Origin of the sequence: Streptomyces sp. NPDC127038 (genome assembly GCF_042725875.1) — a bacterium.
Lineage (GTDB): Bacteria > Actinomycetota > Actinomycetes > Streptomycetales > Streptomycetaceae > Streptomyces.
The window spans coordinates 55,495-113,165 of record NZ_JBHXDQ010000014.1 but is presented as its reverse complement, the minus strand read 5'-3'; the positions used below and the strand labels follow the sequence as shown (position 1 = coordinate 113,165).

The window sequence follows — 57,671 nt, the reverse complement described above, 5'->3', positions numbered from 1 at the left end:
AACCGTCCGCCGAACCGGGCGAGGAATTCCTTCCCCACGATCTTCATGAACCCGGCGGACACCACGAGGTCGGGCTCGTACGCGGCGGTCGCCTCGGCGAGCGCCCGGTCCCACTCGTCCCGGCTGCCGTGGTCCTTGACCTTGCACACGAAGACGGGGATCCCGGCCCGCTCGGCCCGCGCGAGCCCCTCGATGCCGTCCCGGTCGGCGCCGACGGCCACGATCTCGGCACCGTAGGCCGCCGGGCCCGCCTCCGCGACGGCGTCGATCAGTGCCTTCAGATTCGTACCTGATCCGGAGACCAGCACGACGAGGCGCTTGGCCTTGGCCACGACGGGGCCCTTTCTCGGGGGAGCGTTTGTACGGTCGTACGAATGCTTCGCGCCCCGGGATACGGGGAAGTCTACGAAGCGGCCGACCGTCAGCAACGATACCGGCACACCGGGCGGCCCCCACGGGACGGGGGCGAGGCCGGAAGGTAGCGTCTGGGGAGGATCCACCCGGGAACGCCTCCGGCACGGGGAACGCCCCGTGCGCGCGGGACGTTGATCGGGACGGGGACGAATGTCCGGGGCACGGCCCCGGCACCACCCGCGACACGGGCCCCGGAGCCATCCGGAGCACGTCTCCGGGGGTACGAAACCCGGGGCGCGAGCCCCGGGTGCGAAGCTCGGGGCGGCTGTCCGGGGCGGACCGGCCCGAGGCGTCAGCCCGGGAGGACCGGCTCGGCGCGCGTCACGAGCGGCCTGATCGCGTGAACATGCCGCCTGCCGGAACCACCAAGGGGAAGACGCTCACCTGATGCCGGACCGCAGTCTCCGACTCCCTCCGCTCCTGCTGCGCGAGCGGCGCCCATCGTCCACCCCGCCGAGGTCGGGCGGGGACGGCCCCGCGGGCGGGCCCGGTTCCGCGGGCGGCGACGGCGGCTCGGCGGGAGGCAGCGGCGGCCCCTCGGACGAGCGCGGCTCCGACGCGCCCGGCACTCCCCCGTCCGGCCCGTCGTCCTCCGGCCAGGACGACAATCCGTTCGCCCCGCCGCCGGAGGGGACACCCGACCGGCCCTGGCAGCCGCGCCGGCCCGGTCAGGGCTCCGGTGACGGCGCCGGGGGCGGACAGCAGGGCTCCGGGCACTCCCCCTGGGGAAGCCAGTGGAGCGACCGGCAGCCCGGCCCCTCCAGCGGCGGCGGTTTCGGCGACCGGCCGGGCGCCCCGCAGGGACAGGGCGGCCCCGAAGGCCCCGGCGGCACACCCGGCGGCGGCATGCGCTGGGACCCGACGGACCCGGCCCAGCGCCGCGCCAGGTACGCGCTGCTCTCCGGCATGTGGGCGTTCTTCTTCGTCCTCTTCGGCTGGCCGTACGTGGCGCTGCTGCTCGGCGCGCTCGCCCTGTACTGGGGCGGCAGCGCGCTGCGTTCCAAGACGCGCGCACCGGACCCGGACAGCCCGGCGCCCGATCCGAACACGCGCCCGCAGCTGACCGCCGCGGTGAGCGGCATCGTCACCGCGTCGCTGGCGATCGTGCTGGTCGCCGGTGTCTTCACCGCCCACCTCGTCTACAGCGACTACTACTCCTGCACGAACGACGCCCTGACGAACGCCGCGAAGCAGTCCTGCAACGACCTCCTCCCCAAGGACCTGCGCGGGCTGCTCGGCACGCACGACTGACGTCGACCGACCTCCCGCCTCCCGCCCGGGCCGCTGCCGGGCGGGAGGGCGGCCGTCCCCGGTCAGCGGGGAGAACCGTCGTCCGCCGCGCCCGGGTCACCCGGCCCGCTCGGTGACCCTTCCGCGTCCGCCTCCTCGTCCCGGCGCTCCGGGCCCTTCCGGCCTTCGGGGCTGTTCCGGCCCTCGAAGTCCTTCCGGTCGCCGGGTTCGTTCCGGTCGTCGGAGTCCTCCCGGTCGCGTTCGGGGCCCTTCCGGTCATCCGGTCCCCTCCGGCCGTCCGGGCCTTCCGGCCCCTTGCCGTCGTCCGGGCCCCCCGGTCCGGGCTCCTGAGAACCGCTCGCCCTGCGCAGGGTCTCCCAGCGGGTCTCCCTCGGCAGGTCCCCGTACCAGGTGCCCGGCGCGGCCTCCCCCGGCAGCAGGTCGTACGGCTCGAAAGGGTCGTAGGAATCGTCGGGGTCGTAGGCGTCGTACGGGTCGAAGGTCTCGACGACCGACTCCAGCACCGTGGGATCGGTCCGGCCCGCGGACCGCGCGCCCTGGAGCGGAACCGGCGTCGGCGTCGCGGCGGCGGCCCCGCGCCACGGCAGCCGGGCACCCAGCGGCAGTCGCGGCCGGAGCGGGAGACGGAACCGGAGCCGCGGAATCCACCCGGTCCCGCGCCCGTACCGGCGGGCGCCCGTGGACCCGGCGGCCGCGCGTCCCCGGTCCCGCCACTCGGCCGCGCCCGCCGCCACGGGAATCCCGACGACCGCCGTCCACACCGCCGTCACGGGCCCGACCTGCCACCACACCGGTCCGAAATGGGTCAGCGTGTGCACGCCCAGCGGCCCTCCGGCCAGTCCGGCGAGCACCCCGAGCGCGACCCCGCACCAGCCCGCGGCGATCGAGACGGCGGCCACCGTCCGCCGGAGCGGCCAGGGCTCCGCCCGGCCCGGTGCTCCCTGCGCGGCCCCCGCCCGCACCGCGAACCACGCCACCGTCACCCCGGCGGCCAGCGGCACCAGCCCGCTCAGCCAGGCGGACGGCGCCTCCGAACCAGCCCGGGGCAAGGCGGCGAGCAGCGGAAACGCGGGGAGCAGCGCGGTCGGCGCGTGCTCCGCCGGGATCGCCGCGGTCAGCGGTCCCGCGACATGCCCCGCGCTCAGGACGACGCCGGGCCCGAGTCCGTACGAGGCCCCCCACACGGCCGCGTTCGGCAGCAGGACCAGGCACAGCAGCAGGACGGCGAACCGGCCCGACCATCCCCCGGTGAGCTGGACGAACGCGGCGCGGGCCGTGTCCCCGTGCCACACGAGCGAGGCCGCCACGAGCAGGGCCCCGCCTCCGACGAGGACCGCGACCCCGGCCGCGGCGGCCCGTGCGGCGCCGCCGAGCACCCGGTCGTCGGCGGCGGGACCGCGTACGGCCCGGACCGGCGGGCGTCCGTCGGGCAGACGCCCGCCGGGAAGCGGAAGGGCCCTCGCGGACCGCTTCCGGCAGAACGGCTCACGCCCCCACGGGCGCCCGTACGCCGTCCAGACCCCGGCTCCCGCGGCGATCACCGCGAGGAGCGGCAGGCAGATCGCGGCCCAGGCCCAGGAGGGGCGCAGCGTCCCGCCCGAGGCGTACAGCGCCGCGGCCCAGGCGACGGACAGATAGCCGGCCACGACACCGCCCCACGCCGTGCCCGGCGACGACTCCGACGTGACGTCGGCCGCCTCCCGGGCGGCCCGGTGCAGCAGCCACACCGGCAGGGCGAGCAGGAGCAGCGGTGTCACCCCCACGGGCATGGGCAGACCTGACAGGGTGTCGGTGCGGATCAGCTCCACGCCGTGCGCGAGCAGCCACAGCGCCGCGGCGACGTGCAGCGCCCCGCCCGGACCGCTGTCCGGATACGGCGAGCTGATCCACAGCACCATGACGAGGACGGCGAGCGAGGCGAGCCCGAGCCCGGCGGCGAGGGCGCCGCCCAGGACGCTCGCCGCCAGTCCGGGTGATCGGTCGCGCATCCGGGTGAGCAGGTGCGACAACGGGAGCCTGCGGTGGGTGATTTGGGTCACGACCCTCATGCTCCCAACGACACGCGCTTTCTCGTCGTAACAGGCGAACCCTGGATGTGTCGCTCAATATGCAGTTATGTACTTTTTCGTACGAAGGGGCCGTCTGTGGAACCCGACCTGACACAGAACCCCGCTGCCCCGCTGCCGACGCCCAAGGAGCGTCGCCGTCTGCGCGAGAACCGGTCCCTGTCGCAGGCCGACGTGGCGACCCGGCTCGGCGTCAGCCGGGCGACGGTCCGCTCGTGGGAGAACGGCCGTTCGGCCCCGCGCGGCCGTGTGCGGGAGGAGTACACGCGGCTGCTCACGACCGGTCCTTCCGCCGCCCGGCCGGAGGTGACCGTCCCTCAGGAGGACGCCGCCCCGGAGCTGGTGGGCGCGGGGACGGGTGGCGAAGCCCGGGCCGACGTTGGAAAGAAACGTTCCGTCAGTGTCGGGGGGAGACCCGGGCGGAAGCGGGCCGAGGGGCGGCTCGCCAAGGGGCTGCCCACCGAGGAGTGGCTCGCCGAGGACGCGCGCGCCGGACTCTCGGAACCCTCGCTGACGCCCGCTCAGGCCTTCGACGCGCTCTACGCGTTCTGCGCCCCCGCCCTCGTACGACAGGCCTATCTGCTGACCGGGCGGCGCGAACTGGCCCGGGAGTCCGTGGAGCGCGCCTTCCAGCAGGCCTGGTACCGCTGGCCCGAGGTGGCGGTGGACCGGGACCCGGCCGGATGGGTGCGCGCGACGGCGTACGAGTACGCGCTCTCCCCCTGGCACCGGCTGCGCCCCCGTTACCGCCACCCGGAGGCACCGCCCGCCGGCGCCGCCGACCGCGCGCTGCTGGACGCGCTCCTCGAACTGCCGCCGGTGTACCGCCGCACGCTGGTCCTGTACGACGGTGTGGGGCTCGGACTGCCGGAGACCGCGGCCGAGACGGAGGCGAGCACGCCCGCGGCCGCCAACCGGGTGCTGCACGCGCGCGAGGCCGTCGCCACGAAGCTGCCGGAGCTGGCGTCGCCCGAGGACCTGCACTGGCGGCTCGCCGAGCTCGCGAGCGCGGAGCGGCTGCGGGCGGCGAAGCCCCGCACGGTCCGCTGGTACGGCGAACGCCGGGCCCAGCAGTGGACCCGGGCGGCGATCGCCTTCACCGCCCTGCTGATCGGGGTGACCGTGCTGACCCTGGGCACGGCCCCGGACCACTACGAGGCCCCGCTCTCACCGCCGGAGACCATCCACGGCCTTCCGCCCAAGGGCGCGCCCGGGCCGCTCTCCGCGGCACAGGTGAAGCTGCGCGCCCGGCTGCGGTCCCAGGAGATGAACGGCCCTGAGCGGCTGATCCCGGAGACCCGCTGACAGGACACGCCGGCGGGCCGGTGGCGGTGAACGCGGGACGCGTGGAGACGCCGGTGGGCCCGCACCCCTGAGAGGGTGCGGGCCCACCGGCGTTCGGTCGGGCGAGGACTCAGCCGGCGAGGATCTCGCGCGCCAGCTTGGCCGTCTCGGTCGGGGTCTTGCCGACCTTGACGCCCGCGGCCTCGAGGGCCTCCTTCTTCGCGGCGGCCGTGCCGGAGGAGCCGGAGACGATGGCGCCGGCGTGGCCCATGGTCTTGCCCTCGGGCGCGGTGAAGCCGGCGACGTAGCCGACGACCGGCTTGGTCACGTTCTTCGCGATGAAGTCCGCGGCCCGCTCCTCGGCGTCGCCGCCGATCTCGCCGATCATGACGATCAGGTCGGTGTCGGGGTCGGCCTCGAACGCGGCGAGCGCGTCGATGTGCGTCGTGCCGATGACCGGGTCGCCACCGATGCCGACGGCGGACGAGAAGCCGATGTCACGGAGCTCGTACATCATCTGGTACGTCAGCGTGCCGGACTTCGAGACCAGGCCGATGCGGCCCGGCTTCGTGATGTCGCCCGGGATGATGCCGGCGTTGGACTGGCCCGGGGTGATGAGACCGGGGCAGTTCGGGCCGATGATGCGGGTCTTGTTGCCCTTCGACTTCGCGTACGCCCAGAAGGCGGCGGAGTCGTGGACGGCGATGCCCTCGGTGATGACGACCGCGAGGGGGATCTCCGCGTCGATCGCCTCGACGACGGCGGCCTTGGCGAAGGCCGGCGGCACGAAGAGCACGGACACGTTGGCGCCCGTCTTCTCCATGGCCTCGGCGACCGTGCCGAAGACGGGGATCTCGGTGCCGTCGATGTCGACGGACGTGCCCGCCTTGCGCGGGTTCACGCCACCGACGATGTTCGTCCCGTCCGCGAGCATGAGCTTGGTGTGCTTCATACCCGTGGCACCGGTCATGCCCTGGACGATGACCTTGCTGTCCTTGTTGAGGAAGATAGCCATGGCTGTTTAGTCCCTCGTCCCTTACTTCGCAGCCGCGAGCTCGGCGGCCTTGTCGGCCGCGCCGTCCATGGTGTCCACGCGCTGGACCAGCGGGTGGTTGGCGTCCGACAGGATCTGACGACCCAGCTCGGCGTTGTTGCCGTCGAGACGCACGACCAGCGGCTTGGTGACGTCCTCGCCCTTGTCTGCGAGCAGCTGGAGCGCCTGGACGATGCCGTTGGCGACCTCGTCACAGGCGGTGATGCCGCCGAAGACGTTGACGAACACGGACTTGACGTCCGGGTCGCCGAGGATGATCTCCAGGCCGTTCGCCATGACCGCGGCGGAGGCGCCGCCGCCGATGTCGAGGAAGTTGGCGGGCTTGACGCCACCGTGGTTCTCACCGGCGTACGCGACGACGTCGAGGGTGCTCATGACGAGTCCCGCGCCGTTGCCGATGATGCCGACCTCACCGTCGAGCTTGACGTAGTTGAGGTTCTTGGCCTTGGCGGCGGCCTCGAGGGGGTTGGCGGCCGCGTGGTCGACGAGCGCCTCGTGGTCGGGCTGACGGAACTCGGCGTTCTCGTCCAGCGACACCTTGCCGTCGAGGGCGATGACCTTGCCGGAGGCGACCTTGGCGAGGGGGTTCACCTCGACGAGGAGGGCGTCCTCCTTGATGAAGGTGTCCCACAGCGTCACCAGGATCTCGGCCACCTGCTCGGCGACCTCGGCCGGGAACTTCGCCTGGGCGACGATCTCACGGGCCTTCTCGATCGACACGCCTTCGTTGGCGTCGACCGGCACCTTCGCGAGGGCGTCGGGGTTCTCCTCCGCGACGACCTCGATCTCCACGCCGCCCTGGACGGACGCCATGGCGAGGAAGGTGCGGTTGGTGCGGTCGAGGAGGTACGAGACGTAGTACTCCTCGACGATCTCGGGCGCGGTCTCGGCGATCATCACCTTGTGGACCGTGTGGCCCTTGATGTCCATGCCGAGGATGTCCGTCGCGCGGGCGACGGCCTCGTCCGGGGTGGCGGCGAGCTTGACGCCGCCGGCCTTGCCGCGGCCACCGACCTTCACCTGGGCCTTGACGACGGACTTGCCGCCAAGACGCTCGGTCGCCTCGCGGGCTGCCTCAGGCGTGTCAATGACTTCACCGGCCAGCACCGGTACACCGTGCTTGGCGAAGAGGTCCCTCGCCTGGTACTCGAACAGGTCCACGCGCGTCCGTCCCTATCAGTGATCTCGCGGTTCGTTGGATGCGTGGGCGTGCCGCGAAGGGCAACGTGACGTCCGCTGTCACAAGGGTGGCGCACACGGTGTCCGAGCGCGCGGCATGTCCGTCTCGCAGGTTATCGCCGTGGGGCACGGGACCCTAAATCGCAGCTCACACCACAGCGGTGATACCTGTCACAGAACGGGCCCGGGACCCGCCCCCACCTGGCCGGGGATCACCGGGTGAGGCCTTGTGAACAGCCACTGAGCGCCCCGCGCGGACGGCCCGGCCCGCCCGGGAGACCGGCCGGACGGCCCCGGGCGTCCGGTCGGGTGGATCCGTTACGGGTCCCCCGCCCTTCGGCCGTCCGGGTCCCCCGAACCCGTCGAAAACGGTCATCCGCGGTCAGGAAGGACGCACTCAGCCGGCGTCCGGTATCGGAAGGGGCCGCTTCTCGATCGCCGCCGCCATCACCTCCGGAAAGAGATCGGGTGTGCAGGCGAACGCGGGCGCGCCGAGTGCGGCGAGCGCCGCCGCGTGCTCGCGGTCGTACGCGGGCGCCCCCTCGTCGGACAGCGCGAGCAGGGCCACGAACTGCACCCCCGACGCCTTCATCGCCGCGACCCGCTTCAGCATCTCGTCACGGATGCCTCCCTCGTAGAGGTCGCTGATGAGGACGACGACGGTGTCGGCCGGCCGGGTGATCTGCGACTGGCAGTAGGCGAGCGCCCGGTTGATGTCGGTGCCGCCGCCGAGCTGGGTGCCGAAGAGGACGTCGACGGGGTCGTCGAGCTGGTCGGTGAGGTCGACGACGGCCGTGTCGAAGACGACGAGCCGGGTGGCGATCGACCGCATCGACGCCAGCACGGCCCCGAACACGGAGGCGTACACGACGGACGCCGCCATCGAGCCCGACTGGTCGATGCAGAGGACGACCTCCTTCTTCACCGACTGGGAGGCCCGCCCGTAGCCGATCAGCCGCTCGGGAACGACCGTGCGGTACTCGGGGAGGTAGTGCTTCAGGTTGGCCGCGATCGTGCGGTTCCAGTCGATGTCGTGGTGGCGGGGCCTGCTGATCCGGGCGCTGCGGTCGAGGGCGCCGGTGAGGGTGGCCCGGGTGCGGGTGGCGAGCTTCTTCTCCAGGTCCTCCACCACCTTGCGCACCACGGCCCGGGCGGTCTCCCTCGTCGTCTCCGGCATGGCCTTGTTGAGGGAGAGCAGGGTGCCGACCAGGTGCACGTCGGCCTCCACCGCCTCCAGCATCTCGGGCTCCAGGAGCAGCGCGGACAGCCCGAGCCGGTCGATGGCGTCCCGCTGCATCACCTGGACCACGGAGGAGGGGAAATAGGTCCGGATGTCACCGAGCCAGCGCGCGACCGACGGCGCCGACGCCCCGAGCCCCGCCGAGCGGTCCCGCCCCGGCTTTCCCCCGTTCCCCTTTCCGTAGAGCGCGCCCAGCGCCGCGTCCATGGCCGCGTCCCGGCCGGAGAGCGCGCAGCCGGTGCCGTCCGCCTCGTCGCCGCCGAGCACCAGCCGCCATCGCCGCAGCCGCTCCTCCCCCGCGTCCACCGCCGCCATGGTCATGGAGCCACCTTCGCAAGATCGTTTCTGGTGTGGAGGTCGGGATCGGGGCCGGGGTCGGTGCCGGGAGCGAGGCCGGTGTCGGGAGCGAAGCCGGTGTCGGGATCGGGGTCGCCCAGTCCCAGGAGCAGGCTCAGCAGCGGCAGGACGGCGTCGGCGCGCCCGGTGTCGAGTCCGGGGGCGAACCCGGGAATGCCGGAGCCGGAGCCGTCGGCCCCCGCGGCCGCCCGAGGCGCCGGACCGCGCCGGACCAGCTCGCCCAGCGTTCTGCGCACCCCCGCCTCGTAGGCCGAGAACGTCCGGCGCAGCAGCGGCAGCACATCGGTGAACGCGTCCGCCGGCACTCCGGTCAGCCACGTGTCCACCAGGGCGAGCAGCCGTTCGTCGTGGACGAGCAGCATGCCGCCGGAGCCGCCCCCGACGAAGCCCTCGATCCACGCGGCCCCGTCCGCGGGCGCCGTCCCCGGCGACAGCACGAGCCCCATGAGCCGTGCCGCCTCCTCCTGTTCCAGCTCCCCCTCGTCGAGGAGCAGACGGACCGCCCGACCTCTGACCACCCCCGGCACGGTGTCCCGCGCCGCGAGCACCCGCAGCACCGCGTACCAGCGTCCGCGGACACCGCCGGCGCCGACGGCCCCCGGGGTCGTCTCCTCCAGCAGTCCCACCGCCCCGTGCACGGCGTCGACATGCCCGCGCATCTCCTCGGCGGCGTCACCGTCGAGGGCGGCGCAGGCCGGCGGGAGACCGACGAAGACGCGCTCGGCCAGACCGGCGGCGACATCGGCGAGTGCGTGGGTGTCGGTGCCGCGTACGTCGCCGTAGCGCAGGGAGCGGACGAGCGCGGGCAGGGCCTGGGCGAGGTGGCCCACGTCCGTGTCGAGGGCGGCGCGGTCGGCGAGCACCCGCATCACCACGGGCAGCGCGTCCGCGAGCCCGGCGAGCAGGCAGCGCTCGGCGAGCGCCGTGACGTCCGCGAGCGAGGACGCGCCGACGGCGTCCGCCTCGGCCTTGGCCGTCGCGGCGGCCGGGACCGTCGTGCCCCAGACCCCGGCCTCGGCGACCCGCACCGACAGCTCCGGCTCCCAGCGCAGCCGCCAGGTCTCCCGGAAGGTGCCGGTGCTGCCGCGGGAGGCCGCGGGCTCGCCCCACTCGACACCGAGGAGCCGCAGCCGGTGCAGCAGGGTGCTGCGCCCCGCGTCGGTCTCCTTGCGCAGGTCGAGCTCCAGCTCCCGCTCCAGCGCCTCGGGCTTGAGCCGCAGCCGGCGCTGCCGGTTCGTGAGGTCCCGCTGCAACGGCACCGCCGGGGCGGACTCCGGCACCTCTCCCAGCACCTCGCCGACCACGAGCCGGTCGCGCACCAGTTCCAGGGGAACGTCCGAGCCCTCGCACATCACGGCCCGGACGGCGTCGGTGCTCTCGGTCAGTCCCGGCAGCGGGCGGCCGCGCATCGCGGCGAGGGTGCCGGCCAGTCGCACGGCCTCGATGACATGGGCCGACGACACGCCCCGGTCCTCGTCGCGCAGGAGCCGGGCGACCTTGGTCATCCACCGCTCGACGGGGCGGTCGGGGGCGCTGAACAGATGTCCGTACCAGCCCGGCGAGTCGATGCCCGCCCCGTAGCCACTGGCCCGGGACAGCCGGCGGTACGTCCAGGGCACCCAGGTCAGCTGGACCTTGGCCTTGGGCAGGCCCCTGAGGAGCGCCCGGTCGGCGCCCACGGTCGCTGCCCGCCGCAGCGCGGGCACGTGCCAGGCTCCGCACACCACGGCCACGTCGTCCCCGAACTCCCGCCGCGCCGAACGGATCTGGAGCCGCATGTACGCCTCGCGCACCAGGTCCCGGTCCTGCCCTCCGGCCCCGTACACCTCCCGCAGGGCCCCCATGGCCTCCTCCAGCACCGCGAACGGAGCGAACGGATCGTCCGCGGTCCCGGGCCGGTGCTCGACCACGTCCTCCCACCAGCGCTCCGGGTCGTCGTACCCGGCCGCCTCGGCGAGCACCGCGAGGGGGTCGATCCGTACGGCGTTCGCGCCGGGGGAGGATCCGGGGTCCTCGGCCGGGGACATGCCCTCGGGAGGCGCCTCCCCCGTTCCGTCGCGACCGGGATCCGTTCCATCGGGTGCGGCGTCCGTTCCGTCGCGGCCGGGATCCGTCCCGTCGCCTCCCCCGGCCAGGGTGTGGGCGGCCGGAAGGTCGATGAAGCGGGCCGTCACCCCGTTCTCCAGGGCCCACCGGATCGCCACCCACTCCGGTGAGAACTCGGCGAGCGGCCAGAAGGCCGACCGGCCGGGCTCGTCCACGACATGGGCGAGCAGGGCCACGGGCGGCCGCATCTCCTTGTCGGCGGCCAGCGGGACCAGCGCGTCCGCCTCGGGCGGCCCCTCGATCAGCACGACGCGGGGAGCCGCCGCCTCCAGCGCCGCCCGGACGGCCCGGGCCGATCCGGGCCCGTGATGCCGCACACCGAGCAGCAGCGGCCCCGGACCCCGGTTCCCCGCCCCGGGCGGTCCGGCGTCCCGCCCGGCGCTCATACGCTCACCTCGCGGCAGGCGCGGTAGAAGTCCTTCCAGCCGTCCCGCTCGCGGACGACCGCCTCCAGGTACTCCTGCCAGATGACACGGTCGGCCGCCGGGTCGCGCACGACGGCGCCGAGGATGCCGGCGGCGACGTCTCCCGCCCGCAGCACACCGTCCCCGAAGTGGGCGGCCAGGGCGAGGCCGTTGGTCACGACGGAGATCGCCTCGGCCGTGGACAGGGTGCCGCTGGGCGACTTCAGCTTCGTCCGCCCGTCGGACGTGATCCCGTCCCGCAGCTCGCGGAAGACGGTGACGACCCGGCGGATCTCGTCCACGCCGTCGGGCACGGCGGGCAGATCGAGGGAGCGGCCGATCTGGTCGACGCGGCGCGAGACGATGTCGACCTCGGCGTCGGCGCTCTCCGGCAGCGGCAGCACCACCGTGTTGAACCGGCGGCGCAGGGCGCTGGAGAGCTCGTTGACACCGCGGTCGCGGTCGTTGGCCGTGGCGATCAGGTTGAACCCGCGCACCGCCTGCACCTCCTGCCCCAACTCCGGTATCGGCAGGGTCTTTTCGGAGAGGATCGTGATCAGGCCGTCCTGTACGTCCGCGGGCACGCGGGTGAGTTCCTCGATCCGGGCCGTCATGCCCTCGGCCATGGCCCGCATGACCGGGCTCGGCACGAGCGCGTCCCGGCTGGGCCCGTGCGCGAGCAGCCGCGCGTAGTTCCAGCCGTAGCGGATGGCCTCCTCCGGGGTGCCGGCCGTGCCCTGCACGAGCAGCGTCGAGTCGCCGCTGACCGCGGCCGCCAGATGCTCGGACACCCAGGTCTTCGCGGTGCCCGGCACACCGAGCAGGAGCAGTGCCCGGTCGGTGGCGAGGGTGGTGACGGCGACCTCGACGATGCGGCGCGGCCCCACGTACTTGGGGGTGATCACGGTGCCGTCCGGCAGGGTGCCGCCCAGCAGATAGGTGGCCACGGCCCAGGGCGACAGCAGCCAGCGTTCCGGGCGGGGCCGGTCGTCCTGCGCGGCGAGCGCGGCGAGTTCGGCGGCGAAGGCGTGCTCGGCGTGCGGACGCAGCGCCTCGCCCGGCCGGCTCGGCCCCTTCTCTCCCGCGGGTGCGTCAACGGACGTCGGTTCAACGGACACGGACATGCCTCGGTCCCCCTCCAGCTCGGCCGGTTCGGATCTGGTCCCACCGTGCACCACGCCACTGACAATGCTCCTTGACCTGCGCATATGTGCTCACGAAGGCCGATTGTCAGTGGCGGGACCTACCTTCGATCGCATGACACAGCAGGCGGTGCGCTGGACGGCGGATCAGGTGCTGGCACTGGCGCCTGACGCCGCGTCACGCAAGGCGGGGAGCAAGCTCGGCACGGCCGGACCGTGGTCGGAGGCGGGCACGGGCGAGGAGGGGACGGTATGGGGACTGTGCAGGGGAAGCGGCAGCAAGCCGTATCAGACGGTCGTGGACATCGCGGGCTCCGCGGGTCCGGCTTACAAATGCAGTTGCCCGAGCCGGAAGTTCCCGTGCAAGCACGCGCTGGGACTGCTGCTTCTCTGGGCGGGCGCGGACGATGCGGTGCCGTCCGGGCAGGCGCCGCCGGACTGGGCCGCCCAGTGGCTGGACGGACGACGCAGGCGCGCGGAGGTCAGGCACGCGGCGGGCGCGGAATCTGGAGCTTCCTCGACGGGTGATCCCGAGGCGGCGCGGCGCAGGGCGGAGCGGCGGGCCGAGCGGATCACCGCGGGGGCGGCCGAGCTGGAGCAGCGGCTGGCGGACCTGCTGCGCGGCGGCCTCGCCTCCGCCGAGCGCGCGGGGTACGGGATGTGGGAGGAGACGGCGGCCCGGATGGTCGACGCGCAGGCTCCCGGTCTGGCGGCGCGGGTGCGGGAGTTGGGGGCGATCCCGTCGTCAGGACCGGGCTGGCCGGTGCAGCTGCTGGAGGAGTGCGCGCTGCTGCACCTCCTCGACCAGGGCTGGCTGCGGCGCGAGCGGCTGCCGGACGGGGTGGCCGCGACGGTCCGTTCCCGCGTGGGGCTGCCCGGCTCCGCGGACGGCCCGCCGCTCCGGGACCGCTGGCTGGTGCTGGCGCAGTACGACACGGCGGACGCCCGGCTCACGACACGCAGGATCTGGCTGTACGGCACCGAGTCGGGCCGCACGGCGCTGCTCCTCTCCTACGGCGCGGCGGGACGGGCACCCGAACTGGCGCTTCCGGTGGGGCTGGCCTTCGAGGCGGAACTGTCCGCGTACCCGGGCGACGGCCGGCTGCGGGCGGCACTGGGCGAACGGTTCACCGCCCCGGCACCCGCGGCGACACGGCCTGCGGGGCTGACCACGGCCGAGGCCGCCGCCCGGTACGGCGAGGCCCTGCGCGACGACCCCTGGCTGGACTCCTGCCCGGTCACCCTGGACGGGGTGATACCGACCCCGGACGGCGACTCCTGGCAACTCGCCGACGAGGACGGCGAGTCGGCTCTGCCGCTCAGCCCCGCCGCGCTGTCGCGCCCCGAACTGTGGCGCCTGGTCGCCCTGTCCGGCGGCGCGCCGGTCACGGTCTTCGGAGAGTGCGGCCACCGCGGCTTCACTCCCCTGACGGCGTGGGCGCAGGGCGAGTTGGAGGCGGTGCCCCTGTGCTGACCCCGCTCGCCGCCCCCACGAACGCCGCCGCCCAGACGTCGGTGACGGCCGGCCGCCGAACGCGCTGACCGGCACGTCGGCCGCAGCGCCGGTCCGGCACGTCGGCCGCAGCATCGGTCCGGCACGTCGATCCGGCCCTCAGTGACGGCACACGCCCTCCGCGCAGAAAGGACGCTCATGAACCCGACCCCCACCCCGGCCCCCGCTTCGGCCCCGGCCCCGGCCCCGGCCGCCGCGCCCGTAGGCGGTTCCTGGGAGGAACTCGTCACCGTGGCGCTCCTCGGTACCGACCGGCGGACGCTTCCGGAACAGCACCCCGGACGGTCGGCCCCGGTGGCGCTGCTCGACGCCGCCGCCGTGGAGACCGTACGACGACGGGCCGGGATCCGGCCGGCGCGGGCGGCGGCCCGGCCCGGACCCGCGGCGCCGGACCCGCGCCCCGTGCTGCCGCCCGCCGCGGCCCGGCGGCTGACGACACTGCTGGCGGACCGCCCCGGCGCGGGCGGCGGCGGCCGCAGAGGTGCTGCGCCCGACCTCATGGAGCTGCTGCCCCAGTGGCTGGCCCTGGCGAACAGCCGCGGGTTCGGCGCGCCCCCGGGGACCCTTCCGGCGCTCCTCGACGCGGCCCGGGGACGCACGGACCTGCGGCCCGCCGCCCTCGCCTTCGCCGGACCGAGGGCCCTGTGGCTGGCCCGGCTGAACCCGGAGTGGCGGTTCGCGCTGCGTTCCTCGCCGGGCGGCACCGCCACGCTGCCGGAGCGGGCCGAGGACGTACAACGGCTCTGGCAGGAAGGCCTGTTCGCGGAGCGGGTCGCACTGCTGGCCGCGGTCCGGGCCGAGGATCCGCCGGCCGGACGGGAGTTGCTCGAAGGGACCTGGGCGACGGAGCGGGCCGAGGACCGGCTGATGTTCCTCGACTCGCTGCGGTCCGGGCTGTGCTCCGGGGACGAGGCGTTCCTGGAGCGCGCCCTGGCGGACCGCAGCCGCAACGTACGGGCCACCGCGGCCGAGCTGCTGTCCGCCCTGCCGGGGTCCGCGCTCGCCGCGAGGATGGCGGCGAGGGCCGTGACCTGTGTGGCGGTGGACCACACACGCGAGACACCGGTGATCACGGTCGAGGCACCGCACGAGTGCGACGCGGCGATGGAGCGCGACGGGGTGGTGGCCAAACCCCCGGCCGGCCGGGGTGAACGGTCGTGGTGGCTGGGCCAGTTGGTCGAGGGGGCGCCACTGCGGACCTGGCGGGAACGGCTCGGGGGGCGTTCACCGGAGGAGGTGGTGGCCCTGGCCGTGGCGGACGGCTGGCAGGCGGAGCTGCACGCCGCGTGGTGCCGGGCGGCGGTGCGACAGCGCGATCCCGCGTGGTCGAGAGCGCTCCTCGGGTCGCCGTCGGCCCCGGAGGCCGGAGGACCGGGGGCGGTGTCCCTGGCCGAGCGGGCCAAGCTGCTCGCCACCCTCGGGGCCGGGGAGCGGGCCGACTGGGTGGCCGGGTTCATCGGTACGCACGGACTGTCCGAGGCGTTCCAGCTGCTCGGGGTGTGCGCGGTGCCGTGGTCGGGGAACCTGGGGCGGGCGGTGGTCGACGCGCTCGACATCGCACGGGACGCCGGAAGCTATCCATGGAGCTTCAGCGGCGTGATGGGACTGGCCGAGCGCTGTCTGGACCCCGCGGAGGCCGGGCGGCTCGAAGGTCTCACCTCGGTGCCCGACGAGTCGGAGAACGCGGCGCCGGGGGCCGGTGACTACTGGTCCGAGGCCTTCCAGCGGCTCGTGACCACCCTCAGACTGAGAGCGGCCATGTCCGCCGAGCTCACGGCGCCATGACACCCCTCCGCCGCCCCGCACCGTCGTACCCCTCCGCCGCCCCGCGCCGTCCCGGGCTCCGCGGGAACCCGGGACCCGGAGGGGCGGGGGTGGTGGCGGTCAGGCGCCGGCCGGCTGCCTGACGTTGGCGCGCACCCAGTCCACGATGGACACCGTCGTCGCGCCCGGGGTGAAGATCTCCGCGACGCCCTTCTCCTTGAGGGGGGCGATGTCCGCCTCGGGGATGATGCCGCCGCCGAAGACCTTGATGTCCTCGGCCTCGCGCTCCTTGAGGAGGGCGATGACGGCCGCGAAGAGCGTGTTGTGGGCACCGGACAGGATGGACAGACCGATCGCGTCGGCGTCCTCCTGGATCGCGGTGTCGACGATCTGCTCGGGGGTCTGATGGAGACCGGTGTAGATGACCTCCATACCGGCGTCGCGCAGCGCACGCGCGATCACCTTGGCCCCACGATCGTGGCCGTCGAGCCCCGGCTTGGCCACCACCACGCGGATCGGACCGGCTGCCACACCCATCACTGCCTCCATGAACGGACTGCTTCAACCCTGCGCCGACGAGGACTGCCGGCACACGCCTGCGACGACCACCGCGGACGGCAGCGGACGGCCGGCGGACGGCCGGACACTCACCGACCGACCCTACGCGACCACCCGCTGTCACCAGCAGGCGTCCGCCGGCCGTGCCGACTACTGACCATCGACACATATCGCTCAGTTTTCCGCTCGCCACACCGGATCACTCCCGATCACCGATCGCGCCAAGCGGCACAGGCGTCCCGGGCACTTTCGGCCCGGGAAGTGAACGAACGTTATCGCCAGCATCCACCAACCGGCAGTTTCGGGGTCGAGACCGAGGGGGAAATCACACACTGGGACAAGTTCGCCGCGCACGGTTCCGTACCGCGGCACTGGCGCCGCAGGGTTCTGCGGCGTACGGGCCTCGGCCGGAGCAGGCGCAAAAAGAGCCGCGACCAGGTGGCCGCACACCGCGTCGTCAGCGGGACGGCGTGGCGCTGGGGCACATCGACGACGGCACGACAGCGGGGAGCGAGGCCGGGCAAGAGAACCAGGGGAACGCGAAGGCGACTCCACACCACGACACGAGGCCGCTGCATCCAGCACGGCGGACGGTCGGGGGGCCGGGGTCGGCGTCGTATTCCGCGCCCTTCGGCCGGGCACTCCGCAGCGTCACCGGTCTCACCCACCGCGGGCGCACCGTCGGCCGCCGCCGTCGCCGACCTCACGGCTTTCCACTAGGGCACACGGGGGACGGAGTGGTCCTCCCGCGTGCCGACTGGAGGTCGGCCATGAAGGTCACTGAGGCTGCGTCGCCCTTTCTGCCCCTGTGCCAGCGCCTGTTCCCGTCGAAACTGGCGGGACTCTCGGTGGCCCTGCTGAAGGCGACGGCCCTGGAGCTGGCGATCCTCGCCGGGCACCTCCTCCTGTATCCCTCGGGCATCACCCAGGAACGCCGCACCGGACACCCGCTCCCCTCGTCCGACGCCGCCGCCCAGCTGCCCACCGGGTCCAAACCGCCGGTCGTCCTGCTGCACGGCTTCATCGACAACCGCTCCGTCTTCCTGCTGCTGCGCCGCAACCTCGCGCAGCACGGCAGGCAGCACATCGAGTCCCTGAACTACTCGCCGCTGACCTGCGACATCCGTACGGCCGCGGAGCTGCTGGGCCGGCACATCGAGGAGATCTGCGAGCGCACGGGCCACGACCGGGTGGACATCGTCGGACACAGCCTCGGCGGACTGATCGCGCGCTACTACGTGCAGTGCCTGGGCGGCGACATCCACGTCCGCACGCTCGTCACGCTCGGCACCCCGCACTCGGGGACCCGCGTCGCGCCGCTGATGAACGCCCACCCGATCGTGCGCCAGATGCGCCCCGGTTCCGCGGTGATCGAGGAGCTGACGGGTCCCGCTCCCGGCTGCCGTACGCAGTTCGTCAGCTTCTGGAGCGATCTCGACCATCTGATGGACCCGCTGGAGACGGCCTGCGTCGAGCACCCCGACCTGCTCGCCCAGAACGTCCGGGTGAGCGGCGTCGGCCATCTCGCGCTCCCGGTGCATCCGGCCGTGGCGACCGGGATCCGGCAGGCGCTCGACATCGAGATGTCGGGATCCCGCGCCGCGGCCAGGACCGGCGGCCTCACGGTGGCGTGAGGGGCGCGGCGGACCGGCCCGAGGGCGGCCGTCGGGAGGGCTGACGGCCGCCCGACGGCCCTCCCGACAACCGGAAACCTCGAACGCTTATCGAACGCCAGGCCAAGCCCTTGCCCGTGCTCCCCCGAAACACGGCCGAATGCCCGTTTCCCGCGACGGGGAAACCTGCCGAAGATTGTCGCGCCCGCATACCGCCGGGTACAGTCGCCGCACTGCTCTGCCAGCCCCTGTTGTCGAGGCGAAAGAGAAGTTGGTGAACGACCGTCACCCGTCGGGGATCGCGACTCCCCCGGCTCCGGCTTCCGACGCCGCCTCGGCGCTCTACGGGCCCTATGGCGCGCACGAAGCCCAGTACGGCGACTTCACCGCGTACGGCGACTACGCCCCCACGTCTTTCGACCCCCACGCGAACGCGGCCGGCGGCTACCCCGCCTCGGACTTCGCGGGCGATCCGCTCTTCGGCACCCTGCCCGACGGGGCCGGCACCGGCTCGTACGACGCCGGCCAGTGGAACGCCGGAGCGCAGCAGCCCCTGGACCACGGGCCCTACGCGGGCCGGCACACCGGCTACGACACCGGCGCGCACGGCACCACAGCCTGGACCGACGGCTACCAGCAGACCGCCGGCGTCCCCGCCCAGCATCCGAGCCCGGACGCCTCGGGCCAGTGGGACGCGAACGCCTGGAACCAGCCGGACCAGACGGCCGGCGGGACCCAGCAGTGGACCGTGCCGACGCAGGACACGGGCGCGTACGAAGCCACGCAGTGGAACGGCGCCGGGGGCCAGGACGCGTACCAGGCCTACGAGCACCCGATGACCGAGGTGTACGAACAGCCGCGGACGGAGTCCGAGCCGTACGGTCACGAGCTCACGCAGCTCGACATGACGTACGAGCCCCCGGCCGGCCCGGTCCCCTTCGACCAGCAGGCCACCGCCACCTTCGACCAGGCGGTCCACGGTGAACTCGCCCCGGACGACGGCGAGTTCGAAGCGGCCGAGGACTTCAGGGACCCGGAAGGACCCGACGGCGGCCACGACCCCTACGACGAGGGGCACGAGCGGCCGCTGCTGGAGGACCAGGAGGAGATCACCCCGGTCCGGCACCCCGCGAGCCGCGCCGCCTCCCGCTCCCGGCGCCGCAGCCCCGCGAAACGTTCCGCGCTGCTGACCGTCGCGGTGCCCTCGGTCTGCGTGATGGGGGTCGCGGGGATCGCCGCCGCCTCCGTCGGCGGTGTCGGCGGCCTCGGGGGAAGCGACGCGAAGGACACGACGGCCAGCTCCTCCGACGCGACCTCGGTGAAACCGTCGGCCGCCAACATCAAGCTGGACACCCAGCTCAAGAGCCTGTCCGCGGGGGCGAACGACTTCGCCGACCGGGCGAGCCGCACCCAGGAACGCATCGACCTCAAGGCCCAGCAGGCGACGGAGAAGAAGAAGGCGGCGGAGGAGGCGGCCCGCAAGGAGCGGCTGCGCCCGAAGTTCGTCCTTCCCGTGACGCAGCGGGGCCTGAGCGCCTACTTCGGCCAGGCCGGCGTCAACTGGATGTCCGTGCACACCGGCATCGACTTCCCCGTCTCGTACGGGACGCCGGTGATGGCGGCGACCGACGGGACCGTGCGGACGCAGTGGAACAGCGCGTACGGCAACATGCTGATCCTGACCGCGATGGACGGCACCGAGACGTGGTACTGCCACCTCTCCTCGTACAAGGTCCCCTCCGGCACCACCGTCAGGGCCGGTGACCAGATCGCCTTCTCCGGGAACTCCGGGAACTCGACCGGCCCGCACCTGCACTTCGAGGTCCGCCCGGCCGGCGGCGCGGCGATCGACCCGCTGCCGTGGCTGCGCAGCCACGGCCTGGACCCCACGTAGAGCGCGAACCCCCGGCCGTCCCAGGGAGGGCCGAGGGTTCCACGGTCAGGTCCCGCGCGGAGTCTCGCGGACTACAGCTTCTCCACCGGCGCGTACCGCAGCAGCAGCCGCTTCGGCTTGGGCTCGCCGAAGTCGACCGTCGCCTCCGCGTTGGCGCCCGTGCCCTTCACCCCGACGACGGTGCCGAGACCGAACTGGTCGTGCGTGACCCGGTCCCCGACGGCCAGCGAGACCACCGGCTTCTCGGTGGCACCGCGACGCGTGGCGAACCCGGAGGCACCCGAGGCCGCGGACCGCGAACGCGAGGACGAGAGGGAGGCGGCGACACCGGAGACCGGACCGGCGGGCATGGGTGCCGTCGCCCCCGTGCGCTTCCAGTCCAGGTGGGTGGCCGGGATCTCCTCCAGGAAGCGGGAGGGCGGGTTGTACGAGGGCTGGCCCCACGCACTGCGCATCGAGGACCGGGTGAGATAGAGCCGCTCCCGCGCGCGGGTGATGCCGACGTACGCCAGGCGCCGCTCCTCCTCCAGCTCCTTGACCTGTCCGAGCGCGCGCATGTGCGGGAAGACGCCGTCCTCCATGCCGGTCAGGAAGACCACGGGGAATTCGAGGCCCTTGGCGGTGTGCAGGGTCATCAGGGTGATGACGCCGTTGCCGTCCTCCTCGTCCGGGATCTGGTCGGAGTCGGCGACGAGCGCGACCCGCTCCAGGAACGCGGAGAGTCCGGCCGGCGTCTCGCCCTCGCCGGTCTCCTGCTCGAACTCCAGCGCCACGGCGGCGAGTTCCTGGAGGTTCTCGATCCGGGTCTCGTCCTGCGGGTCGGTCGATGCCTGCAACTCGGCGAGATAGCCGGTGCGTTCGAGGACGGCCTCCAGGATGGTGGCCGGACCGGCGCCGGACTCGACGATCGTACGGAGGTCCTCCATCAGCGTGTTGAACCGCTTGACCGCGTTGGTGGAGCGCGCGGCCATGCCGTAGGCCTCGTCGACGCGGCGCAGGGCCTGCGGGAAGCTGATCTTCTCGCGCTGCGACAGGGCGTCGATCATCGCCTCGGCCCGGTCGCCGATGCCGCGCTTGGGCACGTTCAGGATGCGGCGCATGGGGACCGAGTCCTCGGGGTTGGCCAGCACCCTGAGGTACGCGAGGACGTCCCTGACCTCCTTGCGCTCGTAGAAGCGGACTCCGCCGACGACCTTGTACGGCAGGCCGACGCGGATGAAGACCTCTTCGAAGACACGGGACTGCGCGTTCGTGCGGTAGAAGACGGCTACGTCGCCGGCCCGCGCGTCGCCCGCGTCGGTGAGACGGTCTATCTCGTCGGCGACGAACTGGGCCTCGTCGTGCTCGGTGTCCGCGACATAGCCGGTGATGTTCGAGCCGGCGCCCGCGTTGGTCCACAGGTTCTTGGGGCGGCGGGACTCGTTGCGCTCGATGACCGCGTTGGCGGCAGACAGGATCGTCTGGGTGGAGCGGTAGTTCTGCTCCAGCAGGATCGTCGTCGCGTTCGGGTAGTCCTCCTCGAACTGGAGGATGTTGCGGATGGTCGCGCCGCGGAAGGCGTAGATCGACTGGTCCGCGTCACCCACGACGCACAGCTCGGCCGGAGGCAGGTCGTACTCGCTGGGCGGTACGTCCACGGGGTGCTCGGAGGTCCCCACGAGCTCGCGGACGAGGGCGTACTGCGCGTGGTTGGTGTCCTGGTACTCGTCGACCAGGACGTGCCGGAAGCGGCGGCGGTAGTGCTCGGCCACGTCCGGGAAGGCGCGCAGCAGGTTGACCGTGGTCATGATCAGGTCGTCGAAGTCGAGCGCGTTGGCCTCGCGCAGCCTCGACTGGTACATCGCGTACGCCTGGGCCAGGGTCTTCTCGAAGCCGTCGGCGGCCTGGGCGGCGAAGTCCTCCTCGTCGATCAGCTCGTTCTTCAGGTTCGAGATCTTGGCGCTGAACGACTTGGGCGGGAACCGCTTGGGGTCGAGGTCGAGATCACGGCAGACGAGCGCCATCAGACGCTTGGAGTCGGCGGCGTCGTAGATCGAGAACGACGAGGTGAAACCGAGGGTCTTGCTCTCGCGGCGCAGGATGCGGACGCAGGCGCTGTGGAACGTCATCACCCACATCGCGTTGGCGCGCGGGCCCACGAGCGCCTCGACGCGCTCCTTCATCTCGCCGGCGGCCTTGTTGGTGAAGGTGATCGCGAGGATCTGGCCGGGGTGGACGTTCCGCTCGCCGAGCAGGTGGGCGATGCGGTGCGTGAGCACGCGCGTCTTGCCTGAACCGGCGCCGGCCACGATGAGCAGCGGGGAGCCGGAGTGCACCACGGCCGCGCGCTGGTTCTCGTTCAGTCCGTCCAGCAGGGCCGCGGGGTCCACGACGGGCCGGGGCGCGCCGTCGCGGTAGTACGGGTCGCGGCTCGGCGGCAGGTCGAACTTCCCGCCGAACAGATCGTCCGGAACGGGCTCCGGTTCGTGATCGTCCTCGGGCGGCGGCGGGTGTTCGTCCTCGTGGGCCGCGGAGGGCTGGAGGGCCGCCAGGAAGCTGTCGTCAAAGAGGCTGCTCATCGCTCTCCGAGTCTAGGCCGCCCCACCGACAACCCGCCGCCACCTCGGAAACTCCGCCACAAGTGTGACCAGGGTCCCGACGTCCGCCCCCACCCGACGAGCCCGCCGACACCGGCACCTCACCCCACGTGACGGGCCGGGGCCGTCCGGTCACCGAGGGCGAGAAGGGAGGGCGGCAGCGCGGGCCGGGGCGGGAAAGGTCACGAAAATGTATCGGACATATCGCGCATCAACCTTCACACGGGCCACACCCGTTGGCTAGCGTGCCCGATGGCCGCCCGACCACCACCGGCGATCGTCGCCGGGCCGAGCGGCCTCCGCCGAGTCCGCTGCGCCGCGAGGCCACCGGAGCCGGGGACCCACCGGCCGCGGGGTGAATCGGTCCAACCGCCCTGTGCAGCGGGATGACGGAAGGAGTCGCCTCTCTTGGCGTCACACCGCAAGGCGCGTCCCGCGGGTACGCGGATCGCAGGCATACGGACCCCGGCCCTGGCCACAGCGGCCCTCACCTCCGTGGCCCTCCTCTCCCAGACGGCCAACGCCGCCCCCTCGGCCGAACCGAGGCCCAGCATCGAAGAGGTCTCCAAGAAGGTCGACGACCTCTACCACCAGGCCGAGTCGGCCACGGAGAAGTACGACGCGACCCGGGAGAAGACCTCCGAGCAGCGCAAGCGCGTCGACACCCTCCTCGACGACGTGGCCCGGCGCACCGAGAAGCTCAACAGCGCGCGCGAGGAACTGGGGTCGTTCGCGGCGGCGCAGTACCGGACCGGGGCCGCCGCGCCCACCACCGCGACCCTGCTCCTCGCGGACAACCCGCAGGACTACTTCGACCAGACCCAGCTGATGAGCCGGCTGACGAACCGCCAGAAGGCGGCCGTCGACGACTACATCACGGACCAGGCCGCCACCACGAGGAAGCGGGCGGAGGCCACCCGGAGCCTGGACTCGCTGACCGAGACGCAGCGGGAGCTCAAGACGTCCAAGGCCGCGGTGCAGCGGAAGCTCGGCGAGGCCCGGGATCTGCTCTCCAAGCTGAACAGCGAGGAGAAGGCGCGGCTGGCGGCGATCGAGAAGAAGAAGCAGGAGCAGGCCGCGGCCAAGGCGGCGGAGCTGGCCGGACAGCAGGCCGCCGCACAGAAGGCGGCCGAGCCGTCCTCCGGCACCTCCGCGGGCTCGGGCTCCGCGTCCGGATCGACCGCGGGCTCCGCGTCCGGATCGACGGGCACGGACTCCTCGAAGGCGGCCGAGGCGCTCGCGTTCGCCCGCGCGCAGATCGGCAAGCCCTACGTCTGGGGCGCCACCGGCCCGGACTCCTACGACTGTTCGGGCCTGACCCAGGCCGCCTGGAAGGCCGCGGGCGTCAGCCTGCCGCGGGTCACCTACGACCAGGTGAACACCGGCACGACGGTCCCCCTCGCCGACGCTCGGCCCGGCGACCTCGTCTTCTTCTACGACGACATCAGCCACGTCGGCCTCTACATCGGCAACGGGATGATGATCCACGCGCCGAAGCCGGGGGCGTACGTCCGTGAGGAGTCCATCTACTACGACGGCACGTCGGCGATCCACAGCGTGGTGCGCCCGGCGTAGACCCGGACGCGAACCGGGACCTGCCCGGTCGGTCACGACGGAGGCGCGGGGTGCGGCACGCACACCGGCGCACACGCCGGCACACACACCGGCACGCAGACCGGCACGCAGACCAGCACTCGCACCGGAACGCCCACCGCTACACGCACCGGCACCCACCAGGTGCCGTCGGCATCCTCCACCGCGATCGACCGGACAGGTTCTAGCATCAGGCGCATGCCAGACACACCGGACATGCCGGACACCATTCCGCTCCGCACCTGGTGGGCGGGGTGGGCGCCCGCCGCCGGGGCCGCCGTCATGGCCACCGGGATCCTCTCGATCGGTCTGCGTCTGACCGGCCACGAGACCCTCTCCCGGATCGCGCTGGTTCTCGCCTCCATCGCCTGGATCGGGCTCGCCTCGGACTTCCTCGCCCGGCTGCTGGGCGGCCGGGAGCAGTGGGTCCGGCGGGCCGGGACGCCCGCGGGGCTCGACGCGGTCGCGGCGACCACCGTGCTCGGCACCCGGTTCTCGGCGCTGGGCTGGCGTTGGCTCGCCGAGGTCCTGCTGGCGCTGTCGGCCGTGCTCTGGCCGGTCCTGCTCCTGGCCGTCCTGCGGCGCTGGCGGCGCCGTATGGCCGGGGAGGTGTTCCTCGTCTGCGTGGCCACGCAGGGGCTGTCGGTCCTCGGGTCGGCGGTCGCCGCCGAGGCGGGCTCGGAGTGGCTCGCGCACGCCGCGATGACGCTGTTCTGGGTGGGGATCGCGCTCTACGTGCTCTCGTTCGCGAGCTTCGACCCGTGGGAGGTGCGGAAGGGCGCCGGGGACCACTGGGTGGCGGCCGGCGCGCTGGGCATCTCCGCTCTGGCCGGGGCGGGACTCGTCGCGGCGCACCACGTGAACCCGTATCTGTGGAACAACGACGACCAGGGCGTCCTGCGCGCCACGACCGGCGCGCTGCTCACGCTCTCCCTCGTCTGCTACGTCCTGCTGGCCGTCGCGGAGGTGGTGTGGTGGCGCCCGCGCTACGACGTACGGCGCTGGTCCACCGTCTTCCCGATGGGGATGACCGCGGTGGCCACCCTCGCGGTCGCGGACGCCCTCGACGTCTTCCGGCTCAAGGGGCCGGGACAGGTGCTGCTGTGGATCGCGGTGGCGGCGTGGCTCGCGGCGGCCGTCCGCACCGCCGTCGCCTCCAGGTCCGCCGCACGGGGACACAGCCGCTGACTCGGGCCCAGGGGCGCCGATCAGGTCCGGGAGGCGGAGCGGGGAGTCGTTCAGGCCGAGGACCCGGGAGCGGGGGCTCCGGTCACGTCCACAGGACGGCGATGAAGATGTTCGTGACGGTCAGCAGGCCGACCAGGCCGAAGAGGCGCTTGTCCACCGTCTCGTCGTCGCGCTTCACATAGACGAGCCCGAGGATCACGATCAGCAGGGCCAGCTTGACGCCGATCTTGACGGCGTTGACCGTGCCGCCGTCGGCCTGGTTGAGGCCGACCAGGGCGACTCCGGTCACCAGCATGGTGAGCGCGCCGTGCAGCATCGCCGGGACGAAGCGGGCGGCGCCCTTGGCCATGGCCTTCATCTGGGTCAGGAAGCCGCCGAGCAGCGCGGCGATGCCGATGATGTGCAGGCCGACGAAGAGGTGGATGAGTACGCCCATGGAGCCGGAGCCTAATCGCACCCCTCGGCGCCCCCTTCGGCGCCCCCGACGACGGGGGCCACTCCTCCCTCTCCGGCTCCGGCAGCCCCTCCTTCTCCTCCCGACCGTCGCGCGTCACCCATAGCACCGGCATCGCCCGGCCGGGCCGTGATGCGCCGCTTCGGTCAGCTCTCCACGTCGAGTCGATGTCACCCGGCCAGGAATTTGGCCTCATACGGTCATCCAGCGATCCAAACACAATAGTTCCGTACATAGCGTTACCAACGGCGCATCCGCAGGTTTAGCGTCCTCCACCAGGTGACCGGCTCCCCACCTCCGTCCGGGCCAGGGACGGCAGTCGGCCACCACCGCCGAGAAGGTCCGGCGGCGGCCGCTCCCCCTGTGAGCCGCCGCCGGACGGATCACCGCTTGACCGCACCGCAAGGGCGGTCGCACGGAAGGATGTGGGCCCTCGTGGCAGCGCACCGCAAGGCCAAACAGCGCTCGATCGGCGGAAACACGGCCCGCACGGCAGTCACCATCGCCCTCGCGGGCGCGGCGACGGCCACCGGCTTCGACGGGGTCGGGCACGCCGACCCCCAGCTGTCCCCGGCACAGGTGAAGGCCCAGGTCGACAAGCTGTACGTGGAGGCGGAGGCCGCGACCCAGAAGTACGACGGCGCCAAGGAGAAGGCCGGCCAGGCGGAGGCGAACCTGCGCAAGCTCCGCGACGAGGCGGCGCGCCGGGAGGACAAGCTCAACTCGGCCCGGGACGCGCTGGGTTCGATGGCGGCCGCGCAGTACCGCAGCGGCGGACTCGACCCCGTGGTGCAACTCGCCCTCTCCGACCACCCGGACCAGTATCTGGAGGGGGCGGCGTTCGCCGAGCGGGTGGGCACCCGGCAGTCGGCGGAGGTCGACGGGGTGCGCCGGCAGCTGCGCGAGCTGGAGCAGTTGCGCAGTGCGGCGCACATCGAGCTGGCCTCGCTCAGCTCACGGCAGGCCGAGCTGAAGCGGCAGAAGAAGACGATCAACGAGAAGCTGGGCGCGGCCCGCCAGTTGCTGGCCCGGCTGACACCGCAGGAGCGCACGCAGTACGCGGAGCGCGGCGGCGCGGACGACCAGCAGCACGTGTCGCGGGACGCGGCCCGCGGTCCCGCACCGGTCGCGTCGTCCGGGGCCTCCGGCGCGTCCGGCGCCGCCGCGGCCGGTTCCGGGGTGGCGGCGCCCAACTCCCGCGCGGCGGCGGCCATCGCCTACGCCTACTCGAAGCTCGGCAGCCCCTACGTCTGGGGCGCCACCGGCCCCGACGCCTTCGACTGCTCGGGACTCGCCCAGGCCGCGTACCGCTCCGCGGGCATCTCCCTGCCCCGTACGACCTATTCCCAGATCAACGCGGGCCGGCGGGTCACCCTCTCCGAACTCCAGCCCGGCGACCTGGTGTTCTTCTACGCGGGCATCACGCACGTGGGCATCTACATCGGCAACGGCCAGATGATCCACGCCCCGAACCCGTCGGCGCCGGTGCGGGTGGCCCCGATCAACGAGATGCCCTTCGCGGGGGCCACCCGGGTCGCGTGATCACCGGCTCGCCGGTGCGCGCGCGGCCCTCAGACCAGCCGTCGTGCCGTCGCCCAGCGGGTCAGCTCGTGGCGGTTGGAGAGCTGGAGCTTGCGCAGGACCGCCGAGACGTGCGACTCGACCGTCTTGACGGAGATGAACAGCTGCTTGGCGATCTCCTTGTACGCGTACCCCCGGGCGATGAGGCGCAGGACCTCGCGTTCGCGCTGGGTGAGGCGGTCCATGTCCTCGTCGACGGGCGGGGCGTCGGTGGAGGCGAAGGCGTCCAGGACGAATCCGGCGAGGCGCGGGGAGAAGACCGCGTCGCCGTCCTGGACCCGGAAGACCGAGTCCACGAGATCCGTGCCGGTGATCGTCTTGGTGACGTACCCCCGGGCGCCGCCGCGGATCACGCCGATCACGTCCTCCGCGGCGTCCGACACGGACAGCGCGAGGAAGCGGACCGGCTGCTCGGCGTCGGCCATCAACGGAGCGCAGCGGCGCAGCACTTCCACACCGCCGCCGCCGGGAAGATGGACGTCGAGGAGGACGACCTCGGGGCGGGTGGCCGTGATGACCGTGACCGCCTGGTCGACGTCCGCGGCCTCGCCGACGACCTCGACACCGGTCCGCGCGGTCTCCCCGATCTCGGCCTGGACCCCCGTACGGAACATGCGGTGGTCGTCGACGAGCACCACGCGCACGCGGCGCCCGCCCTCGGGGGCGGCACCCGCGGATGCGGCGGCACCGGAGGCCTCCGCGGCCGGACCGCCGGACTCCACAGGCTCGTTCGTGTCGCTCATGACGTTTTCTCCGCCCTCTCCATCTCCAGCTCGACCTCCGTGCCGCCGTCCGGCACCGCGCGCAGCCGCGCCGTGCCGCCGTTGCGCTCCATACGGCCGATGATCGATTCTCTGACGCCCATGCGGTCGGCGGGTATCGCGTCGAGGTCGAACCCTGGGCCGCGGTCGCGGACGGACACGAAGACCGTCCTTCCCTCGACCTCGGCGTAGACCTGTACGGCGCCGCCCTCGCCACCGTACTTGGCCGCGTTCACCATGGCTTCCCTCGCCGCCTGCATCTGCGCGGTCAGACGGTCGTCGAGCGGGCAGTCTCCGACGACGACGACCTCGATGGGCACGCCGTGCTTGTCCTCGACCTCGGCGGCGTGGCCGCGGACGGCCTCGGCGAGGGTCCCGGGCCCGTCCTCCTCGTCCTTGCCGCTGCCCTCGGGCTTGTAGAGCCAGGCCCGCAGGTCGCGCTCCTGCGCGCGGGCGAGGCGCCGCACCTCGTTGGCGTTCTCCGCGTTGCGCTGGATCAGGGTCAGGGTGTGCAGCACCGAGTCGTGGACATGGGCGGCGACCTCGGCCCGCTCCTGCGCGCGGATGCGCATCAGGCGCTCCTCGGAGAGGTCCTGGGTCATCCGGATCAGATACGGGCCGGCGAGCAGCGCGATGCCGACGAGGACCGCGAGCGCCGCCTGGAGGACCGAGCCGAGGTGGGCCGCGGAACCCTGGAGGACGAAGATCCCGGAGACCCCGGCGGTGACGAGCAGCACGCCCGCCGCGGACCGCAGCAGGGTGAGCGTGCGGCGACGGCGGCCGACCTCCGCCCAGCGGGCCCGCCGTGCGTTGTCCGCCTGGCGCCAGACGAGGGCGACACCCGCGCCGACGAGGACCGTCGGCCACAGATACGCCTTCGTGCCGCCGCCGAGGTTCACGTTGGCGACGAAGACCATGGCGACGACGACCATGAGGAGAAGGGCGACGATCTGGCCCTTGTCCGGCTTGCGGGCCACGAGTCTGCGCCGGCCGTCGGCCGCGGTCTCGGTGGTGAACGCGGGGGTGCGGCCGGAGCCGACGCCGCCGACGCCGAGCGGGACGAAGAACCAGAAGGCCGCGTACAGCAGGGCGCCGAGTCCGTCCGCCATGAACAGTCCGGCGAACACCAGCCGCACCCAGACGACGGGCAGCCCGAGGTGCCCGGCGAGCCCGCGCGCCACGCCCCCGAGCCAGCGTCCGTCGCTGCTGCGGTAGAGCTTGCGCGGGGGCCGCGGGTCCTCGGCGGGCATGGCTACGGCTTCCGGCATGCCACCGATGTTCACACGCCCGGCGGACCGGAGCATCAGGGTCGGCCCCGGAGAGTCCCCTGATCTTCGGGAACCGGCGTTCGAACGGTTCCCGCCCTCCCCTCCGGGCGGATATCAGGGTCGGGCCAGGGTCATCCCGGCTCCCGCGGCGCCGCCCCGCCCGTCACCATGGACGCATGACAGATCAGCAGCACGCGGCGGCGGAGCCGGACCCCGGCACCGCCGCGGCCGGCGAGCCGCGCGCTCACGGGGAGGCGGCCGCGGCACGGCCCGCGGACTCCGGCGCCGAGGTCTCCTCCGGGGGCCCGCGCGGGTTCCGGCGCGACCGCCGGCAGAAGGTGCTCGGCGGGGTGTGCGCCGGCCTGGGGCGGCAGTGCGACATGGACCCGGTGATCTTCCGGATCGTGCTCGCCGTGCTCTCCGCGACCGGCGGTATCGGCCTCATCTTCTACGGGTTCGCGTGGCTCTTCGTCCCGTACGACGACGAGGAGGAGAACGAGGTCCGCAAGCTGCTCACCGGCCGGGTCGACGGCCCCGCGCTGACCGCGGTGCTGTTCGCGCTGGTCGGCTGCGGAGTGTTCCTGTCCATGCTGAGGAACGGCAGCGTGCTGACGTTCGCCGTCGTCCTGTCGCTGCTGCTGGCGGGCGCGGGTTACTGGTCGCAGAACCGTGGTGCCGCGGACCCGGATCCGCTGGCCGCGCAGGCCGCCGCCGACGCCCCGCCGGAGGCGAAGGCCCCGCCCGTCCCGGACTCCTACCCCTCCTGGTGGCGCGACCCGATCGTCAAGGACGGTTCGCACGTCGGCGGCACCGGTTACATGTGGGGCCCCGTGGAGACCCGCGACCGGGATGTCGCGGCCGCGCTGAACATCGCCCGCGGCACCTCCCGCCCCGCTCCGCGGCCCGAACGGGAGCGCGGCCCGCGCGGCCCCCGTCCGATCGGCGGCCGGATCTTCCTGCTCGCCCTCCTCGCGGGCGGTCTGACCACGGCCGCGCACTGGCACGACCGGGCGCTCGGCACCAGCCTCCAGGCCGGACTGGCCGCCGCGCTCATCGTGTTCGGACTGGGCATCGCGGTCAGCTCCCTCCGCGGCCGCACGGGCGCGGGGACGGTCTTCCTCGCGGTGATCACGGCCGGCCTCCTCGCGGCCTCGGCGGCCCTGCCCAAGAACATCGACACGCACTGGGTGCGGACCGACTGGACCCCGGGGAGCGTGGCCGACGTACGGCCGAGATACGAACTCGGCACGGGGGTGGGGACCCTCGATCTCAGCCGGATCGGCCTCGCCGGGGGACAGACCCTGAAGACCGGCGCCGAGGTGGGCGCGGGCAAGCTGAAGGTGATCGTCCCCAAGGACGTGACCGTGCGGCTCACCGCCGAGGTGGGCGTCGGGGACATCCAGTTGCCCGGTGACGGCAAGAAGGACGTGGACGTGGAACCGGGCAAGCACGAGCAGGCGACGCTGCCGCCGGCACCGGGCGGCAAGAAGGGCGGCACCGTGGAGCTCGACCTCCAGGTCGGCGTCGGCCAGGCGGAGGTGGCCCGTGCCGCGTCATGAGTTCCAGCCCGGAAAGCTGGTCGCGGGCCTCTTCCTCACCGCCGGGGGCATCGCCTACGCCGGGGACGCGGGCGGCCTGTGGGTGACCCCGTGGTTCGCCATCGTCCCCGTCGTCTTCGTAGGCCTGTGCCTCGCGGGCGCCGTGGCCTCCGTGAACCACGCCGTCCGCAGACGCCGTACGGACCGGAGACCGCGGGGCGTGAACTCCTAGGCCGTGTCCGCGGGCCCGGCGTGGACGCGGAGCGTCAGTAGGCGCTCCGCTGTCGGCGCCGTTTGATCACGGCGTCCAGCGACCAGTAGGACGCCCCGGCCAGCACGAGGGGGGTCCAGCAGAACAGGTACGGAAGGTCGTTGCCGTAGTAGTACGGGTCGGAGGCCCAGCTGACCGTCAGCCACAGGCTGAGGGATATCAGCGCGCCGCCGAACGCGGCGAGGCGGGCCAGCAGGCCGATCAGGGTGCCTATCCCGACGGCGAGTTCGCCGAACGCGATGGCGTAGCCGAAGCCGACGGGGTTCTTCAGGGACAGGTCGACGAGGGCCGGTATGGCGGAGGAGTCACGGACCGTGCGCATCATGTCGCCGATCGAACCCGAGCCGGAGGCCTTCATGAAGGCGCTGTTCGTGAGTTTGTCGAGGCCGGCGTAGATGAAGGTGACGCCCAGGAAGATCCGGAGTGGTAGCAGGGAGTAACGCGTGGCGGTCTCCCGCCAGTTGCGTGGCTCCTCCAGATACTGAGCGTGAGTATCCGTCCGCGTACCGTGAGTCATCGCTCTCCGCCGCCTCTCACCGCGTGCCGTTGACCACTCAACAGACCATACGTACGAATCGGTTCCCCGACTCACCCCCCGGAACCCTTTTCCGCCCCCCGGCCCCGATCCCCCGACCACAACCTTCTCTCGCCCCCTCCGCCCCTACCCATCCCGTACCCGGGGGCTCCGCCCCCGGACCCCCGCTCCTCAAACGCCGGAGGGGCTGAATCTTTCCCCGCGCTGAAAGGTGACCGGCCGGAACTGAAAGGCACGCACCCAAGCCACGGCACTCCCGCAGCCGGCAGCGCACCGTCGGGGCCGTGGCGGTACATCGATGGCCGTCGCCACCGACGCTCACACCTCACCCAACGGCGACGGCCTGATGCACCGGCACGGACCCGACCCACCCACCGGCCGGACCCGCGACGCCGGCCTCGGTCTCAGTCGGTCACGTCGATCTCGTAGCGGTTGGTCTCGACCCCGGCCGCCGTGACGACCTGCACCTCCACCCGCCCCGGCTCCACATCCACCGGCACCGGCACGGTCAGCACCGCGTCCGTGGGATTGCTGAACCCACCGGACACCGGCACCAGCGGCACATGCACATGCACCGCCCCGATCCGCACGACCATCCGCGACAGCCGGTCCGCCGCCTGCGCCCCGGGCGGCACGAACCCGGCCCCCCGGATCTCGATGTCGTCCCCGGTACGGATGGGCGCGTCCAGATCACCCGCCTCACGGGACCTGACCACGGAGAGGATCACCGGCCGCCCGCCCTCGGCGTACTTCCCGGCGAGATAGGTCGCGGCCGACACGAGCACCAGCAGGGCCAGCCCCCACGGAAGATCGGGCAGGGCCGAGGGCCGACGGGCCAGCCGCACCACGGCGAACACGAGAGCGACCCCGCTGATCACGACGTACTGGATGTCGGCGAACGCGCCCCGCCCCGAGTCGTCGGTCAGCAGGTCCGAGGCCCGAGGCCGGTCCGCGCGGACCTTCTGGAGCCGCTGCCCCAGCACCCGCACCCCGACCACCCGCCGCACCAGCACCGCGACCCCGCACACCACGGCGACGACGGTCACGGCCCCGGCGGCCCGGCCGAGCTCCAGCCCGGCGATCAGAGCGTCCCGGCGGCCGTGCGCCGAGGCCGCCGCCAACTGCCCGACCAGCACGAGCACCGCGTACCCCACGAGCAGCACCCAGCCGGCGGCCACCGCGCGCGAGGTGGAGAGCCGGTTGTCCTCGCCGATGACCGGCGCCAGCGCCCCGCCCCGCGCCCGGTGCAGCCAGGCCGCGCCGGTCAGCAGTCCGGCCAGGACGACCGCGGCGAGCAGCCCCGCCGTCCGCGCGGCCGTCCAGCCGGCCCCGATCGCGGTGAGCGACTGCACGAGCAGGAGGACGACGACCGCGGCCCAGACGGTGTACGCGGTGTACCGCCACAGGCGGCCCAGCCACGCCTCGCCCTCCAGCCGGCCGCGCTCGGCGACGTGGTCCGCGGACTGCGTGAGTTCGTCGGACACCCACTGCCGGGAGGCCGAGGCGGAGTGCGCGACCCCGGCGGGCAGTCCCCGCCCGGACGCCAGCGCGTCACGCTTGGCGAGGAACGCGGCGACCGCGCGCCGGTGCCCCGTACGCGCCCCGTGCGGGCAGTCCCCGCACGTGCAGCCGCCCTCGTGCACGTCTGATCCCCCACCCAGTTCTCCGCCGGCGCCGCCGCCGGTCCCGCCGCCCGGACCGCCGCCGCGCCCGGCACCCGATCCGCCCCCCGGCCCGGCACCGTGCCCGGCACCGTGTCTCGCCTCCTGCACCGCCACGCCCGCTGCCGCCTTCCCGCGCCAGAAAAAGCTCCGTAGAGCCGGAATGTCACGAATCTCCGGCCGCCGCGCCCCCACCCGACAACTCTTCTGTGACGACAGCGAATTGTGCCGTACGGAACACCGTGCCCATGCCCCAGGTCGGTTCGGCGCGGGTGAAGCGAAGGCCCCGTCGTTGACCCGGCTGCGACAATTCGTCCATGGCCGAGATCATCCAGCGCGACGGCGGCTGGGCCTTCGACGGCGGCACGGTCAGGATCACGCCGGGACTGCACCGCAGCGTGCCGCTGTTCCGGCAGACGTACGGGGAGATCTCCGTTCCGCTGGAGGCGGTGGCGGGCGTGGTCCACGAACCGGAACGCAGGCGCGGCCGGCTGCGGCTGCGCCTGCGCGAGGGCGCCGACCCGCTGCTCCAGGCGACCGGGGGCCGGCTGCCCGACACGGCGGACCCCTACAGCCTGACGGTCGACTCCGACCGTCGCGGAGTGGCCGAGTACGTGGCCGAGGAGATCCGCCACGCGCTGCTCCTGGACCGGATTCCCAGCGGACCGGCGACGGCGTACCTGCTCCCGGGGCCGCCGGTCCCGGTGTCCGTGCGCTCCAGCGACGGCACGGTCTCCTTCGACGGGACCCAGGTGCGCATCGACTGGGCCGACACCTCGGACCGGGTCAAGCGGGCGACGGGGCCGCGGATCATCGGCCTGGGCGACCTGGTCCAGGTCGAATGGCTGCCCGGCTCCGGCCACGGGGACGGTTTCCTCCGTTTCGTGACGGGCGAGGCGGTCTTCTCCAGGCCGCCGCCCGAGAAGGACCCGTACGCCCTCGATCTGTGGGGCAGCACCCGCCGTGACCTGCTCACCGCGCTGGTCGCGACCGCGGTCACGGCACGGCTGCCGCATCCCTCCACCCGCACCGCGGCGCACGGCGAGGGGTCCCGGCCGGCCCCGCGGGTGCCGTCGCAGTCCGACCATCACGACGTACTGCTGCGCCGGCTGCGGGAGTTGGGCGAGCTGCACCGTGACGGCGTGCTGACGGACGAGGAGTTCGCCGTGACCAAGGCCGCGGTCCTGCGGGGCTTCTGAGGCCCCTCCGGGCAAGCCCCGGCCCCAGCCCCGGCCCTGGCCCTGGCCCCGGCCCCGGCCCTGGCCCTGGCCCTAGCTGAGCAGGTCCGGTTCGCTGCGGCTGATGTCCTGCCAGAGCGGCTGGTAGTTGATCCACGCCACCAGGTCGCCGCCGAGCTGCTCGCGGGTGGCGACCGCCTGCTTGTGGTCGATGAGGACGGGACGGCCCGCGGCCTTCGCGGTGAGCTGGACCTGGCTGGACCGCTCCATGGACAGGAACCACCAGGCCGCCGCGTCCACCGAGTCCCCGACGGTCAGCAGCCCGTGGTTGCGCAGCACCAGCGCCTTGCGGCTGCCCAGCGCCGACGCGATCCTGCGTCCCTCCTCGGCGTCGACGGCGACTCCGGTGTAGGCGTCGTACAGCGCGTGGTCCTCGTAGAAGGCGCAGCTCTCCTGGGTGATCGGGTCGAGGAGGTCGCCGAGGGCGGCGAGCGCGCGGCCGTGCACGGAGTGGCAGTGGGCGACGGCGACGACGTCGGGGCGGGCCGCGTGGACCTGGGAGTGCACGGTGAAGGCGGCCTGGTTGACGTGGTAGCGGCCCTCGATCACCTGGCCCTCCTGGTTGGCCATGACCAGGTCGCCGACGGTGACGTGCTTGAACGGCATGCCGAAGGGATTGACCCAGAAGCAGTCGCTGTACTCCGGGTCGCGTGCCGTGATGTGCCCGGAGACGCCGTCCTCGAAGCCGAGCCGCCCGAACAGCCGCAGCGCGCCGGCGAGCCGCTCCTTGCGGTGGCGCCGTTCGTCGTCCGTCGACTCGTGCATCGGCGGCATGGCGAAGCGCAGCTGGTCGGTGGGGCGGGGCAGCTGCGGAGTGGACCCGTGCATCTGTCCTCCAGCACTGGCGTGTTCGGTACGAGCGGAAGTTACCCGGGGTCAGCGCAGGAGAACAGGGGTGTTCCATGAGAGAAAGAAATCAGGCCGGCGGACGGGCCCGGCCGCGTACGGAAGCACGACACCGCTGAAACCCGACAGGGGATGTCCGGTATGAGCGCCAGACTCGTTGCCATGAACTGGGCAGCCCTCTCCACCGCCGAACCGGCCCTCGCCGGCACCGTCGAACAGCGCTTCGGCGCCTTCACCCATCACGTCCTCGCGACCCTCCGCAAGGACGGCTCGCCCCGCACCTCGGGCATCGAGGTGCGCTTCCTCGGCGGCGAGCTGTGGCTCGGCATGATGCCGGACTCGCTCAAGGTGCTCGACCTGCGCCGCGACCCGCGGTTCGCGCTCCAGGCGAACCCGGGGGCCGGCACGGACATGGGCGGCGGCGACGTGCGGATCGGCGGGCGGGCCGTCGAGGTGGGCGACGGCGATCCCGCCAAGGCCGGGTACGTGGAAGAGGTGGAACCGCCGGAGCCGTTCCACCTCTTCCGCACCGAGCTGACGGAGGTCACACGGACCTACGTGGAGGACGACACGTATCTGGTCGTCCAGGTCTGGAAGCCCGGCGTGCCGGTGCGCACGCTCAGGCGGACCTGAAGCGGGAAGGTCACTCCCGCCCGTGGGAGGACTACTCCCACTCGATGGTGCCCGGGGGCTTGCTCGTCACGTCGAGCACGACGCGGTTGACGTCCGCGACCTCGTTCGTGATGCGGGTCGAGATCTTCGCCAGCGTCTCGTACGGCAGCCGCGACCAGTCGGCCGTCATGGCGTCCTCGCTGGAGACCGGGCGGAGCACGATCGGGTGGCCGTAGGTCCGGCCGTCGCCCTGGACGCCGACGCTGCGCACGTCCGCGAGCAGGACCACCGGGCACTGCCAGATCTCACGGTCGAGACCGGCGGCGGTGAGTTCCTCGCGGGCGATCGCGTCGGCCTGGCGGAGCAGGTCCAGACGCTCCTTGGTCACCTCGCCGACGATACGGATGCCGAGGCCGGGGCCGGGGAACGGCTGGCGCTGGACGATCTCCTCGGGCAGGCCGAGCTCCTGGCCGACCATGCGGACCTCGTCCTTGAACAGCTTGCGCAGCGGTTCGACGAGCTGGAACTCCAGGTCCTCGGGGAGGCCGCCCACGTTGTGGTGGGACTTGATGTTGGCGGTGCCGGTGCCGCCGCCGGACTCGACCACGTCCGGGTAGAGCGTGCCCTGGACCAGGAACGCGACGTCCTCGCCCTCGGCGGCCTCGGCGATGATCTCCGCCTGGGCCTGCTCGAAGACGCGGATGAACTCGCGCCCGATGATCTTCCGCTTCTCCTCGGGGTCCGAGACGCCCTTGAGCGCGGTGAGGAAGCGCTCCTCCGCGTCCACGACCTTGAGCTGCACGCCGGTCGCGGCGACGAAGTCCTTCTCGACCTGCTCGGTCTCGCCCTGGCGCATCAGACCGTGGTCGACGTACACACAGGTGAGCTGGGAGCCGATGGCCTTCTGCACGAGGGCCGCGGCGACCGCGGAGTCCACGCCGCCGGAGAGACCGCAGATGGCGCGCTTGGTGCCGACCTGCTCGCGGATCAGGGCGACCTGCTCGTCGATGACGTTGCCGGTCGTCCAGGACGGGGTGAGACCCGCGCCGCGGTACAGGAAGTGCTCCAGGACCTGCTGGCCGTGCGTGGAGTGCATGACCTCGGGGTGGTACTGGACGCCGTAGAGCTTCTTCTCGTCGTTCTCGAAGGCGGCGACCGGGACGACGTCCGTGGAGGCCGTGACGGTGAATCCCTCGGGGGCGGCGGAGCAGGCGTCGCCGTGCGACATCCACACCGGCTGCTCGTCCGGGGTGCCCTCGAACAGGGTGGAGCCGGACTTCGAGACGTGCAGCGGGGTGCGGCCGTACTCGCGGGCGCCGGTGTTGTCCACCGTGCCGCCGAGGGTCGTGGCCATCAGCTGGAAGCCGTAGCACATGCCGAAGACGGGGACTCCGGCCTCGAAGATCTCGCGGTCCAGGCGCGGCGCGCCCTCCGCGTAGACCGACGAGGGACCGCCGGACAGGATGATCGCGGCCGGGTTCTTGGCGAGCATCTCCTGGACCGGCATGGTGCTCGGCACGATCTCGCTGTAGACCCGGGCCTCACGGACGCGACGGGCGATGAGCTGGGCGTACTGCGCACCGAAGTCGACGACCAGGACGGTGTCGGTGGCGGCGGGGGACGCTTCTGGCACGGTCTGCCTTCCGGCGGTGAGCAAAAGGGTGTGTACGGCCGATTCTACCGGGGGCCGCGGTGGGCCCGGCCCCCGCGGGGTTCCGGACACCGGGTCTCACCATCCGGGCCGTCTTGGCCGGCGCCGCCGCGGGCGTGCATACTGCCGTCATGCTCACGCACACGACCTTCCTGTTTACCTATGGCAACCGGCCCACCGGCTGCCATGGTCGTGCCGCTTGAGCAACTGACGAGCGACTTCCCAGGCGCCCCGGGCCGACAAGGCCCGGGGCGTCTGCCGTTTCCGGGCCCTGCCGCTCCGGGGCACCCCTTCCACCGAGGAGCCCCACCATGGCCGACGTACTCGACAAGACCGGCGCCCGCACCGACGAGGCCGCCGATGTGATCACCGGTGCCCGTGAGCGCATCGACGCCCTCGACGACCGGATCATCGGTCTCGTGCAGGAACGGATGGCCGTCTCGGCCGTGATCCAGGAGGCCCGGATCACCTCCGGCGGCCGCCGGGTGAACCTCTCCCGCGAGATGGAGGTCCTCGGCCACTACCGGGACGCGCTCGGCAAGCCGGGCACCGCGCTGGCGATGACCCTGCTGGAGCTGTGCCGCGGCCGGATCTGAGGCGCCCCGCCCGGGGTACGGACCGCGTGCACGTACGCATGCCCTCTCACCCGTACGGCGCGTATCCGGTGCGGTGCGGGCTTCGTTTCTTCTGGTGTCCGTGTCAGCCAGGGGCGGGCCCGAAAGAACCACGCGTGGCTTCACTGGAGCGATGAGACGTACGGATCGTGCCGTACGTCGTGGGACCTCGCTCCAGGTCGTGCGACCGGACGGCAGGGGACAGCAGCCCGGTCGCTCAAGAGAACGGTCGGCCCCGGGGACGCCCGGGGCCGCCCGACGGAACCTGTTCGGACCGTCGTCGGCACGCGTCCTCGCGAGGACGCGGCGCACGGCCCGGCCGACCCCATGGACCCGCGGCGCATCCCCCGACGCCGCTTCGAGGCACCGGCCCGCCCTGACGCCGGTGCTGTCGGAAGAAGGGCCCCGCGGACACGCGTCCCGCGGGGCCCTTCACCGTGCCCCCGTCAGGTGCGGGACACCGTGCCGCAGCCGGCCGTCGAGGCGTCCCGCAGATCACGGCTTCGGTCGTACGGGTCCACGGCCGGGCCCGTCGCCGACGCGCTGCCGGACGGGGAGGCGGTGGAGGCGGCCGACACGAACCGCGGGTGCAGGAAGCCGTCGTAGACGTCGCACTCGGAGTTGCCGATGCTCTCGTCGTAGTGGCGGATCACCAGCTTGCCGGGGGTGACCTGGAACTTCCTCGGGTCGGAGAACGCCACGTCGAGGACGCGCCGGACGATGGTGCGCGTCACCTCGCCCTTGTTCCCGTGCACCGGGGACACCGGGTAGACGAAGGTGTAGTCGGCGTGGACGGCGACGGCGGCGTCCTCGCCCGCCTTGAAGGTGATCCGGCCGCGCACCTTGATCACGTCGCCGACCAGGGCCACCTCGCGGGAGTCGAAGCGGCTGAAGAGAGTCAGCGGATCGTGCTTCCTGTCCGGCGCCCGCAGCATGCGGTGGACGCTGTCGAGCATCCCCGGCTGCTTGGGGTCGAGGACGGACAGCGCCGTCTCCGGACGCCCGCCGCGCACGGTCGCCGGTTCGAGATTCGCTCCGACGAGCAGCTTCTTGGTCTGCCGCAGCGCGGTGGCCACCTGCTGCTCGGTGAGCGAGCCGACCGGGGTGGCCTTCGGCACGACGATCGCGTCGGCGCCTTCGGCCCAGCGCTCGGCGGGCGATCCGGCGAACGGCCGTTTCCTGGTGGGCGTCGAGGAGTCCTGGGCGGAGGGCGCGGCGGTCGGGGCCACGGTCTCCGCGGGCAACCGGGTCCCGGCCGCCGCGGACTTGGCCGGGGAGCCGGAGAGGCCGCCCGGCAGCAGGGACGGCTTCATCGCGACGACGGCCACGGCGACGGCGACGGGAATCCCGATGAACGCCCACATCTTGCGGCGCCGGGCCGCGCGTCCGTCCATCTCGCGCCAGGCGGGGCCCGTCCGCCAGCCCTCGGGCTGCGGCGCGGGCCGCGGCTCCTTGTTCCGGGAGGCCCGGCGGGCGGCCCGCTCGGCCTCGCGCTCGTCCTGAAGACGCAGGCGTTCCGTCACCATGCGCGCCCGGGCGGACGGTTCCTTGGGGGCCGAGGCGCGGATGTCGCGTTCGGTGTCGCTCGCGAAGCGTTCCCACACATCGTCAGGAACGGTCGGTTCCCCGGTTTCCTCGGGCTGCTGATCAGACACGACGCCCTTTTTAAGCGTCTCGAACGCACATACGCAAGGCGTGCACGGATGTGACCCAGCCCACATAAGAATCAGGTGAGAAGCAGGACAACCATTCCCGGACCCCGCAGGTCTCATCACCAGAACCAAAGGTCACATCCGCGCCCCACGCTGGGGCGCCCCACCAAAAACGTCATATTCGCGCCGCGAGTCGCGGCGCACTGGACTTCCGAGGTCTTCATGAAGCTTCGCCGTGCCATGGCCACTGCGGCCGCGACGGCTGTCATAGCCCCGCTCGCGTTGCTGTCGGTCGCGCCGGCCGCGTTCGCGGAGGAGAACCCGTCCCCGAGTGCGAGCGTGTCCGAGTCCGCGCCGGAGTCGGCGGCGCCGAGCGCCTCCGAGTCGGCTCCCGAGCCGGGCAACTCGGCCTCGGCCGGCGCGTCCTCCTCCGCCACCGCGTCGGCGTCCGCGTCGGCCTCCGCCCCGGCGCCGAGCGGCTCCGCCACCTCGGCCTCGCCGAGCGCCTCCGCCTCGGCGTCGGAGTCCCCCGAGCCCGAGCCGTCCGAGTGCTCGGACTCCAAGGTCGACGTCTCCATCACCGGCCTGCCCGGCAAGATCGCGGCGGGCAGCGGCTGGCACAAGTTCTCCCTCAACGTCCTGAACAACTCCGACTCCTCCCTGAGCGACCTCGGCTTCCTCGCCGGCGCGTCCTCCGACAAGGCGGGCGAGGACCTCTTCCAGAGCAAGAAGGTCCAGCTCCAGGCGTACAACCCGGACGACAAGGTCTGGGAGGACGTCGACTCCGAGGGCTACGCGGTGGGCTTCGTCGGCTACACCGACGAGCTCAAGCCCGACTACGAGGTCGACATCCCGCTCCGTATCAACGTGCACTCCAGCGCCCCGGTCGGCGCGGGCTTCTCCCTCGGCGCCAGCATCTACGGCGACGCCGACGCGCAGTGCACCGGCTACGGCGAGGTCGCGTACAAGTTCCAGATCGTCTCGTCCGGCACGGACACCGGCGGCACCAAGCCGCAGGAAGGCGGCAAGGTCCCGGTCTCGGACAAGCCCGCCGACAAGAGCAACACGCCGCAGGTCGACGGCAGCCTCGCCGAGACCGGCTCCAGCTCCGCCCTGCCGATGATCGGCCTCGCCGGCGGTATCGCCGTCGTCGCCGGTGCCGGCGCGCTGGTCGTCGTCCGCCGCCGCAAGTCCGGCGCGAGCGCGTAACACCGGGGCACGGCACGACCGGCGGCGACGTCGGCCACGTACGAGGAGAAGGACCTGCGCTCGGAGGGGGGCGCAGGTCCTTCTTTTCGTCGTACGGGGGCCGTTACGGCTTCGGCGGCATCGCCGGCATGCCCAGGAACGGCAGCCGCAGCGCGCCGAAGGCGTCCGCGGGGACGACCGGACACCGCGGCTCGACCGCCTTGAGCCGCTCGTACGAGGCCCCGGGCGCCGGACGCGGGTCGGCCTCGCCCTTGTTGGGCCAGAACGACATGGCCCGCTCGGCCTGCGCGGTGATGGTGAGCGACGGATTGACGCCGAGGTTCGCGGAGACGGCGGCACCGTCGACGACGGAGATGCCCGGGTGACCGTGGAGCCGGTGGTACGGGTCGATGACGCCGTCCTCCGCCCCGGCGCCGATCGGGCAGCCGCCGAGGAAGTGTGCGGTCAGCGGAGTGCCCATCAGCTCACCGACGTTGCTGCCCGGGAAGCCGTTGATCTCCTCGGCGAGCACGGAGGCGGCGCGTGAAGCGGCCTCGATCTGCTTCGGGTTGGGGGCACCGTGCCCCTGACGTGCCGTCAGCAGTCCCTTGCCCGCGCCCTTCGGCTTGAGGTACGTGGTCAGGGAGTTGTCGAGCGACTGCATCACCAGCCCGATGATGGTGCGTTCGGACCAGCGGCGGTTGGAGAGCGACCTGAGCACGAGCAGCGGATGCCGGGCCGCGTTGACGAACCATCCGGCCACCCTCGACGAGCCCTCGGCGTAGGGGACCTGGAGGATGGACATGCCGCCCATCGCGTTGGAGCCCTTGCCGTAGCGGACGGGTTCGATGTGGGTGTCGGCGTCCGGGTGGACCGAGGACGTGATGGCCACGCCCCGGGTGAAGTCGGCCTTCACCCCGTGCGCCTTGCGGTAGCGGCGGTCGTCGGTCTGCGCGCCCACCAGCGCCTCGGAGTTGGTGCGGGTCAGCTCCCCGAGCCGCTTCGACAGATACGGCAGCTGGCCGCCGGCCTTCATGCGGTGCAGCAGCGTCTGGGTGCCGTAGGTCCCGGCCGCGAGGACGACCCGCCGCGCGGTGAACGTCCGTCCCTCCCCCTTGCGCCGGTCGTCCGTGGGGAGGGTCTGGACGGCGTAGCCGCCCCGCGAGTCGTCGGTGACGGACACGACGGTCGTCATGGGGTGGACGGTCGCGCCCGCCTTCTCGGCGAGGAAGAGATAGTTCTCGTTGAGGGTGTTCTTGGCGCCGTGGCGGCAGCCGGTCATGCACTCCCCGCACTCGGTGCAGGCCTTGCGCGAGGGCCCGGCACCGCCGAAGTACGGGTCGGCCACCTCCTCACCGGGCCGCGCACCGGCGGAGCCGTCCGCGTCCTTCCCGTCGCCGAAGAAGACGCCGACGGGCGCCAGATGGAAGGTGTCGCCGACCCCCATCCGCTCCGCGGCGGCCTTGAGGTGCACGTCCGACGGGGTCATGGTGGGGTTGAGCCGCACGCCCAGCATGCGCCGGGCCTGGTCGTAGTACGGCTTCAGCTCCTCCTCCCAGTCGGTGATGTCCTTCCACTGCGGGTCCTCGAAGAACGGCTTCGGCGGTACGTAGAGGGTGTTGGCGTAGTTGAGCGAGCCGCCGCCCACGCCGGCCCCGGCGAGCACCATCACATTGCCCAGCAGATGGATGCGCTGGATGCCGTACATGCCGAGCCGCGGGGCCCAGAGGTAGTTCTTGAGGTCCCAGGAGTTCTTGGGGAGCGTGTCGCGGGTGAAGCGCCGGCCGGCTTCGAGGACACCGACGCGGTATCCCTTCTCCGTCAGCCGCAGGGCGGTGACGGAGCCGCCGAAGCCGGAGCCGACGACGACGACGTCGTAGTCGTACGTCTCCTCGTGCGACTCCTCGTCCGTCTTCTCGTCCGGCTGTTCCTGGGCAGAGCTCTCCTGTGACACGTGCCGCTCTCCTCGTCGAGAACCGTCAAGAACCTTTGAGAACCGTGGGGGCCGGGCGGGGCCGTGGGGACCGGCCGGGCCCCGTGGGACCGGGCCGGTGACCGCGGGCTAGCGCAGCCGCAGGGCCTTCATGAGCTTCAGGCTCCGGCTCATGAACGCCGCGTACTTCTCGTCGTCCATGCCCAGGGACGGCGCCATCGGCAGCAGTCTCTGGTGGGCGACGGTCTGTGCCTCGGTGTACTTGAGGATGCCCTCGGAGCCGTGCCTGCGGCCGAGACCGGAGTCCTTCATGCCGCCCATCGGCGACTGGACACTGCCGTACGCGGGCGCGTAGCCCTCGTTGACGTTCACGGTGCCGGTGCGCAGCCGGGACGCGATCGCGCGGCCGCGCCGCCCGTCCTTCGTCCAGACGGAGGAATTGAGGCCGTACGCCGTGGAGTTGGCGCGTTCGACGACCTCGTCCTCGGTCGTGAACCGGTAGATCGAGACGACGGGGCCGAAGGTCTCCTCGGCGCAGACGGCCATGGGGGCCTCCACGCCTTCGAGGATGGTGGGCTCGTAGAAGTACGGGCCGATGTCGGGCCGGGCGACACCGCCGGCGACGACCGTGGCGCCCTTGGCGACGGCCTCCTCGACGTGCCGCGTCACGGTCTCCAGCTGCCGCTCCCCGACCAGCGAGCCCATATCCGCCCCGTAGGTGAGGGACGTGCCGAGCCGCATGGCCCTGGTCCGCTCGGCGAACCGCTGCGTGAAGGCGTCGGCGACCGACTCGTGGACGTACAGCCGCTCGATGGAGATGCAGAGCTGGCCGGCGGAGGAGAAGCAGGCGCGTACGGCGCCGGCGGCGGCCTTGTCGAGGTCGGCGTCCTCCAGGACCACCATGGCGTTCTTGCCGCCGAGTTCGAGGGAGACGCCGACGAGCCGGGCGGCGGCGCCCTGGGCGACCTCGCGGCCGGTGCGGGTCGAGCCGGTGAAGGAGACGTAGTCGGCGTGCCGGACGACCTCGGGTCCGACGACCGGTCCGTCGCCGATGACGACCTGGAAGACCTCGGCGGGCAGTCCGGCCTCGATCAGCAGGTCGCGCGCCCACAGGGCGGTCAGGCAGGTCTCGGTGTCGGGCTTCATGACGACCGCGTTGCCCGCGACGAACGCCGGCAGCGCGTCGCCGACGGACAGCTCCAGCGGGTAGTTCCAGGGCGCGATCTGACCGACGACACCGCGCGGGTGCCGCAGTTCGGTGACCTTGGTGAGGGTCGGCATGGCGCCCGCGTGCCGCTTGGGACGCAGGTAGGAGGGCGCCTTGAGCCCGTAGTGCCGGGCGGCGACCAGGACGGCCTGGACCTCCTCGTGGGCGTGCAGCCGGGTCTTGCCGGTCTCCAGCTGGATGAGGTCGAGGACCTCGGCCTGCCGGGCGAGCACGAGGTCGTGGAAGCGGAGCAGGACGGCGGCGCGGCGCCGTACCGGGGTGGCCGCCCAGGCGCTCTGGGCGGTGCGGGCCCGCTCGAAGGCCTTCTCGACGTCCTCCGGGGTGGACTCGGGGATGTCGGCGAGCTTCTCGCCGGTGAACGGCGTGTGATTGGCGGTCCGCCCGGAGCCCGCGACCCCCTTGGTGAGCTGGGCGACGAGCTCGGGGGTGACCACGTCGGCGGCGGTACGGGCGCCGGCCGGGGCGGGGGCGAGGGGGTTGGTGCCGACGGCCGCGGGAGCGGCCTCACCGGCGGCGACGGCCTCGTCGACGGAGGGGGTCTCGTCCATGGCGGACGTCTCCTCCGCCGCGGGCGTCTCCGCCACCACGGCGGGTGCCACGTCCACGGCGGCGGGGGCCTCCGCTGCCTCCGCGGCGGCGACGGGCGTCCCCTCGGTGTCCGTCGTGCCGGTACCGGCCGCCTCGTCGGCGCCGGTGCTTTCCGTGGCCTGCTCCGCGGCCTGCGAGTCCGTCATGAGCCGCAGAGTATGCCCCCTCGCTCCCTTTGGGTACCCGTCGGTAATGGCCTTTCACGGAGTACTCACACGCTGCCAGTGATCACTGGCAGCAAATGCGCTGATCAGGGCGTTGTCGATCCGATGATCACGGTCGGTCGACCTCCAGGTTCGCGATCGCCGCCTCGGCGACCTGACGGCCCCGCGCGGTGAGGTCGCCTGCGCCCGGATAGCTGACCGTGAGCCGGTACATGTCGCCGTCCCTCGACTTGTAGTAGAAGAGCCTCACCTCGCGCGGGCGGGGGTTCTGGCTGTCGTCGGTCCGGTAGACCACCGTGTTCTCGGCGGACTCCCTGCCCCGGTACGTCGTCCTGGCGTCCGGCTTCGTCCGGGGGCCGGCCGGCATGTTCAGGTAGTAGGCGCCGCTCGCCTTGAACTCGCCGTCGTCCGCGTACATCTCGGCCCGTGCCGAGTCCTTGATCTGCTTGCTGGTGTCCTCGGACTTCCGTGCGAGGTTCAGCCCGACCGAGATGCTCCCGCTCCAGTCGGTGTACGTGACCCAGTGCCCCTTGTCCGTCTTCCGGTCCGGGGTCCCCACCTGGTAGTCCGCGGGGACCGCGAGCGTCGCGGCGACGTCCGCCACGTGCCGCTTCCTCCAGCCGTCCGGCAGCGGACCGGCGAACGGGTCCGCGATCACCACGTACGCCGTCGCCGCGGCCGCGACGACCACCGTGGCGACCGCCGCCGCGAGGCCGATCAGGGCCCTGCGGCCGATCCGGACGCCCCCGGCGGGTTCCGGGGCCGACTCCGGGGTCCCGGCGTCCTCGAACCGCGCGGCCCGCGTCGGGGCCGGCGGCCGTAGCGCCTCCTCCAGGAGACGGCGGACCTCGGCCGCGGCGGGACGGTGGGACGGCTCCTTGGCCAGCAGTCCGTCGATCACCTCCGCGAGCGGGGCACCCGCCGAGGCGGGCGCGGCCGGCACGGACTTGAGGACCGACTGGAGCGTGGCGGGCGTGTTGCTGCGACGGAACGGCGAGACGCCCTCGGTCGCGGCGTAGAGCAGCACGCCGAGCGACCAGAGGTCGGAGGCGGGGCCGGGACGTACGCCCAGCACCCGCTCCGGGGCGGTGTACTCGGGCGAGCCGACGAAGCCGCCGGTGTCCGTCAGGCTCGTGTCGCCCTCGATCCTCGCGATGCCGAAGTCGGTGAGGACGACACGGCCGTGGGGGCCGAGGAGCACGTTGTCGGGCTTGACGTCACGGTGCAGGACGCCCGCCGCGTGCGCCGCCTCCAGGGCGCCGAGCACCTCCAGGCCGATGCGCGCGGCCTCGCGGCCGTCGAGCGTGCCCTCGGTCAGCGCGTCGCCGAGCGAGCGGCCACGCACCAGTTCCATGACGATCCAGGGCTGTCCGTCCACGACCGCCACGTCGTGGACGGTCACCACGGCGGGATGGTCGAGCCGGGCCGCCGCGCGCGCCTCGCGGCGCATCCGCTCGTGGACGTTGGCCCGTTCACGCTCGGGAAGATGGTCGGGGACACGGGGTTCCTTGACGGCCACCTCGCGGTCCACGGTCTCGTCCCTGGCCCGCCACACCGTGCCCATCCCGCCGTGCCCCAGCTTGGCGAGCAGGCGATACCTCCCGGCCACGAGCCGTCCGGCCCCTGGGTCCCCTGCGGGTGCGGATGCGGGCGCCGCCGCGGGTGAGGGGGTCCGCGGCCGGTCCTGGCTGGTGTCGGCGGACGGGGCCTGGGGCGGAGAGGCGGGCGTGGCGTAGGGGTTGCCCGGGTACGGGACGGCGACCGGAGCCTCGGGCTGCCGGGCGTACACCGCCGACTCCGCGCCCTGCCCCTGAGCCAGGTCGCGCTCCCCCGGCCCCGGAGTCGGGTCCGCCTGCCTGCCGGGTGCTCCGCCGACCACCGGCTCCGCGCCCGGCCCCTGAGCGAGGTCGCGGTCGTTCAGCCCCGGAGTCGGGGCCTCCACCGGCCTGCCGGGTGCTCCGTCCTCCGTCGGCCGGGACCCCTGAGGCTCCCGAGGGCTCGGCGGTACTGGTCTGGGTGGTTGCAGACGGAAACTCGTCGTCGCTTCGCCCCCGTGAGGGACTCCCCCGTCGTCGCTCATGCCTTCATCTGTATCGCGGCGGGCGCCGGGTCATCCAGCCTCCGTGCCCACCGGTCACAGACCCGTGACGCGGGCATCCCTTTTCTCCCGGTTGCGGGCCCCGTCCGTCACGGGACCGCGAAGGTGTCCACGGCCACGTCGAAGTACTCCTTCGCCTCCGTCACCCGGCCCACCGGCGCGGAGACCCAGACGTCGTACATCCGGCCGTCCTGCTCCCAGCACAGGTCGTAGGTGTGCCGGGGGCCCTCCGCCGTGGTGAAGCCGTTCCAGCTGAACTGCCAGAGGGCGGCGGTGTGTCCGTCGTGCACCGTCCGGGCGACCGTGCCGTCGTGGTAGCCGGGGTTGTTGGCCGGTCCGGAGGCGTCCGCGCGCTGCATCACGCCCAGCGGACCGCCCTCGGCGGGATCGGCCACCTTGACGCCGATGCGGAAGGTCTCCCCGGGTGACATGTAGAAGATCCGCTCCCCCTGCGGGTCGCGGGTGAAGCCGTCCGGGACGGCGAGCGAGAAGCCGTTCGGATCGGAGGTGAGGCGATAGCCCGACGGGGCGGTGCGGGCACCGGGGGACGGGGTGCGGCGGCTGGTCACCGTGACGGTGGGGCCGGCCTTCGCGGGCGGCGCCGAGGGCGTAGCGGAGTCCGGGGACGCGGTGGAGGACGTACCCGGGGTGCCGGGTGTGCCCGGCGAGCTCGACGTGGCCGGTTCGCCCTGTCCGCCGCCGCCCATCAGCAGCGCGGCCGCGGACACCCCGGCACCGGCCATGGCGGCGACCAGGGCGGCGGCGACGAGGAGGCTGCGGGTGGACTGGCGGGGCGGCTGGTCGGCCACGGCGGCGGAGGCCGGCGACGGCTCGGGCGAGGGTCTGCGCAGCGACACCTTGGGGTTGTCCCGCCGGGTCGGCGTGTACGGGACCAGCAGCCGCGGGGTACGGCCGGTGTCCCGGAAGGCGCGCAGCATCCGTTCCGCCTCGGCCGCGTCGAGCCGCCGTTCCGGATCGCGCTCCAGCAGTCCCCGTACGACGGGCAGCAGGGGCGCGGCCTGGGCCGGCGGGCGGATCTCGTCGACGACGACCGCGTGCAGGATGCCGCCGAGCGAGTCGCGCCGGAAGGGCGAGGCCCCGCTGAGCACGGCGCACAGCAGCACGCCGAGCGACCACAGGTCGGACTCGGGGCCGGTGCGCGCCCCGGCCATCCGTTCGGGCGCGGTGTACTCGGGCGAGCCCACGAACGCGCCGGTCTCGGTGAGCGTCGTCGCGCCCGCGACCTGGGCGATCCCGAAGTCGGTGAGCACGACGCGGTCGGTGCCGGCCTCGACGAGGACGTTGGCGGGCTTCAGGTCGCGGTGCAGGACGCCCGCGTCGTGCGCGCGGCGCAGCGCTCCGAGCAGGTCGATGGCGATCCGGGCGGCCTCGCGCGCGTCGACGGGGCCGTTCGCGGAGATCCGTTCGGCGAGCGAGCCGCCGTCGATCAACTCCATGACGATGTACGGGCGTTCGTCGTCCTCGACGACGTCGTGGACGACGATGATGTGCGGGTGGTGCAGCTGGGCGACGGCCCGTGCCTCGCGCAGCGTGCGGTCGCGCTGGAGCCGGGACTCCTCGGCGGAGAGGGAGTCGTCGAGGACGAGCTCCTTCACCGCGACGCTGCGGCCGAGCAGTTGGTCGGTGGCGCGCCAGACGACGCCCATGCCGCCCCGGCCGATCCTGCTCTCCAGCCGATAACGCCCGGCGATCACACGGGCGTTCTCCCCCTCGGTCCCCATACGCCCCATCATGCCGCACCGGACGGACCTCTTCCGTGGCACCGACCGGCCAAGTACACGGGCGCACCGGGGCGGCCGGCGCCCGCTCCGAGGGGCTCAGGCCCAGATCAGCCCTCCTGGAAGCTCCGCAGGATCCGGTCGAACTGCTCCTTGGCGGCGGTCCAGTCGGCGGCCGGCGCGGACTCGTAGACGGCGTACTCGGTGCCGTCGCTCTTCATGTACCCGACGTCGATCGCGTGGTAGGGCCCCGGGAAGTAGTGCGGCGGGTCCTTGGCCAGGGCGTCCCAGGTGTACTCCCAGCGGGAACCCGGCTGGTCCCGGAACACCTCCTCCCTGAGGAAGAGCCGGCTGTAGTTCCGCAGGCGATGGGCGAGGTTCTCGTCCAGGTCGCTCATGTGCTTGTACGAGGAACTGAAGTCCGGATCGGTGTCTACGGCGACCCGGACGAGGTGCTTGCCGTTGTCGGGCGAGTAGTCGACCTGCCGGAGGCCGTCCTTGTCGATGGAGACGGACCGCGTCCACCCCTTGGGCAGGGAGATGCTGAAGCCCACCGGGTCCTTGAGCCGCTCCCAGCCGGCGGGAACCGAACCCTGGCCGGCCTGACCGCTCGGGGTGCTGTCGGCCTTGGGGGTCGACGGTCCTGAGGCGGAGCCGTCGTGGTTGCCCGTGCCGAAGTGCTGAAGGCCGACGGCGACGCCCCCGCCGACGGTCGCCGCGAGGGCGACGACCAGCACGGCCGTACGCAGGCGGTGCCGCTTCGCCGGCACGGGTGCGGACCCGATCGTCTCCGGCGGATACGGCGTGGCGACGGCCGTCCGGGCGCGCGGGCCGGTGACGGACCCCGTCTCCGCGGTGTCGTACCCGGTCGGCGCGTACGGCCGGGTCGTGGTCGTCGCCCGGCCCTCCGCCACCTCGGCGAGCATCTGCTCGGCCTGCGCCGCGTCGGGCCGTTCGGCCGGATCCTTGCGCAGCAGGGCGGCGAGGACGGGTCCCAGCGCCCCCGCGTTGGCCGCTGCGGCCGGTTCCTCCTCGACCACGGCCTGCATGGTGCTGATGGGCGACGTGCGGCGGAACGGGGACCTGCCCTCGACCGCCGTGTACAGCGTCGCGCCGAGTGCCCAGAGGTCGGAGGACGGGCCGGGGACGTGGCCGCGCACCCGTTCGGGCGCTAGGTAGTCGACGGAGCCGACGATCTCGCCGGTGCGCGTGATCGTCGTGTCCCCCTCGACCTGCGCGATGCCGAAGTCGGTGAGCAGGACGCGGCGGTCGGGCGACAGCAGCACGTTGCCCGGCTTCACGTCCCGGTGCAGCACACCGGCGGCGTGCGCGGCGCGCAGCGCGCGCAGCACCCACAGCCCGATCCGCGCCGCCTCGGCCGGTTCGAGGCGCCCCCGCTCCTTGACCTCGTCGGCCAGCGAGTTGCCCTCGACCAGCTCCATGACGATCCACGGCCGGTTGTCGTGCTCCAGCACGTCGTGGATGGTGACGACGGCCGAGTGGTTGATCCGGGCCGCGGCCCGCGCCTCGGCGTGGGTACGGGCGAGCAGCCGGGCGAGATCGCTCTCGGCGACGTAGAGCGCGGCGGTCAGCTCCTTGACCGCGACGGTCCGGTGCAGCACCTCGTCATGGGCGCGCCAAACCCGGCCCATGCCACCGCTGCCGATGGATTCGACAAGCCGGTAGCGGCCCGCGAGGAGCAGGCCCTGCATCTGATTCACGTTTCCCCGCAATGGTCTTGACAGGCTCAGACTAAAGAGCGGTGCCCACCCAGGGAACAAGCGGGGTCGTACGGAGACCGCACTGTGACGGTTGTCCCTTCCTGGTACGGGAGGGAACCGTTCTGTGTTCAACCGCTCCCGCCTGCCCCGATACGGCACGCGGTGGGGCAAAGTGGTTGCTCAGCGCGTCACTTGGTAGGTCGAGGAGGCCTGTTCGTACAGCCGGGTCACCTCGTCGCGTTCGGCGTCCGGGCCGCGTACCTGCACCACGTGGTAGTGCCCGGCGACGAGGATCGCGAGGTTGCGCACGTAGAGCGAACGCCCCGCGGTGTCCTGCCAGGTGAACTGCCCCTCGGCCATCACCTTGCCGCCGACGTCGATCCGGCGCATCCCGCTGGAGGTCGCCCAGGTGGAGTCCCGGAAGGGCTGCAACTCCTTCTCGCTCTCCCGCTGGTAGGTCATCGGGTCGCTGCCGTACGTGGCCGTGCCGTCGCGTCCGGGGACGACGATGAGCTCGAAGTCCCCCTGGGAGTAGACGACCTGGCCGCTGCCGTTCTTCGGCGACCGGGTCCAGCCGCTCGCCACGGCGACCTGGAACCCCTCGGGGTCCTTGCGGAGGGTGAAGCCCTGGGCGACGCCGGGGTCGGGGGTGCTGTGCGAGGAGGTCGAACTGGACTTCCCCGAGGGGCTCTTGCCGGGGTCGGGCGAGGCGGGCCCGCCGCTCGCGGTCGGGCCGCCGCCCGAGGAGGGCGTGACGGGACCCGCCTGTCCGGCGGCGCCGGTCCGCTGCTCCCCGCTGCCGCTCCGGTCCGCCTTGGGCATGAAGGCGACCGCGTACGCGACGGCGGCGGCCAGCAGGAGCAGGACCAGCAGCAGCAGGTTGCGGCCCAGCCTGCGGGGTGCGACGTCCTCCGCCCGGGCGCGCTTGTGGCGGGCGTGCGGGCCGGTCGCGGGCAGCCCCGCCCTCCGCCTGCGCACGAGTTCGCCGCGGCGCCGCACGATCGGCAGCCGGCTCGGGTCGGCGGGCGGCACGGGCACGACATGCGTACCGGCCTCGGGTTCCGGCGCGGAGCGCACCAACGACCGGAGCCAGCCGCGCAGTTCCTCGAAGTCGAGGCGTTCGGTGGGGTCCTGGCGCAGCAGCGACTCGACGACGGGCCGCAGCGGCCCGCACTCCTCCGCGAAGGCGGGCGGCTCCGCGCACACCAGCTGGACCAGTTCGGCGGTGTTCTCCTCCGGGTACGGGGCGTGGCCCTGTACGGCGCGGAAGAGCAGCGCGCCGAGCGCCCACAGGTCGGTCGCCGGTCCGATCGGGGCGGCGAGCTGCCAGTTCTCGTGCACCGGTCCGGCCTGCTCGGGTGCCCAGCGCTCGGTGACCGGTCCGACCACGGTCATCCGGGCCTGCCGGGCCCGCTCGGCCGCGAGCGCGGTGGCCGGTCCCCGGCGCGGAGGCGCCCCGGCGACCAGGTCGCCCCACCCGGCGCCGGTGCGCCCGGGCCGGTGCGGGGCGGGGTCCTGCGAGGCGCCGGGCCCCTGGGCGTGCCCGGAGGGGCGGGTGTGCGCGGGGCCGCCGAATCCGCCGGGAGGCACGGGCGTCCGGGCGCCGCCCGGGCCCTGGAACCCGCCGACGGGCCGGCCGTCGTACGCGGCCCGGTCGCCGCCCTGGGGCAGGCCGGATGCCGGGACTCCGGGACGGGCGCCGTGGCCGGTGCCGTAGGGCGACTGTCCCGGCGCGAGCGCCGAGCGGCCGTAAGCGGTGCCGTCGGGCGCCGGCCCCCCGTCCGGTCCCGCGGGGAGCGGGGGGCGCGTCCGGCCGTCGTCCTGGCCGAAGGCTCCGGGCCGCGGCTGGACTCCGTACCTGCCGGTGCCGCCGACTCCGTACGGGTCGGCTATCTGGCCCGGGGGCGTGCCGTGGGTGTGCTGCCTGCCGCTCTGGCCGGGCAGGTGCGGCTGGGTGGGGTCCTGGGCCTCCGGGGCGCGCGGGGCGCCGTACCGGCCGTCCTGCTCCTGGGCCGTCCGCTCGCCGTGCTCCGCGGGCCTGGGGGCCGGAAGGGCGAGCGGGTCGCCCCTGCGTTCGCCCTGGACGCGGGCGGCGGCGCGCGCTCCGGCCCGGTACGCGGCGATGGCTCCGGCACGCGCGGCGCGGATGTCGTCCCCTGCGCCCTCCGCCCCGCCGCCGGACTCCGGTCCGCCCTCCGGTCCCGCGGCTCCCGTCGACCGGCCCTGACCCGCCGGGCCGCCCGCTTCCAGCGCGCGCGGGGCACGGCCCGCGGAGGGTGCACCGGGGACGGGTGCCCCGGGGACCGGCGTGCCCTGTTCGGCGCGGGCCTCGATCGCCGCCCGCCGGGCCGCCTCGGCGTCGGCGCCGCTCGTGGCGGCCACGGCGACACCGCGTGCGGCGCCACCGAATCCGATGCCGCCGGCGGGGCCCCGTCCGCTTCCGGCGGCGCCCTGGGGAGCACCCGCCCCGGCCCGGCCTCCGTCACCGGGCCGCCCGGCACCGGGGCCGGTCCCGGGCGGGAGGTCGTCCTCGGGCGCCGGCACCGGGTCGTACCCGCACAGGGCCTCTTCGGCGGCTCCGGCCGCGAGTCCGGTGAGCAGGACGCGTCCGTCGTCGCAGACGAGCACCGTGCGCGCGGTGATGTTCCGGTGCACCCAGCCGTGCGCGTGCAGGACGCGCAGCGCGGTCAGCACGTCGGCGGCGACCTCCGCGGCGCGGTAGGGGCTGAGCGGCTTCTCGGCGAGCAGGGCGGCCAGCGGCCTGGCGGGCACCAGTTCGCTGACGATCCACAGCGACCCGCCCTCGGCGAACACGTCGAAGACCTGGTCGAGCCGTGGGTGGTCGGGGATCCGCGCGGCCGCCTGTGCCGCGTCGATCGCGCGCAGGACCGCCGGTTCGGCGGGCCGCCGGGTGGCGCGGGCCGACGCCCGCCGCACGCCGCCGTCCCGGGCCACGAACCCGTCGGGCAGTCCGTCCGCGTCGAGCACCTCGGCCTCGACGACCTCGGGCAACGGCACCTGCCGTACGAGGACTTCCTGTCCGCTGTAGGTGTCGAAGGCCCGGCTCTCGGCGAGTTCGTACGCGTCGGAGGGCGGCAGGGGCAGGCGGTAGCGGTCGGCGAGTACCCGTCCCGCGTAGTCGTCCACGATGCTCCCCCAGCCGACCAGTTGGTCAATTCCGTTCGCCGTGCGTTCCGTTGTGGCTTCGTTCGGTCCGCAACCACTCACGATACGTGCCCGAGGCAACCCGCAGAGCGGGGATGCGAGATCTCGGGCCCCGTTCGTCGCGGAACGTCACCCGAGGGGTGCCGCGCGGACCGCGCCCGGGTCCACTGCCCCGGGCGGTCCGCACGACACCCCTCGGCGGGCGGCGCGTCACTTCTTCGGCTGGAACGTCCCGGTCAGCGTCGCCCAGGTGCTCTTGCGCAGCGCGCTGTCCCAGGCGGAGTCCTTCGCCGTGTACATCAGCGCGTACCCCTGGTGGGAGTTCACGACGAATCCGCGGTCGATGGTGTGGAACGTGGTGCCGCCGTCCACGGAGGTGAACTCCCAGTCGGCCGTGTTCCAGCCCCGGTAGTCCACGCTCTCTATGCGGATCCTCGAGTACTGGGAGCGCGTCATGTAGCGCTCCTGGCTCTTCCAGTCCGCGACGGGGTCGTCCTTGGGCGTCGACGTCCAGCCGACGAGGAGCTTCTGCCCGTCGGGGCCGGTGAACCGGGCTCCCGCGGCGTCCTGGGACTGGTACTTCCATCCCTTCGGCAGCCCGATCGAGAAGCCCTGGCCGCTGGTGTACGTCGTCACGGCGGTGGAGCCCGAACCCGAGCCCGTGTCCGTGCCGCCGCCGCCCGAACCGCCCGACGCGCTCGTGTCGTTGTTCGTGTCCGACGAGCCGTTCGAGGAGTCGTCCGATCCGGAGCCCGAGGTCGAACCGGACTTGTCGTCGCTGTCGGTGTGGGCGGCGTCGCTCTTGCCCTTGCCGCCGCTCTTGTCCGTGCCGCCGCTCTTCCCGCTCCCGGAGCTCGCCCCGGCGGAGGCGGTCGCCTTGGCGCCGCCACCCGTACCGCCCTGGGCGCCGTTGTCGCCGCCGCCACCGAGCGTGATGGCGAGCACGGTGCCGACCACGGCCAGCGCCACGACGACCGCGACGATCACCAGGGTCCGCACGGGCACGACATCGGTCAGCGAGGCCTTGGGAACCGGGCGCGCGGGACGCTCGGGCGCCACCGGCCACCCGGACCCCGAACCGGCGCGCTTGCCGTCGGAACCGCTCGCGCGTCCCGCCACCGACGGGTTCGCCGTGGCGGCCGGCGCGGAGGTCCCCCCGGCCTTACCGGCGTCCGCACCGGAGCCGGCGCCCGAGCCCGTGCCCACGCTCGGCGAGGCCGTCACCGCGGAGCCCTCGGCCCCGGCGGTGTCCGCGCCGCCGGCCGCCTTGGCGCGGGCCGTCGCCGAAGCGGTGGCGGCCGCCGTGGCGGCACCGGCCGCGGTCGCGGCCTTGCGCACCGAACGCAGGGCCCCGCGCAGCCGCTCCGCGGGCTCCTCGCCCTTCTTGCCGCCGCCCGCGCCGCGCCGCGCCGGTTCGTCCGGCAGCGGCGGCATGGCCACGACCCTCGTCGCGTCCTGCGGCTCGGGCTCGCTCTTCTCGGGCTCGGCCTTGCGCAGCACCTCGTCGAGCATGGCGCGGGCGCCCGCGTCGTCGAGCCGCTGCTCGGGGTCCTTGGCGAGCAGGCCGTAGATCACGTTCTCCAGCGGGCCCGCGTTCTTGGGCTGTTCGACCGGCTCGGTCATCACCGCGGTGAGCGTGGCGATCGCGGAGCCCTTGTCGTACGGCGGCACGCCCTCGACCGCCGCGTACAGCAGACCGCCAAGCGACCACAGGTCGGCGGCGGGTCCGGGCTTGTGGCCGCGGGCCCGCTCCGGCGAGATGTAGGAGGGCGCGCCGACGAGCATCCCGGTCGAGGTGATGGACGGGTCGCCCTCCACCTGGGCGATGCCGAAGTCGGTGAGCACGACCCGGCCGTCGTCGGAGATCAGCACGTTCGACGGCTTCACGTCGCGGTGCAGGATGCCCTCACGGTGCGCCGACCGCAGCACGTCGAGGATGGCCAGGCCCACCTCGGCGGCGCGCTTCGGCGTGAGCAGCCCGTCCTCACGGATGGCCTCGGCGAGGGACTTGCCCTCGATGAGCTCCATGACGATCCACGGCCGGTTGTCCTCGTCGACCACGTCGAAGACCGTCACCGCGCCGTTGTTGCGGATCCGCGCGATGGCCTTGGCCTCCCGCAGGGTGCGCGTGATCAGCCGGCGCTTCTCGTCCTCGTCGATGGCCGACGGGAACCGCAGCTCCTTCACGGCGACCGTGCGGCCCAGGGTCTCGTCCTCGGCGCGCCACACCGTGCCCATGCCGCCGCGGCCGAGAACGTCCCCCAACCGGTACCGACCGGCGAGGAGACGTTCGCTCTTGTCCTGACGGGATGCTCCCGCCCGCTCCGCCTCCGACATGCGTCCCCTCAAGCAACCCGCCCTGACAGAGCCTTCATTGTCCCTCACCCGACAAGTGCCCAGCGCCCTGGGGGCCCCTGGAACCGCAACAGCTCGGCCACCGGGACGTCCGGAACCCGCCGGCGGCTCGGCCGCGACCGCGCCGCGCGTCCCCCGGCCGGCCCGCGACCGCGCTCCCGCGGCTCCTTCACGCCCGGTTCACGGCCCGGACCCGTCGCGTTCCCGGCCCCGAGGACGTGCCGCATGATGGGCCGCGACAAGGAAGGACCCCTCGATGCGACGGCCCAGGACACCCCGGACACTTCTGGCCATACCCGTGTCCCTGGCGCTGTTCGCCGTGGCCCAGACCGGTGCCCCGGGGCGGGCCCCGGCGGCCGCGCGGACGCCCGTCACCCCCGCCGTGAGGGCCGCGCTCGCCCGCCTCGTGACCCGTGGCGGCGCCCCGGCCGCCGCCCTGCTCGCCGAGGACGGGTCCGGGTCGCGTTTCACCGTCACAGGAAACGGAATTGGCCGTTCCGATCATTTTCGCGCGGGGAGCATCACCAAGTCGTTCATCGCGACGGTCGTCCTGCAACTGGCCGCCGAACACCGGCTGTCCCTGTCCGACTCGGTCGAGGACCATCTGCCCGGCCTGGTGCGCGGCGCCGGGAACGACGGCCGCCGCATCACGCTGCGCGCCCTGCTCCAGCACACCAGCGGCCTGTACGACTTCACCTCGACGACCCGGGGCGCCGTCCCCGTGACCCCTCTTCAGGCCCTGCGCATCGCTCTCGCCCATCCTCCGTCCACTCGCGGCCGTTACGCCTACTCGAACACCGGCTACGTGCTGCTCGGCATGGTCATCGAGCAGGTCACCGGGCACTCGTACGCCACCGAGGCCGAGCGGCGCATCATCACCCCCCTTCGTCTGACCGGCACTTCGTTCCCGGGTGACCGGGTGTCACTGCCCGAGCCGCACGGCCGCGCCTACGCCGCCGACGGCTCCGACGTCACCGGGCTCGACCCGCGCGTGGCCGGCGCGGCGGGTGAGCTGGTGAGCACTCTGGCCGACCTGAACCGCTTCTACGCGGCCCTCCTCGGCGGCGGGCTGCTGCCCTCGCACTGGCTGCGCGAGATGCTCGGCACCCGCGCCGCACATGGCTCGTACGGCTTGGGTCTGTACCCGGTGAAGCTGCCGTGCGGCACCACGGTGTGGGGACACAACGGCCGCATCTCCGGCAGCTACGTGCGCAGCGCGGCCACCGTCGACGGTCGTCGTGTCCTCACCTTCCGGGTGAACACGGACGGGGTCACGGACCCGACGCTCGAACCGGCCCTGCTCGCCGCCGAGTTCTGTCCCCGCACCCCGTAGAACGGCCGGGCCCCGAACGGAGATCCCGGCCCACCACACCCGTTCGAGTGATATCGGCGGGCGGCGGCCGACGACGGCCGGTCAGAACTGCACGATGTCCGGCGCTCCCAGCCTGGCCGCGTCCGCCGTCAGGTCGTCCGGCTGGCGCTGGGACTCCCGCTCGGCCTCGACCCGCTTCTCGTAGTGCTCGACCTCGCGCTCGATCTGGTCCTTGTCCCAGCCGAGGACCGGCGCCACCAGTTCGGCGGCCTCGCGGGCGCTGCGGGTGCCACGGTCGAAGG

42 protein-coding genes (2 of these 42 only partly in view) are annotated in these 57,671 nt (G+C 73.1%); 17 read left to right on the top strand and 25 right to left on the bottom strand.

Annotated features, from left to right (window positions below; genetic code table 11):
* Positions 1 to 332: the 5' portion of a phosphoribosylglycinamide formyltransferase gene (gene purN / locus ACFWI4_RS13745; RefSeq protein WP_387194886.1), read on the bottom strand. 289 nt of this gene lie to the left of the window's left edge; only the first 332 of its 621 coding nucleotides appear in the window; its start codon is at positions 330 to 332; the stop codon falls past the left edge of the window.
* 469 nt (positions 333 to 801) lie between these two features.
* On the opposite strand from purN, the gene ACFWI4_RS13740 reads away from it, so the two are divergent.
* Positions 802 to 1,665, top strand: a complete 864-nt coding sequence (locus ACFWI4_RS13740; protein WP_387194883.1) for a hypothetical protein — start codon at positions 802 to 804, stop codon at positions 1,663 to 1,665.
* Positions 1,666 to 1,727: 62 nt separating this feature from the next.
* On the opposite strand, the gene ACFWI4_RS13735 is transcribed toward ACFWI4_RS13740, so the two are convergent.
* The gene (locus ACFWI4_RS13735; protein ID WP_387194880.1) at positions 1,728 to 3,713 is read right to left on the bottom strand and encodes a DUF6350 family protein; all 1,986 of its coding nucleotides are present in this window, start codon (positions 3,711 to 3,713) and stop codon (positions 1,728 to 1,730) included.
* 108 nt (positions 3,714 to 3,821) lie between these two features.
* Here ACFWI4_RS13735 and ACFWI4_RS13730 point away from each other — a divergent pair, with 108 nt between their 5' ends.
* Entirely contained in the window at positions 3,822 to 5,036 is a 1,215-nt protein-coding gene (locus tag ACFWI4_RS13730) for a helix-turn-helix domain-containing protein (RefSeq protein WP_387194949.1), read from the top strand.
* Between the two features lie 109 nt (positions 5,037 to 5,145).
* Here ACFWI4_RS13730 and sucD read toward each other — a convergent pair whose 3' ends face one another.
* From sucD to ACFWI4_RS13705, 5 genes are all read right to left on the bottom strand, one after another.
* Positions 5,146 to 6,030: a succinate--CoA ligase subunit alpha gene (gene sucD, locus ACFWI4_RS13725; RefSeq protein WP_060901445.1), complete on the bottom strand. Its 885-nt coding sequence runs from the start codon at positions 6,028 to 6,030 to the stop codon at positions 5,146 to 5,148.
* Positions 6,031 to 6,051: 21 nt separating this feature from the next.
* Positions 6,052 to 7,230 carry an ADP-forming succinate--CoA ligase subunit beta gene (gene sucC, locus ACFWI4_RS13720; protein ID WP_385405060.1) on the bottom strand — a complete coding sequence of 393 codons (1,179 nt, stop codon included), beginning with the start codon at positions 7,228 to 7,230 and terminating at the stop codon, positions 6,052 to 6,054.
* Positions 7,231 to 7,645: 415 nt separating this feature from the next.
* On the bottom strand, positions 7,646 to 8,809 hold the full coding sequence (locus ACFWI4_RS13715) for a VWA domain-containing protein (protein ID WP_387194876.1): 1,164 nt from the start codon (positions 8,807 to 8,809) through the stop codon (positions 7,646 to 7,648).
* On the bottom strand, positions 8,806 to 11,337 hold the full coding sequence (locus ACFWI4_RS13710) for a DUF5682 family protein (RefSeq protein ID WP_387194873.1): 2,532 nt from the start codon (positions 11,335 to 11,337) through the stop codon (positions 8,806 to 8,808). The genes ACFWI4_RS13715 and ACFWI4_RS13710 overlap by 4 nt, the downstream gene beginning before the upstream one ends.
* Positions 11,334 to 12,479: an AAA family ATPase gene (locus tag ACFWI4_RS13705; protein ID WP_387194870.1), complete on the bottom strand. Its 1,146-nt coding sequence runs from the start codon at positions 12,477 to 12,479 to the stop codon at positions 11,334 to 11,336. The genes ACFWI4_RS13710 and ACFWI4_RS13705 overlap by 4 nt, the downstream gene beginning before the upstream one ends.
* Before the next feature lie 133 nt (positions 12,480 to 12,612).
* Between ACFWI4_RS13705 and ACFWI4_RS13700 the strand changes: the two genes are divergently transcribed.
* Positions 12,613 to 13,971, top strand: coding sequence for an SWIM zinc finger family protein (locus ACFWI4_RS13700; protein ID WP_387194867.1), 1,359 nt, complete (start codon positions 12,613 to 12,615; stop codon positions 13,969 to 13,971).
* 177 nt (positions 13,972 to 14,148) lie between these two features.
* Positions 14,149 to 15,795, top strand: coding sequence for a DUF5691 domain-containing protein (locus ACFWI4_RS13695; RefSeq protein ID WP_387194864.1), 1,647 nt, complete (start codon positions 14,149 to 14,151; stop codon positions 15,793 to 15,795).
* A gap of 99 nt (positions 15,796 to 15,894) precedes the next feature.
* On the opposite strand, the gene ACFWI4_RS13690 is transcribed toward ACFWI4_RS13695, so the two are convergent.
* Positions 15,895 to 16,311 (bottom strand): cobalamin B12-binding domain-containing protein, encoded by a 417-nt coding sequence (locus tag ACFWI4_RS13690; RefSeq protein WP_037626795.1) that lies wholly within the window; start codon positions 16,309 to 16,311, stop codon positions 15,895 to 15,897.
* 10 nt (positions 16,312 to 16,321) lie between these two features.
* Here ACFWI4_RS13690 and ACFWI4_RS13685 point away from each other — a divergent pair, with 10 nt between their 5' ends.
* The 3 genes from ACFWI4_RS13685 (at position 16,322) to ACFWI4_RS13675 (ending at position 19,839) form a co-directional block, all read left to right on the top strand.
* Positions 16,322 to 16,489, top strand: a complete 168-nt coding sequence (locus ACFWI4_RS13685) for a hypothetical protein (RefSeq protein WP_387194861.1) — start codon at positions 16,322 to 16,324, stop codon at positions 16,487 to 16,489.
* Positions 16,490 to 17,102: 613 nt separating this feature from the next.
* Positions 17,103 to 17,966 (top strand): esterase/lipase family protein, encoded by an 864-nt coding sequence (locus ACFWI4_RS13680; RefSeq protein ID WP_385405046.1) that lies wholly within the window; start codon positions 17,103 to 17,105, stop codon positions 17,964 to 17,966.
* A 139-nt stretch (positions 17,967 to 18,105) separates the two neighbouring features.
* On the top strand, positions 18,106 to 19,839 hold the full coding sequence (locus ACFWI4_RS13675) for a M23 family metallopeptidase (protein WP_387194858.1): 1,734 nt from the start codon (positions 18,106 to 18,108) through the stop codon (positions 19,837 to 19,839).
* A 71-nt stretch (positions 19,840 to 19,910) separates the two neighbouring features.
* Here the strand turns inward: ACFWI4_RS13675 and pcrA are convergent, their stop codons facing one another.
* A complete protein-coding gene (gene pcrA, locus ACFWI4_RS13670) occupies positions 19,911 to 22,397 on the bottom strand; it encodes a DNA helicase PcrA (RefSeq protein WP_387194855.1) in 2,487 nt (828 codons plus the stop codon).
* A 426-nt stretch (positions 22,398 to 22,823) separates the two neighbouring features.
* Here pcrA and ACFWI4_RS13665 point away from each other — a divergent pair, with 426 nt between their 5' ends.
* Together ACFWI4_RS13665 and ACFWI4_RS13660 are read left to right on the top strand one after the other, a co-directional pair.
* Entirely contained in the window at positions 22,824 to 23,990 is a 1,167-nt protein-coding gene (locus tag ACFWI4_RS13665; RefSeq protein WP_387194852.1) for an NlpC/P60 family protein, read from the top strand.
* Between the two features lie 216 nt (positions 23,991 to 24,206).
* Entirely contained in the window at positions 24,207 to 25,196 is a 990-nt protein-coding gene (locus ACFWI4_RS13660; RefSeq protein ID WP_387194849.1) for a tellurite resistance/C4-dicarboxylate transporter family protein, read from the top strand.
* A gap of 82 nt (positions 25,197 to 25,278) precedes the next feature.
* Here ACFWI4_RS13660 and ACFWI4_RS13655 read toward each other — a convergent pair whose 3' ends face one another.
* Complete coding sequence (locus ACFWI4_RS13655; protein ID WP_387194846.1) at positions 25,279 to 25,632, bottom strand: hypothetical protein; 354 nt, start codon at positions 25,630 to 25,632, stop codon at positions 25,279 to 25,281.
* Between the two features lie 453 nt (positions 25,633 to 26,085).
* On the opposite strand from ACFWI4_RS13655, the gene ACFWI4_RS13650 reads away from it, so the two are divergent.
* Positions 26,086 to 27,192: an NlpC/P60 family protein gene (locus tag ACFWI4_RS13650; protein ID WP_387194843.1), complete on the top strand. Its 1,107-nt coding sequence runs from the start codon at positions 26,086 to 26,088 to the stop codon at positions 27,190 to 27,192.
* A 29-nt stretch (positions 27,193 to 27,221) separates the two neighbouring features.
* On the opposite strand, the gene ACFWI4_RS13645 is transcribed toward ACFWI4_RS13650, so the two are convergent.
* Complete coding sequence (locus ACFWI4_RS13645; protein ID WP_385405026.1) at positions 27,222 to 27,974, bottom strand: LuxR C-terminal-related transcriptional regulator; 753 nt, start codon at positions 27,972 to 27,974, stop codon at positions 27,222 to 27,224.
* A complete protein-coding gene (locus ACFWI4_RS13640) occupies positions 27,971 to 29,260 on the bottom strand; it encodes a PspC domain-containing protein (protein WP_385405023.1) in 1,290 nt (429 codons plus the stop codon). The genes ACFWI4_RS13645 and ACFWI4_RS13640 overlap by 4 nt, the downstream gene beginning before the upstream one ends.
* Positions 29,261 to 29,436: 176 nt before the next feature.
* On the opposite strand from ACFWI4_RS13640, the gene ACFWI4_RS13635 reads away from it, so the two are divergent.
* The gene (locus tag ACFWI4_RS13635; RefSeq protein WP_387194838.1) at positions 29,437 to 30,819 is read left to right on the top strand and encodes a PspC domain-containing protein; all 1,383 of its coding nucleotides are present in this window, start codon (positions 29,437 to 29,439) and stop codon (positions 30,817 to 30,819) included.
* Positions 30,806 to 31,030 (top strand): hypothetical protein, encoded by a 225-nt coding sequence (locus tag ACFWI4_RS13630; RefSeq protein ID WP_387194835.1) that lies wholly within the window; start codon positions 30,806 to 30,808, stop codon positions 31,028 to 31,030. Before ACFWI4_RS13635 ends, ACFWI4_RS13630 begins: the two co-directional genes overlap by 14 nt.
* A 34-nt stretch (positions 31,031 to 31,064) precedes the next feature.
* Here ACFWI4_RS13630 and ACFWI4_RS13625 read toward each other — a convergent pair whose 3' ends face one another.
* Together ACFWI4_RS13625 and ACFWI4_RS13620 are read right to left on the bottom strand one after the other, a co-directional pair.
* Positions 31,065 to 31,586, bottom strand: coding sequence for a DoxX family protein (locus ACFWI4_RS13625; protein ID WP_387194832.1), 522 nt, complete (start codon positions 31,584 to 31,586; stop codon positions 31,065 to 31,067).
* A gap of 422 nt (positions 31,587 to 32,008) precedes the next feature.
* Positions 32,009 to 33,247, bottom strand: a complete 1,239-nt coding sequence (locus ACFWI4_RS13620; protein WP_387194829.1) for a hypothetical protein — start codon at positions 33,245 to 33,247, stop codon at positions 32,009 to 32,011.
* A 335-nt stretch (positions 33,248 to 33,582) separates the two neighbouring features.
* Between ACFWI4_RS13620 and ACFWI4_RS13615 the strand changes: the two genes are divergently transcribed.
* Positions 33,583 to 34,464: a DUF4429 domain-containing protein gene (locus ACFWI4_RS13615; RefSeq protein WP_387194826.1), complete on the top strand. Its 882-nt coding sequence runs from the start codon at positions 33,583 to 33,585 to the stop codon at positions 34,462 to 34,464.
* A gap of 72 nt (positions 34,465 to 34,536) precedes the next feature.
* Here ACFWI4_RS13615 and ACFWI4_RS13610 read toward each other — a convergent pair whose 3' ends face one another.
* Positions 34,537 to 35,331, bottom strand: coding sequence for a class II aldolase/adducin family protein (locus ACFWI4_RS13610; protein WP_387194823.1), 795 nt, complete (start codon positions 35,329 to 35,331; stop codon positions 34,537 to 34,539).
* Positions 35,332 to 35,511: 180 nt separating this feature from the next.
* Between ACFWI4_RS13610 and ACFWI4_RS13605 the strand changes: the two genes are divergently transcribed.
* Positions 35,512 to 35,982 carry a pyridoxamine 5'-phosphate oxidase family protein gene (locus tag ACFWI4_RS13605; RefSeq protein ID WP_387194820.1) on the top strand — a complete coding sequence of 157 codons (471 nt, stop codon included), beginning with the start codon at positions 35,512 to 35,514 and terminating at the stop codon, positions 35,980 to 35,982.
* Positions 35,983 to 36,013: 31 nt separating this feature from the next.
* Here the strand turns inward: ACFWI4_RS13605 and guaA are convergent, their stop codons facing one another.
* On the bottom strand, positions 36,014 to 37,594 hold the full coding sequence (guaA, locus tag ACFWI4_RS13600; protein ID WP_339130994.1) for a glutamine-hydrolyzing GMP synthase: 1,581 nt from the start codon (positions 37,592 to 37,594) through the stop codon (positions 36,014 to 36,016).
* A 329-nt stretch (positions 37,595 to 37,923) separates the two neighbouring features.
* Here guaA and ACFWI4_RS13595 point away from each other — a divergent pair, with 329 nt between their 5' ends.
* The gene (locus ACFWI4_RS13595; protein ID WP_037626820.1) at positions 37,924 to 38,208 is read left to right on the top strand and encodes a chorismate mutase; all 285 of its coding nucleotides are present in this window, start codon (positions 37,924 to 37,926) and stop codon (positions 38,206 to 38,208) included.
* Between the two features lie 464 nt (positions 38,209 to 38,672).
* On the opposite strand, the gene ACFWI4_RS13590 is transcribed toward ACFWI4_RS13595, so the two are convergent.
* Entirely contained in the window at positions 38,673 to 39,881 is a 1,209-nt protein-coding gene (locus ACFWI4_RS13590) for a hypothetical protein (RefSeq protein ID WP_387194816.1), read from the bottom strand.
* Positions 39,882 to 40,100: 219 nt separating this feature from the next.
* Here ACFWI4_RS13590 and ACFWI4_RS13585 point away from each other — a divergent pair, with 219 nt between their 5' ends.
* Complete coding sequence (locus ACFWI4_RS13585) at positions 40,101 to 41,087, top strand: LAETG motif-containing sortase-dependent surface protein (RefSeq protein ID WP_387194813.1); 987 nt, start codon at positions 40,101 to 40,103, stop codon at positions 41,085 to 41,087.
* A gap of 103 nt (positions 41,088 to 41,190) precedes the next feature.
* Here the strand turns inward: ACFWI4_RS13585 and ACFWI4_RS13580 are convergent, their stop codons facing one another.
* The 7 genes from ACFWI4_RS13580 to ACFWI4_RS13550 all read right to left on the bottom strand — a co-directional run bounded on the left by ACFWI4_RS13580 (position 41,191) and on the right by ACFWI4_RS13550 (position 56,039).
* Complete coding sequence (locus ACFWI4_RS13580) at positions 41,191 to 43,020, bottom strand: GMC oxidoreductase (protein ID WP_387194810.1); 1,830 nt, start codon at positions 43,018 to 43,020, stop codon at positions 41,191 to 41,193.
* 108 nt (positions 43,021 to 43,128) lie between these two features.
* The gene (locus ACFWI4_RS13575) at positions 43,129 to 44,775 is read right to left on the bottom strand and encodes a succinic semialdehyde dehydrogenase (protein WP_387194946.1); all 1,647 of its coding nucleotides are present in this window, start codon (positions 44,773 to 44,775) and stop codon (positions 43,129 to 43,131) included.
* Between the two features lie 313 nt (positions 44,776 to 45,088).
* The gene (locus ACFWI4_RS13570) at positions 45,089 to 47,059 is read right to left on the bottom strand and encodes a protein kinase (RefSeq protein ID WP_387194807.1); all 1,971 of its coding nucleotides are present in this window, start codon (positions 47,057 to 47,059) and stop codon (positions 45,089 to 45,091) included.
* A 107-nt stretch (positions 47,060 to 47,166) separates the two neighbouring features.
* Positions 47,167 to 48,819 carry a protein kinase gene (locus ACFWI4_RS13565; protein ID WP_387194804.1) on the bottom strand — a complete coding sequence of 551 codons (1,653 nt, stop codon included), beginning with the start codon at positions 48,817 to 48,819 and terminating at the stop codon, positions 47,167 to 47,169.
* A 107-nt stretch (positions 48,820 to 48,926) separates the two neighbouring features.
* Positions 48,927 to 50,528: a serine/threonine-protein kinase gene (locus ACFWI4_RS13560; RefSeq protein WP_387194943.1), complete on the bottom strand. Its 1,602-nt coding sequence runs from the start codon at positions 50,526 to 50,528 to the stop codon at positions 48,927 to 48,929.
* A 189-nt stretch (positions 50,529 to 50,717) separates the two neighbouring features.
* Positions 50,718 to 53,684: a protein kinase gene (locus tag ACFWI4_RS13555; protein WP_387194801.1), complete on the bottom strand. Its 2,967-nt coding sequence runs from the start codon at positions 53,682 to 53,684 to the stop codon at positions 50,718 to 50,720.
* A 228-nt stretch (positions 53,685 to 53,912) separates the two neighbouring features.
* Entirely contained in the window at positions 53,913 to 56,039 is a 2,127-nt protein-coding gene (locus ACFWI4_RS13550) for a serine/threonine-protein kinase (RefSeq protein WP_387194798.1), read from the bottom strand.
* Between the two features lie 274 nt (positions 56,040 to 56,313).
* Between ACFWI4_RS13550 and ACFWI4_RS13545 the strand changes: the two genes are divergently transcribed.
* Positions 56,314 to 57,390, top strand: a complete 1,077-nt coding sequence (locus ACFWI4_RS13545) for a serine hydrolase domain-containing protein (RefSeq protein ID WP_387194795.1) — start codon at positions 56,314 to 56,316, stop codon at positions 57,388 to 57,390.
* A gap of 81 nt (positions 57,391 to 57,471) precedes the next feature.
* Here the strand turns inward: ACFWI4_RS13545 and ACFWI4_RS13540 are convergent, their stop codons facing one another.
* Positions 57,472 to 57,671: the end of a glycerol-3-phosphate dehydrogenase/oxidase gene (locus ACFWI4_RS13540; RefSeq protein WP_387194792.1), read on the bottom strand. Its footprint extends 1,507 nt past the window's final position; only the last 200 of its 1,707 coding nucleotides appear in the window; its start codon lies beyond the right edge, outside the window — the gene reads right to left on this strand; it ends in the stop codon at positions 57,472 to 57,474.

Excerpts from the sequence above, each read along its gene's own strand:
- ACFWI4_RS13740 (WP_387194883.1), top strand. The coding sequence starts at position 802 with ATGCCGGACCGCAGTCTCCGACTCCCTCCGCTCCTGCTGCGCGAGCGG.
- ACFWI4_RS13735 (WP_387194880.1), bottom strand. The coding sequence starts at position 3,713 with ATGAGGGTCGTGACCCAAATCACCCACCGCAGGCTCCCGTTGTCGCAC.
- sucD (WP_060901445.1), bottom strand. The coding sequence starts at position 6,030 with ATGGCTATCTTCCTCAACAAGGACAGCAAGGTCATCGTCCAGGGCATG.
- ACFWI4_RS13715 (WP_387194876.1), bottom strand. The coding sequence starts at position 8,809 with ATGACCATGGCGGCGGTGGACGCGGGGGAGGAGCGGCTGCGGCGATGG.
- ACFWI4_RS13710 (WP_387194873.1), bottom strand. The coding sequence starts at position 11,337 with ATGAGCGCCGGGCGGGACGCCGGACCGCCCGGGGCGGGGAACCGGGGT.
- ACFWI4_RS13705 (WP_387194870.1), bottom strand. The coding sequence starts at position 12,479 with ATGTCCGTGTCCGTTGAACCGACGTCCGTTGACGCACCCGCGGGAGAG.
- ACFWI4_RS13700 (WP_387194867.1), top strand. The coding sequence starts at position 12,613 with ATGACACAGCAGGCGGTGCGCTGGACGGCGGATCAGGTGCTGGCACTG.
- ACFWI4_RS13695 (WP_387194864.1), top strand. The coding sequence starts at position 14,149 with ATGAACCCGACCCCCACCCCGGCCCCCGCTTCGGCCCCGGCCCCGGCC.
- ACFWI4_RS13690 (WP_037626795.1), bottom strand. The coding sequence starts at position 16,311 with ATGGGTGTGGCAGCCGGTCCGATCCGCGTGGTGGTGGCCAAGCCGGGG.
- ACFWI4_RS13685 (WP_387194861.1), top strand. The coding sequence starts at position 16,322 with ATGAACGGACTGCTTCAACCCTGCGCCGACGAGGACTGCCGGCACACG.
- ACFWI4_RS13680 (WP_385405046.1), top strand. The coding sequence starts at position 17,103 with ATGAAGGTCACTGAGGCTGCGTCGCCCTTTCTGCCCCTGTGCCAGCGC.
- ACFWI4_RS13675 (WP_387194858.1), top strand. The coding sequence starts at position 18,106 with ATGCCCGTTTCCCGCGACGGGGAAACCTGCCGAAGATTGTCGCGCCCG.
- pcrA (WP_387194855.1), bottom strand. The coding sequence starts at position 22,397 with ATGAGCAGCCTCTTTGACGACAGCTTCCTGGCGGCCCTCCAGCCCTCC.
- ACFWI4_RS13660 (WP_387194849.1), top strand. The coding sequence starts at position 24,207 with ATGCCAGACACACCGGACATGCCGGACACCATTCCGCTCCGCACCTGG.
- ACFWI4_RS13655 (WP_387194846.1), bottom strand. The coding sequence starts at position 25,632 with ATGGGCGTACTCATCCACCTCTTCGTCGGCCTGCACATCATCGGCATC.
- ACFWI4_RS13645 (WP_385405026.1), bottom strand. The coding sequence starts at position 27,974 with ATGAGCGACACGAACGAGCCTGTGGAGTCCGGCGGTCCGGCCGCGGAG.
- ACFWI4_RS13640 (WP_385405023.1), bottom strand. The coding sequence starts at position 29,260 with ATGCCGGAAGCCGTAGCCATGCCCGCCGAGGACCCGCGGCCCCCGCGC.
- ACFWI4_RS13635 (WP_387194838.1), top strand. The coding sequence starts at position 29,437 with ATGACAGATCAGCAGCACGCGGCGGCGGAGCCGGACCCCGGCACCGCC.
- ACFWI4_RS13625 (WP_387194832.1), bottom strand. The coding sequence starts at position 31,586 with ATGACTCACGGTACGCGGACGGATACTCACGCTCAGTATCTGGAGGAG.
- ACFWI4_RS13615 (WP_387194826.1), top strand. The coding sequence starts at position 33,583 with ATGGCCGAGATCATCCAGCGCGACGGCGGCTGGGCCTTCGACGGCGGC.
- ACFWI4_RS13610 (WP_387194823.1), bottom strand. The coding sequence starts at position 35,331 with ATGCACGGGTCCACTCCGCAGCTGCCCCGCCCCACCGACCAGCTGCGC.
- ACFWI4_RS13605 (WP_387194820.1), top strand. The coding sequence starts at position 35,512 with ATGAACTGGGCAGCCCTCTCCACCGCCGAACCGGCCCTCGCCGGCACC.
- ACFWI4_RS13595 (WP_037626820.1), top strand. The coding sequence starts at position 37,924 with ATGGCCGACGTACTCGACAAGACCGGCGCCCGCACCGACGAGGCCGCC.
- ACFWI4_RS13585 (WP_387194813.1), top strand. The coding sequence starts at position 40,101 with ATGAAGCTTCGCCGTGCCATGGCCACTGCGGCCGCGACGGCTGTCATA.
- ACFWI4_RS13575 (WP_387194946.1), bottom strand. The coding sequence starts at position 44,775 with ATGGACGAGACCCCCTCCGTCGACGAGGCCGTCGCCGCCGGTGAGGCC.
- ACFWI4_RS13570 (WP_387194807.1), bottom strand. The coding sequence starts at position 47,059 with ATGAGCGACGACGGGGGAGTCCCTCACGGGGGCGAAGCGACGACGAGT.
- ACFWI4_RS13565 (WP_387194804.1), bottom strand. The coding sequence starts at position 48,819 with ATGGGGACCGAGGGGGAGAACGCCCGTGTGATCGCCGGGCGTTATCGG.
- ACFWI4_RS13560 (WP_387194943.1), bottom strand. The coding sequence starts at position 50,528 with ATGCAGGGCCTGCTCCTCGCGGGCCGCTACCGGCTTGTCGAATCCATC.
- ACFWI4_RS13550 (WP_387194798.1), bottom strand. The coding sequence starts at position 56,039 with ATGTCGGAGGCGGAGCGGGCGGGAGCATCCCGTCAGGACAAGAGCGAA.
- ACFWI4_RS13545 (WP_387194795.1), top strand. The coding sequence starts at position 56,314 with ATGCGACGGCCCAGGACACCCCGGACACTTCTGGCCATACCCGTGTCC.